Origin of the sequence: Anaerorudis cellulosivorans, from assembly GCF_025943985.1 — a bacterium.
Taxonomy (GTDB): Bacteria; Bacteroidota; Bacteroidia; order Bacteroidales; family Dysgonomonadaceae; genus Anaerorudis; species Anaerorudis cellulosivorans.
Genome location: NZ_JAPCWE010000001.1, coordinates 115,344 through 173,014, shown reverse-complemented (window position 1 = coordinate 173,014; position 57,671 = coordinate 115,344). Strand labels below are relative to the sequence as shown.

The 57,671-nt window shown below is 42.1% G+C and carries 51 protein-coding genes (1 of these 51 only partly in view); 25 read left to right on the top strand and 26 right to left on the bottom strand.

Translation table 11 applies throughout. The annotated features are described in order from the left end of the window. Positions 1–290, top strand: the 3' end of a protein-coding gene (locus OLM34_RS00675; RefSeq protein WP_264404500.1) for a glycoside hydrolase family 2 protein. Its footprint begins 2,215 nt before the window's first position; 290 of the gene's 2,505 nt are visible here — the last part of the coding sequence; its start codon lies beyond the left edge, outside the window; its stop codon occupies positions 288–290. Between the two features lie 12 nt (positions 291–302). Here OLM34_RS00675 and OLM34_RS00670 read toward each other — a convergent pair whose 3' ends face one another. The 4 genes from OLM34_RS00670 to OLM34_RS00655 all read right to left on the bottom strand — a co-directional run bounded on the left by OLM34_RS00670 (position 303) and on the right by OLM34_RS00655 (position 7,389). Then, positions 303–1,019, bottom strand: a complete 717-nt coding sequence (locus tag OLM34_RS00670) for a LytR/AlgR family response regulator transcription factor (protein WP_264404498.1) — start codon at positions 1,017–1,019, stop codon at positions 303–305. Continuing rightward, on the bottom strand, positions 994–2,106 hold the full coding sequence (locus tag OLM34_RS00665) for a sensor histidine kinase (protein WP_264404496.1): 1,113 nt from the start codon (positions 2,104–2,106) through the stop codon (positions 994–996). Before OLM34_RS00665 ends, OLM34_RS00670 begins: the two co-directional genes overlap by 26 nt. Before the next feature lie 53 nt (positions 2,107–2,159). Next, entirely contained in the window at positions 2,160–4,973 is a 2,814-nt protein-coding gene (locus tag OLM34_RS00660; RefSeq protein ID WP_264404495.1) for an outer membrane beta-barrel protein, read from the bottom strand. Between the two features lie 187 nt (positions 4,974–5,160). Next, a complete protein-coding gene (locus OLM34_RS00655) occupies positions 5,161–7,389 on the bottom strand; it encodes a patatin-like phospholipase family protein (RefSeq protein WP_264404493.1) in 2,229 nt (742 codons plus the stop codon). A 198-nt stretch (positions 7,390–7,587) separates the two neighbouring features. Here OLM34_RS00655 and OLM34_RS00650 point away from each other — a divergent pair, with 198 nt between their 5' ends. Then, on the top strand, positions 7,588–8,199 hold the full coding sequence (locus OLM34_RS00650) for a hydrolase (RefSeq protein WP_264404492.1): 612 nt from the start codon (positions 7,588–7,590) through the stop codon (positions 8,197–8,199). A gap of 16 nt (positions 8,200–8,215) precedes the next feature. After that, positions 8,216–9,391 carry a nicotinate phosphoribosyltransferase gene (gene pncB, locus OLM34_RS00645; protein ID WP_264404491.1) on the top strand — a complete coding sequence of 392 codons (1,176 nt, stop codon included), beginning with the start codon at positions 8,216–8,218 and terminating at the stop codon, positions 9,389–9,391. Here the strand turns inward: pncB and OLM34_RS00640 are convergent. Both OLM34_RS00640 and coaBC read right to left on the bottom strand, forming a co-directional pair. Further along, positions 9,388–11,151 (bottom strand): M23 family metallopeptidase, encoded by a 1,764-nt coding sequence (locus OLM34_RS00640; protein ID WP_264404489.1) that lies wholly within the window; start codon positions 11,149–11,151, stop codon positions 9,388–9,390. The genes pncB and OLM34_RS00640 overlap by 4 nt on opposite strands. Continuing rightward, positions 11,148–12,377 carry a bifunctional phosphopantothenoylcysteine decarboxylase/phosphopantothenate--cysteine ligase CoaBC gene (gene coaBC, locus OLM34_RS00635; RefSeq protein ID WP_264404488.1) on the bottom strand — a complete coding sequence of 410 codons (1,230 nt, stop codon included), beginning with the start codon at positions 12,375–12,377 and terminating at the stop codon, positions 11,148–11,150. The genes OLM34_RS00640 and coaBC overlap by 4 nt, the downstream gene beginning before the upstream one ends. Before the next feature lie 267 nt (positions 12,378–12,644). On the opposite strand from coaBC, the gene OLM34_RS00630 reads away from it, so the two are divergent. The 4 genes from OLM34_RS00630 (at position 12,645) to OLM34_RS00615 (ending at position 16,725) form a co-directional block, all read left to right on the top strand. Continuing rightward, entirely contained in the window at positions 12,645–12,872 is a 228-nt protein-coding gene (locus tag OLM34_RS00630; protein ID WP_264404487.1) for a hypothetical protein, read from the top strand. Positions 12,873–13,066: 194 nt separating this feature from the next. Next, the gene (locus OLM34_RS00625) at positions 13,067–13,411 is read left to right on the top strand and encodes a PadR family transcriptional regulator (protein WP_264404485.1); all 345 of its coding nucleotides are present in this window, start codon (positions 13,067–13,069) and stop codon (positions 13,409–13,411) included. Positions 13,412–13,454: 43 nt separating this feature from the next. Further along, positions 13,455–15,260 carry a PspC domain-containing protein gene (locus OLM34_RS00620; protein ID WP_264404484.1) on the top strand — a complete coding sequence of 602 codons (1,806 nt, stop codon included), beginning with the start codon at positions 13,455–13,457 and terminating at the stop codon, positions 15,258–15,260. Positions 15,261–15,375: 115 nt separating this feature from the next. Next, positions 15,376–16,725: a DUF389 domain-containing protein gene (locus OLM34_RS00615; RefSeq protein WP_264404483.1), complete on the top strand. Its 1,350-nt coding sequence runs from the start codon at positions 15,376–15,378 to the stop codon at positions 16,723–16,725. A 10-nt stretch (positions 16,726–16,735) separates the two neighbouring features. Here OLM34_RS00615 and OLM34_RS00610 read toward each other — a convergent pair whose 3' ends face one another. Next, complete coding sequence (locus tag OLM34_RS00610; protein ID WP_264404481.1) at positions 16,736–18,868, bottom strand: DUF5686 family protein; 2,133 nt, start codon at positions 18,866–18,868, stop codon at positions 16,736–16,738. Positions 18,869–19,069: 201 nt separating this feature from the next. Here OLM34_RS00610 and OLM34_RS00605 point away from each other — a divergent pair, with 201 nt between their 5' ends. The 4 genes from OLM34_RS00605 to OLM34_RS00590 all read left to right on the top strand — a co-directional run bounded on the left by OLM34_RS00605 (position 19,070) and on the right by OLM34_RS00590 (position 21,576). Then, positions 19,070–19,771 carry a Crp/Fnr family transcriptional regulator gene (locus OLM34_RS00605; protein ID WP_264404480.1) on the top strand — a complete coding sequence of 234 codons (702 nt, stop codon included), beginning with the start codon at positions 19,070–19,072 and terminating at the stop codon, positions 19,769–19,771. 133 nt (positions 19,772–19,904) lie between these two features. Then, positions 19,905–20,723, top strand: coding sequence for an outer membrane protein assembly factor BamD (locus OLM34_RS00600; RefSeq protein ID WP_264404479.1), 819 nt, complete (start codon positions 19,905–19,907; stop codon positions 20,721–20,723). Positions 20,724–20,785: 62 nt separating this feature from the next. Continuing rightward, positions 20,786–21,118, top strand: a complete 333-nt coding sequence (locus OLM34_RS00595; protein ID WP_264404478.1) for a DNA-directed RNA polymerase subunit omega — start codon at positions 20,786–20,788, stop codon at positions 21,116–21,118. Between the two features lie 2 nt (positions 21,119–21,120). Next, positions 21,121–21,576 carry a DUF4293 domain-containing protein gene (locus OLM34_RS00590; RefSeq protein ID WP_264404477.1) on the top strand — a complete coding sequence of 152 codons (456 nt, stop codon included), beginning with the start codon at positions 21,121–21,123 and terminating at the stop codon, positions 21,574–21,576. Here the strand turns inward: OLM34_RS00590 and OLM34_RS00585 are convergent. Then, entirely contained in the window at positions 21,553–22,398 is an 846-nt protein-coding gene (locus OLM34_RS00585; protein WP_264404476.1) for a M48 family metallopeptidase, read from the bottom strand. The genes OLM34_RS00590 and OLM34_RS00585 overlap by 24 nt on opposite strands. A gap of 490 nt (positions 22,399–22,888) precedes the next feature. On the opposite strand from OLM34_RS00585, the gene OLM34_RS00580 reads away from it, so the two are divergent. The 5 genes from OLM34_RS00580 to OLM34_RS00560 all read left to right on the top strand — a co-directional run bounded on the left by OLM34_RS00580 (position 22,889) and on the right by OLM34_RS00560 (position 28,712). After that, on the top strand, positions 22,889–24,364 hold the full coding sequence (locus OLM34_RS00580; RefSeq protein WP_264404475.1) for a Gfo/Idh/MocA family protein: 1,476 nt from the start codon (positions 22,889–22,891) through the stop codon (positions 24,362–24,364). A 56-nt stretch (positions 24,365–24,420) separates the two neighbouring features. Next, positions 24,421–25,203 carry a 3-keto-disaccharide hydrolase gene (locus tag OLM34_RS00575; RefSeq protein WP_264404474.1) on the top strand — a complete coding sequence of 261 codons (783 nt, stop codon included), beginning with the start codon at positions 24,421–24,423 and terminating at the stop codon, positions 25,201–25,203. A gap of 205 nt (positions 25,204–25,408) precedes the next feature. Next, positions 25,409–26,752 carry a Gfo/Idh/MocA family protein gene (locus OLM34_RS00570; RefSeq protein ID WP_264404472.1) on the top strand — a complete coding sequence of 448 codons (1,344 nt, stop codon included), beginning with the start codon at positions 25,409–25,411 and terminating at the stop codon, positions 26,750–26,752. 14 nt (positions 26,753–26,766) lie between these two features. Continuing rightward, positions 26,767–27,684, top strand: a complete 918-nt coding sequence (locus OLM34_RS00565; protein ID WP_264404471.1) for a sugar phosphate isomerase/epimerase family protein — start codon at positions 26,767–26,769, stop codon at positions 27,682–27,684. A gap of 113 nt (positions 27,685–27,797) precedes the next feature. Then, on the top strand, positions 27,798–28,712 hold the full coding sequence (locus tag OLM34_RS00560) for a sugar phosphate isomerase/epimerase family protein (RefSeq protein WP_264404469.1): 915 nt from the start codon (positions 27,798–27,800) through the stop codon (positions 28,710–28,712). A gap of 150 nt (positions 28,713–28,862) precedes the next feature. On the opposite strand, the gene gcvP is transcribed toward OLM34_RS00560, so the two are convergent. The 8 genes from gcvP to OLM34_RS00520 form a co-directional block, all read right to left on the bottom strand. Next, positions 28,863–31,712: an aminomethyl-transferring glycine dehydrogenase gene (gene gcvP / locus OLM34_RS00555; RefSeq protein WP_264404467.1), complete on the bottom strand. Its 2,850-nt coding sequence runs from the start codon at positions 31,710–31,712 to the stop codon at positions 28,863–28,865. 33 nt (positions 31,713–31,745) lie between these two features. Beyond that, a complete protein-coding gene (locus OLM34_RS00550) occupies positions 31,746–32,396 on the bottom strand; it encodes an MBL fold metallo-hydrolase (RefSeq protein ID WP_264404465.1) in 651 nt (216 codons plus the stop codon). 101 nt (positions 32,397–32,497) lie between these two features. Next, positions 32,498–33,127, bottom strand: a complete 630-nt coding sequence (gene rsmG, locus OLM34_RS00545) for a 16S rRNA (guanine(527)-N(7))-methyltransferase RsmG (RefSeq protein ID WP_264404463.1) — start codon at positions 33,125–33,127, stop codon at positions 32,498–32,500. After that, on the bottom strand, positions 33,128–33,892 hold the full coding sequence (locus tag OLM34_RS00540) for an RsiV family protein (RefSeq protein ID WP_264404461.1): 765 nt from the start codon (positions 33,890–33,892) through the stop codon (positions 33,128–33,130). A 275-nt stretch (positions 33,893–34,167) separates the two neighbouring features. Then, on the bottom strand, positions 34,168–35,325 hold the full coding sequence (locus OLM34_RS00535; RefSeq protein WP_264404459.1) for a cytochrome d ubiquinol oxidase subunit II: 1,158 nt from the start codon (positions 35,323–35,325) through the stop codon (positions 34,168–34,170). Continuing rightward, positions 35,322–36,866, bottom strand: coding sequence for a cytochrome ubiquinol oxidase subunit I (locus OLM34_RS00530; RefSeq protein WP_264404457.1), 1,545 nt, complete (start codon positions 36,864–36,866; stop codon positions 35,322–35,324). Before OLM34_RS00530 ends, OLM34_RS00535 begins: the two co-directional genes overlap by 4 nt. Positions 36,867–36,887: 21 nt before the next feature. Next, positions 36,888–37,136: a DUF4492 domain-containing protein gene (locus OLM34_RS00525; protein WP_264404455.1), complete on the bottom strand. Its 249-nt coding sequence runs from the start codon at positions 37,134–37,136 to the stop codon at positions 36,888–36,890. A gap of 8 nt (positions 37,137–37,144) precedes the next feature. After that, on the bottom strand, positions 37,145–37,456 hold the full coding sequence (locus OLM34_RS00520; protein WP_264404453.1) for a DUF3467 domain-containing protein: 312 nt from the start codon (positions 37,454–37,456) through the stop codon (positions 37,145–37,147). Positions 37,457–37,808: 352 nt separating this feature from the next. Here OLM34_RS00520 and OLM34_RS00515 point away from each other — a divergent pair, with 352 nt between their 5' ends. The 7 genes from OLM34_RS00515 to OLM34_RS00485 all read left to right on the top strand — a co-directional run bounded on the left by OLM34_RS00515 (position 37,809) and on the right by OLM34_RS00485 (position 47,714). Further along, positions 37,809–38,801 carry a class II fructose-bisphosphate aldolase gene (locus tag OLM34_RS00515; RefSeq protein ID WP_264404451.1) on the top strand — a complete coding sequence of 331 codons (993 nt, stop codon included), beginning with the start codon at positions 37,809–37,811 and terminating at the stop codon, positions 38,799–38,801. Between the two features lie 321 nt (positions 38,802–39,122). After that, entirely contained in the window at positions 39,123–40,004 is an 882-nt protein-coding gene (locus OLM34_RS00510; protein ID WP_264404449.1) for a DUF4382 domain-containing protein, read from the top strand. A gap of 324 nt (positions 40,005–40,328) precedes the next feature. Continuing rightward, positions 40,329–42,008 carry an energy-dependent translational throttle protein EttA gene (ettA, locus tag OLM34_RS00505; RefSeq protein WP_264404447.1) on the top strand — a complete coding sequence of 560 codons (1,680 nt, stop codon included), beginning with the start codon at positions 40,329–40,331 and terminating at the stop codon, positions 42,006–42,008. A 10-nt stretch (positions 42,009–42,018) separates the two neighbouring features. Continuing rightward, a complete protein-coding gene (locus OLM34_RS00500) occupies positions 42,019–43,425 on the top strand; it encodes a DUF5686 family protein (protein ID WP_264404445.1) in 1,407 nt (468 codons plus the stop codon). 60 nt (positions 43,426–43,485) lie between these two features. Next, a complete protein-coding gene (gene tsaD / locus OLM34_RS00495) occupies positions 43,486–44,517 on the top strand; it encodes a tRNA (adenosine(37)-N6)-threonylcarbamoyltransferase complex transferase subunit TsaD (RefSeq protein WP_264404443.1) in 1,032 nt (343 codons plus the stop codon). Between the two features lie 17 nt (positions 44,518–44,534). Then, positions 44,535–46,235: a glutamine--tRNA ligase/YqeY domain fusion protein gene (locus OLM34_RS00490; protein ID WP_264404442.1), complete on the top strand. Its 1,701-nt coding sequence runs from the start codon at positions 44,535–44,537 to the stop codon at positions 46,233–46,235. A gap of 51 nt (positions 46,236–46,286) precedes the next feature. Beyond that, positions 46,287–47,714 (top strand): tetratricopeptide repeat protein, encoded by a 1,428-nt coding sequence (locus tag OLM34_RS00485; RefSeq protein ID WP_264404440.1) that lies wholly within the window; start codon positions 46,287–46,289, stop codon positions 47,712–47,714. Between the two features lie 117 nt (positions 47,715–47,831). Here the strand turns inward: OLM34_RS00485 and OLM34_RS00480 are convergent, their stop codons facing one another. Then, entirely contained in the window at positions 47,832–48,689 is an 858-nt protein-coding gene (locus tag OLM34_RS00480; protein WP_264404570.1) for an IS3 family transposase, read from the bottom strand. Between the two features lie 32 nt (positions 48,690–48,721). Then, positions 48,722–49,090 (bottom strand): transposase, encoded by a 369-nt coding sequence (locus tag OLM34_RS00475; protein WP_264404439.1) that lies wholly within the window; start codon positions 49,088–49,090, stop codon positions 48,722–48,724. 839 nt (positions 49,091–49,929) lie between these two features. Here OLM34_RS00475 and rplU point away from each other — a divergent pair. Together rplU and rpmA are read left to right on the top strand one after the other, a co-directional pair. Next, positions 49,930–50,241: a 50S ribosomal protein L21 gene (gene rplU / locus OLM34_RS00470; RefSeq protein WP_264404438.1), complete on the top strand. Its 312-nt coding sequence runs from the start codon at positions 49,930–49,932 to the stop codon at positions 50,239–50,241. Between the two features lie 20 nt (positions 50,242–50,261). After that, on the top strand, positions 50,262–50,531 hold the full coding sequence (gene rpmA, locus OLM34_RS00465; RefSeq protein ID WP_264404437.1) for a 50S ribosomal protein L27: 270 nt from the start codon (positions 50,262–50,264) through the stop codon (positions 50,529–50,531). Positions 50,532–50,628: 97 nt separating this feature from the next. On the opposite strand, the gene hisIE is transcribed toward rpmA, so the two are convergent. Genes hisIE through hisG form a run of 8 tightly spaced genes read right to left on the bottom strand, consistent with a single transcriptional unit; the run spans position 50,629 to position 57,610 of the window. Next, positions 50,629–51,216, bottom strand: a complete 588-nt coding sequence (gene hisIE / locus OLM34_RS00460) for a bifunctional phosphoribosyl-AMP cyclohydrolase/phosphoribosyl-ATP diphosphatase HisIE (protein WP_264404436.1) — start codon at positions 51,214–51,216, stop codon at positions 50,629–50,631. Then, positions 51,213–51,965, bottom strand: a complete 753-nt coding sequence (gene hisF / locus OLM34_RS00455) for an imidazole glycerol phosphate synthase subunit HisF (protein WP_264404435.1) — start codon at positions 51,963–51,965, stop codon at positions 51,213–51,215. The genes hisIE and hisF overlap by 4 nt, the downstream gene beginning before the upstream one ends. A gap of 24 nt (positions 51,966–51,989) precedes the next feature. Then, positions 51,990–52,724 (bottom strand): 1-(5-phosphoribosyl)-5-[(5-phosphoribosylamino)methylideneamino]imidazole-4-carboxamide isomerase, encoded by a 735-nt coding sequence (gene hisA / locus OLM34_RS00450; protein ID WP_264404433.1) that lies wholly within the window; start codon positions 52,722–52,724, stop codon positions 51,990–51,992. Continuing rightward, positions 52,721–53,308: an imidazole glycerol phosphate synthase subunit HisH gene (hisH, locus tag OLM34_RS00445; RefSeq protein WP_264404569.1), complete on the bottom strand. Its 588-nt coding sequence runs from the start codon at positions 53,306–53,308 to the stop codon at positions 52,721–52,723. The genes hisA and hisH overlap by 4 nt, the downstream gene beginning before the upstream one ends. Beyond that, complete coding sequence (gene hisB / locus OLM34_RS00440; protein WP_264404430.1) at positions 53,302–54,390, bottom strand: bifunctional histidinol-phosphatase/imidazoleglycerol-phosphate dehydratase HisB; 1,089 nt, start codon at positions 54,388–54,390, stop codon at positions 53,302–53,304. The genes hisH and hisB overlap by 7 nt, the downstream gene beginning before the upstream one ends. Beyond that, the gene (hisC, locus tag OLM34_RS00435) at positions 54,387–55,424 is read right to left on the bottom strand and encodes a histidinol-phosphate transaminase (protein WP_264404429.1); all 1,038 of its coding nucleotides are present in this window, start codon (positions 55,422–55,424) and stop codon (positions 54,387–54,389) included. The genes hisB and hisC overlap by 4 nt, the downstream gene beginning before the upstream one ends. Next, positions 55,408–56,730, bottom strand: a complete 1,323-nt coding sequence (hisD, locus tag OLM34_RS00430; protein WP_264404427.1) for a histidinol dehydrogenase — start codon at positions 56,728–56,730, stop codon at positions 55,408–55,410. The genes hisC and hisD overlap by 17 nt, the downstream gene beginning before the upstream one ends. 22 nt (positions 56,731–56,752) lie before the next feature. Continuing rightward, positions 56,753–57,610, bottom strand: a complete 858-nt coding sequence (gene hisG, locus OLM34_RS00425; protein WP_264404426.1) for an ATP phosphoribosyltransferase — start codon at positions 57,608–57,610, stop codon at positions 56,753–56,755. Positions 57,611–57,671: the final 61 nt, after the last annotated feature.

The window sequence follows — 57,671 nt, the reverse complement described above, 5'->3', positions numbered from 1 at the left end:
GGGAAGAAGGCATTGCCCGAATTATTCTTCAAGTGGTTGACGAAGATGGTTTTCCGGTGATGATTTCGGATGATGAGATTACGTGTCATCTTTCCGGAAATGCGCGTTTGTTAGGGATGGAAGCAAGCAACAATACGGATATGAGCGATTATACCGATAACAAGCATCGTGTATTTCATGGAAGGATAGTGGCTTACATCAAATATGAAGGTGCTGATCCCGGAGAAATTAAAGCAAGGTTTACCGCACCTTGGTTGATTCCGGCAGAAACAACGGTTGAATTCAGGTGACGAGGGGAGAAATCAGCCTTTGCCGATCTCATCCATGAGATTTTGTCGGTAGGTTTCGCCGATGGATATTTCATGGCCGGCAATGGTGATACGGTTTTTGTTGATGTTCTCGATTTTGTTTTTTTGTACGATATACGAACGGTGCACCCGCAGAAACCGGTCGGAGGGCAAGGTGTCTTCCATGTTTTTTAAGCTCATGAGGGTGATGATGGGGCGTGTCTCGTTTTTTACGTAGATTTTAATGTAATCTTTCAACCCTTCGATGTAGAGAATGTCGTCGAAGAGTACTTGAACCAGCTTGTATTCCGATTTTACGAACAGGCCGGTTCTTTCTTTTTCTTTTTCTTCGCTTTGAGCTGCTTTTTTGGCCATGTCGAACCAATTCAGTGCTTTTTTTGCAGAAGCGAGGAAGTCGGCATACGAAATGGGTTTCAATAAATAATCGAGTGCATTCACTTTGTAGCCTTCGACCGCATATTCGCTGAAAGCGGTGGTAAAAATAATCCGTGTTTGGGGGTTGATAAGTTGTGAGAATTCGAGGCCGTCCAGTTCAGGCATCTGGATATCGAGAAAGATGACATCGACCGCTTGATTTTCGAGGTCATGCATGGCTGTCAACGCACTCGAATATTTCCCCGTGAGTTTGAGAAACGGGGTTTTTTGCACGTACGATTCCAACAGGTCGAGTGCAAGAGGTTCGTCGTCAATGATCCAGCAGCTGAGTATCATTTTCGTTTTCTTTTTTCGTGTCGATAATCAGGGTGGTAGAATAGGTGTTGTTCGAAATGCGTTTATCCCAGATGTATCGGCCGGGATAGAGCAGATCCAACCGTTTATGCATGTGTGTCAACCCGATTCCTTTTCCGCTTTTGTCGGATTCGTTTTTGGGGAAGTAGCTGTTTTCGCAGGAAAACTGCACAATCCCGTTGGGGTTCTCTGACAGGCTGATGCGAATGAACGAGGGCTTGTTGCCGCTGATGCCGTGTTTAAACGCATTTTCGATGAGCGAAATAAATATCAACGGTGCAATACGGGTGTCGCTGTCGGGTTGTAAATCGAATTGCGTTGTCAGCTCAACGTTGTCCGGAAGCCGTATACGCATCAAGTCGATGTAATTCCGCATGAAGTCCACCTCCTGAGACAAAGGTACAAAAGTTTGGTTGTTGTCGTATAAAATATGCCTCAATAATTTGCTCAAATCGTGTATGGCTTGTTGTGCCCGAACAGGATTGAATTCCACAAGGGCATAAATGTTGTTGAGCGTGTTGAGCAGAAAATGAGGATTGATTTGGTTTTTGAGGTTTTGCAGCTCGGCTTCCGTTTTTGCTTTTTCGAGCTCTTTGCGTTCATTGTCGAGCTGTACCCAGTGAATACTCATTTTAATGGCAACGCTCAGTCCTGCAACCAACGTAAGCGAAAACATATTGCTGAGGATGAAGGGAAGGAGCGGAGGCGATTTTCTTCTTCGGCGCAGCGGACGGCCGTCGAGGTTGAGGCTGTTGATGAATTCGTGGGAAAAGTGCATGAGGAAGGCCAGTCCGATGATCAGCAGGAGATTGATGATAATGAATTCTTTGGTTTTACGCCGAAAAAGGAATTTATCGATGAGATAGAGATAATTGACATAGAAAACCGTCATGAAGCACAACAGGGCAGAGGTAGATCGCCAGAAGTTGGACCAGCTGAAAACGTTTCTTCTGTCGAAGAAAAACAACGGGAGACCAAAGACAATGAACCACACCAAAATATGGATAAATATGTTGTCTACGGAACGTTTGGAATCTTTCTTGGTGATCAAATTTTTCTCATTTATCATATTTTCTAAAACGATCGTTAGTATTATGCTCGAAGCATAAAGGATGATTTATTTTAAAACATACCCGGTCCGCCATCAGGACCATGTCCCCTGCCGGGTCCACCACCCGGACCCCTTCCCGGTATCATGTCGGCTTGTGTTGCACCATTTTTAAAGAGGTTGAAGCGATAGACAAAGTGGAACATGAAGTAGGAGGTAAGGGTGTTGGTGGTTGTATCCCGAATATAGTTGGAGGTGACACTTCGACTGATGTTGCTGCGTTGCTGCAGGATATCGTATATCTTAAAACGCAGGGTGCCGTTTTTTTGTTTGAAGAGCTGTTTTTGCAATGAGGCATTCCAAAGCCACTCCTCTTGCTCAAAACCGCCGGAATAACCCGAATTGGTATAGTACGATATATCGCTCTCGATAGAAAAATCGTAGGGCAGATAGATGGTGGTGTTGGCCGATGCGTTATAATTGAAGTATTCCTGATCCTGTTGACCTTCCAAACTGTTTCTGACGTTGTTGTAACTGATGTTGCCGCGGATGCCGAAATCGATAATATCCGAACGGTAGTTCAGTCCCAAAGTTTGTGCAAGATTGGTGCGTCGGCTTACATTTGTTTCGTTGTTCGAAAAACCGTTAGAGAGGGTATAACCGGCAGAACTCATGGAAAAAACGGAAAACTTGATGTTTCGGAGCGGCAGATTCAGCATGAGTCGGCCATTGGCGTTCCAGTTACCGTCAACATTCCGGTAGGTAGTTTCTTTTCGCCCGGTTTCAAGATCGGTAAAGGTGGAAGAGACGATATCGTTGAATGTATATCCGCCATTACCGAAAAAAGTTATGGAGCTGTTTTTTTCGGGTACAAAATTCATGTAACGGATGTTTAACTGATGGTTAAAGGCAGGCTTCAAGTCCGGATTTCCGTAAGTGATGTTCAGCGGATCAGAAATATCCACAACCGGTGACAGTTGGGTTACCGAAGGCTGACTCGTACGGCCGAAGTAACGGATGCGCAGGTTGTTCTGTCGACTCCAGCGGTAATTGAATTGTGCCGAAGGGGCATAATTGACCACATTTTGACCGAGATCGTGTATTTTCTCCTCGCCTTTAAACGTTTTGCTCTTTGAGCTCGAAGGTTGTATACTCAATCCGAGGGTATAATCGTATTTTTCTCGTTGTGCCTTGAAGTTGAGCTCGATTTCCTGATTCACAAAATTGTTTTCGAGCCTTTTGCTGTAGGCCGAGTCGAGAACCGTGTAATTGCCTGCGGCATCTTTAGATCGGGTGTCTTTGTCGGATTTCGACAGGTTTTGTTGGTAGCGGTAGGCCAGTTGGACGAAGTTGTTTCTTCCAATAGGCTCGACATATGAAATATACCCTTGCCAGTTTTTGCTGTTGTTGGTATTGGTGAATTTCTGATCGATGATATCGTCGGGTTTTGTGCCGTGATAGAACGTGTTTGAAAGATTGTTTCCCTTGTTTTCGGAATCGTTGATTCCGCCCCTGAGTTGGATGCTGAGGATGCGTCCTTCTTTTCCCAGTTCGCGGCTGGCATCCAGACGTGCACCGATATTTTTTCCGTTTCCTTCGGAGAAATATTCCGAATCGCCGCTGTTGATGGTATCGTTGGTTTCGTTACGGGTGAGAAAGTCGCCCGTTTCGGTGCGCCGGTTATCGTATATTCCCGCATTGGGACGGAAAATGATGCGCGTTAGCGTATCCGGAGTCCATTCCAGACGAAAATCCATATTGAAATTTTGGCTTTTGTTGTTGGATGCATCGTTTTCGTCTTCAAAAGTATTTCCGCCGCTCAACAAGTTTTGGGTGTAGGTTTTTGATAGGAGATCGTTGTTGGTCGATCCGAAACGCAAGTTGCCGCCGAGTTTGAGCTTTTCGGAAAATTGGGTGTTGAAATTGAACCCTCCCATTCCTGAAGTGGTTACACCGCTTTGACCACCAAACATACCCCGCATTCCGCGGCCTCCCATGCCGCTAAACATGCTTGTGGCCAAATCGGAAAATCCGGCATTGTTGGTATTGTTAAGTCCGCCGATAAAGGTATATTGGTTTTTGTTCTTCATGTAATTGACCATTGCATTGGCTTCATAACGGTCTTTACTTCCATAACCGGCAAAAGCATTACCCATCAATCCCTCTTTCATGCCCGGGCGTACCACGAGGTTGATGACGGTTTCCTCGTCATCGTCGTCGAAGCCGGTCATTTGTGCCATTTCGGATCTCCTGTCCAATACTTGCAGCCTTTCTACCATTTTGGCCGGCAGGTTTTTGGAAGCTACTTTGGGGTCGTCGCTGAAAAATTCTTCTCCGTCGACCAGTATTTTTTTTATCTCACGACCATTCACGGTGATTTTTCCGTCTTTGTCCACTTCGACGCCGGGCATTTTTTTCAGTAAATCTTCCACAACCGCACTTTCGGTAACTTTGTAGGAGTCGGCATTGAATTCCAGTGTATCGCCCTTGACTCGAATTTCGGGTGCTTTTGCTGCAATAACTACTTCGGAAAGGACAATTTGAGAAGGATAAAAAAGAAGGGTACCCAATTGGACCGCGGGAGCGGAGGCACTTACCTGAACATTTTTATAAATGTCTTTGTATCCGAGAAAAGAAATGTGAACAATGTAGGATCCGTATTTAACGGGAATGGAAAAAGTGCCGTCGTTTTTGCTTGCCTGACCGGTGACGAACGTACTGTCTTTCTGTTGCAAAATGCGGATATTGGCCAAGGCAACCGGCTCTTTGGTAGTTTGATCGATAAGTTTGCCCGAGATGGTTCCCGTGCCCGATGATGAGGGTGTTTGTGCCTTTATCGGCATAACGGCGGCAAACAAAACAAGGATGAGATAAAATATCTTTTTCATTTTTTTGGTGTAATAAATAAATTCTCGTTTACTTACAAGATCAAAATTAGGTTTATCTCTTTACACCTCCAAACAAAATAGATTAACCCGTGTTTTTTCTCGACGAACCCCCCTTTTTAACCGGATATATCCGTAACTATTCGTTCACACAGGGATACACACTTCGAAAAAAACGTGGGGAAGGAAGCTAAAAATAATGTCCGATTCCTACGTAAGCATGGGTTTTTTTGGATAGTCCCGAATACCCGACTTCCACCGATAGCGGTCCGACGACAGTGAGGTAGGAATAGCCGAGGTTGATGCCCGGGAAATAGGAACCATTGAAAATTTTCAATACCTTATCGTTGTGAACTGCAACATGGAGATTAGTGTAGAGGTATTGAGTGGGCGTTAATTGATAGCGGATATCGGCTTGTGCTTTAAGTACGGAATTTTTCAGGATTTCCATACCTCCCGATCCCGGTAGGGCGATTTGTTGGGGAAAATAATGTCCGTCAAATTTTCCACCAACGAAATTGCTGTATATCAATGGTATGCTGTCGGGGGCGTGAAGAAGTGCTCTTCCGGAAATTTCGGGGGTAAGATTGAGTTTGTCGGTAATTTTGATGGGTTTGAAAAATCGCAGGTTGATAGCGTTCAACGGCAAATCGTGGTTCATTTGGTAAAAATTATCGGTGTGAAGGGTATAGCGGAACGAAAAATATTGTCCGGAGGTTGGGAAGTAGCTCTTGTCGAGGTTGTCGTACACACCTTCAAGGAAATAATTGACATAAAGCTTATTGTTTAGACCGATGCGTTGGAAATCGGTATGATTGGCAAGCGTGGAGAAGAAATAGAAATTGTCGAAATTGAGACCAAAATGGAGCTTGACGTTACTGAAATAAAATTCGGAGAAGTTGAGGTTGAGTGAATTTAGGGTGACGCCGAAACTGTAACTGCGTTTTCCGCGGTCGAAGATATTGATCTCGTTACGGCTCAATTTATAGGAAATGCCACCGCGGTAAAAGATGCCGTGGTTGATATAATAGTCGGCAACGAAATAGGGGTTTTTACTGAGGCGGGTAGTGATATTGATGACCGAGTTTAGCGATGAAGCCGGCCTGATTGTGGTGTTGGCCAAGATCGCTGCTATATCGTCAGTATCGAATCGCAAGCCAAGGTTCAGGGTTTTGAAATCCTTTTTTTCGACCTCAAAAACCAGACGAAACGGTGAATCTCCTTTGAGTTGATAGAGTACACGTGTAAACATGCCGGTTGCATAGATTTGTGATGTCAATGTCTCGAGGTCTTTACGGGTGATTTTGTTGTCTTTGAGCCGGATTCTTTTCAGCATTTCCACACTTTCTTTAGGCGAAAGACCTATGAATTGGATGCTTTCAATTTCCAGAGAATCCATTTCGATATACGGATTTACGATGGTTTGTCTGAGAGAGTCGGATTCGGTGATGCCCAATGACGTTTTCAGCGCCATCAACTCGTCCCATTTTTCGCGTGCTGCTTTTTCGCCACGCAAGATGATCGTGTCGATGGCATTTTTTTCGAAATTCAACATTCCGTACGGATGGGTATCGGCTGTAATCAAAATATCGGTGTTTCGAATGTTCTCTTCCTCTTTTTGTTTGTCCAAGAAATTGCTTAGTCCGGAAATCACTTCCACAAGTGATTCCTTATTCTTTTCCTTACCGTTCTTATCGGGCAAAATGGTTACGCCAATGATCACATCCGCCCCCATCTCTTTTACCAAATCTGCCGGATAGTTGTTGACGATGCCCCCATCGATGAGGAGCATGCTATCTATTTCGACGGGGGCAAACATACCGGGGATGGCCATGCTTGCCCGTATGGCTTGTGCCAGCACTCCCTCTCTGAGGGCTACCTCTTTACCCGTTCGAATATCGGCCGCTATGCAGCCAAAAGGAATAGGTAGATCGTCGAAATCCATGTAGTCTTGATATCCGATAGTTAAATTCAAAAACAAACTGTAGAGATTTTGGCCCATGATCATTCCTGTGGGAAGACTCAATTTGCCGGATCTTTTTTTGAATTCTACCCGGTAGGGCAAGGAAACAAGATAGCGTTCAGAAGCATCTTTCAATTGTGGGGGCAGGTTTTCGCGAGCCGTGTTGTCGCTTAGGAGGAAGAGCCAATCTTGCGTTCTCGAAATTGAGTCGAGTTTATTGGCATCATATCCCACGGCATAAAGTCCGCCAACAATGGCTCCCATACTGGTTCCTGCGATGTAGTCGATGGGAATACCGGCTTCTTCGAGTACTTTAAGTGCGCCGATGTGAGCAAATCCTTTGGCGCCACCCCCTTTAAGCACTACGCCCACTTTTTTTCGGGGTTGGTTTTGTGCTATAGCTATCGTAAATATCAAAAAAAAGAGGACAGTAAGAGAGAGCGGCTTCCTTTGCATATTTTTGTTACACCTTTCATTGATTGTGCGTATATTTCGGCAAAATTAGTCAAAATACTGCGCAAAGAAGCGATTGAGATGTTAAATAAGTTGATTTTAAAAGTGATGAGGAAATAAAGCGGTTTATTTTTTTGTGAAAAAACATTTTTTAATAATTTCGTACCTGCAAAATTATTTTTTAGAAAAAGATATATCATCATGGAAGTATTAAAACATTTACCTGAAACTGATTCAGGGCGACGAAATCCGGGAATTACCCGTGAGGAAGCCTTTGCCATGTTGCAGCAATATAACAAAGAGCCCTTTCATATTCAGCACGGCGAAACGATGGAAGAGGTGATGCGGCATTTTGCCCGTATCTTGGGATATGGCGAGGAGGAAGAGTTTTGGGGATTGGTAGGTTTATTGCATGATTTGGATTTTGAGGCGTTTCCTGATGAGCATTGCATAAAGGTGCGCGAAATAATGGGAACAGCGGGGATAAATCCCGAAATCGTGCGGGCAGTGGTTTCGCATGCCTATGGTTTTACCCAGAACGATGTGCCACCGGAACATGAGATGGAGAAAGTGTTGTATGCAACCGATGAACTGACCGGTTTAATCGGTGCTGCCATTCTGATGCGCCCGAGCAAAAGTACACTGGATTTGACTACATCGTCGCTGAAAAAGAAATTCAAAGACAAAAAATTTGCAGCAGGTTGTTCCCGTGAGGTTATTCAAAAAGGAGCGGAGATGTTGGGATGGGATTTGGAATATCTGATGGAAGAAACCATTAAAGCAATGCAGGAAAAAGAGAGAAACGATAATTAAAATAGAAAAAGAGAAAATGGGCATAATTAAAAGTATATTGGATACGGATTTGTATAAGCTGACTACAAGCTATGCGTATTCCAAATTGTTTCCGCGCGCGTATGGTGAGTTTGAATTTGTGGATAGGTACAATGGTGATTATCCTGACGGTTTTGATGCGTTGCTGCGCGAGGAGCTGCATGAGATGTCGAAGCTGCATTTAACAAAAGAAGAGGAGGAATTCCTGCGTGAAAATATCCCTTACCTTCCGCCTTTTTATATCAATTATCTGAAAGGACTTCGATTTGATCCTTCGGAAGTGGAGATTACGATGGAAAATCACAAACTGCACATCAAGGCATCGGGGTTGCTCTATCGGATTACGTTGTGGGAAACGCCTATTTTGGCGACCGTTTCGGAGCTGTATTTCAGGGAAACCGGACAAAAACCCGATATGGCCTATATGGAGCAGGCGGCTATCGAAAAAGCCGCGAAAATGAAGGAAAACAACATTGTGTTTTCGTTGTTCGGCATGAGGCGCAGGTTCAGTTTCGATGTGGAAGATCGGGTTACCGAGTTACTGAAACAATATGCGGGGAAAAGTTTTTTCGGCACCAGCAATGTGTATATGGCTTATAAACATCATATTCATGTGGCGGGGACGCATCCGCACGAGTGGGTGCAGTTTCATGGATCGGTGTATGGTTACAAGATGGCAAATTTCATGTCGATGGAAGATTGGATTAATGTATTTGACGGTGATTTGGGTACGGTTCTTACGGATACCTATACGAGCGACGTATTTTTCAGGAATTTCAGCAGAAAACATGCGGCCTTGTTTACCAGCCTGCGACAGGATAGCGGCAATCCGTTCGTTTTTGTGGATAAGGCGATAAAAAGGTATGAGGAGCTCAGGATAGATCCTAAGATGAAGTATATTGTTTTTTCGGATAGTTTGGATGTGAACAAGGCCATTGAAATAAAAAACTATTGTGGCGATCGTATCGGGGCTACGTTTGGTATCGGCACTAATTTAACCGCCGATGTGGGGAACAACATCAAAGGAATGAATATCGTGATGAAACTTTTCCGATGCAAGATGACGGCATCCGACAAATGGCAGGAGTGTGTCAAACTTTCGGATTCGGAGGGCAAACACACGGGGAGCGAGAAGGAAATCCGGTTGGCAATGGAAACCTTGGGACTGATCTAATACACAAATTCGTACCGGTAAACGGCGGTGTTTCCAACAGCATCTGTTGCCGTAACGACCAATTGGTGTTTTTGGCCGCGGGTTAACCGCTTATCGTCGAAAACACAGGTGTAATAGCGGGATTTCACGTCGTGCGAGAAGAGGACAAACTTGCCGTCGATTTCGCCCCTGAACGAGTGGATGCCGCTTTTATCGTCGGTTACCGCGATGCGGATACGACGGTTTGCCACCCATTTTTCGGGTGTTTGGGGTGTAATTTTGGGAGCGAGGGTGTCGAGGTCGATGACGAATTTTTGTCCCAATTCGTTAATAGTGGTTTCCACTCCGCTGTTTTTATATTTTCCGCCCATCCAGCTTGTCCTTCCGTTTTGGTTGATTTTTACGATACCGTATTTTGGTCGGTATTCGGGAATGTCGGTGTTGGTTTTAATCCACAGTGTGGCGTTTTCGTGTAGCGGAACAGGCGAAAGGTTCACCTGGTGAATATCGGAAAGGTAGTTGGTGGATGGTGTTGCATAATGGGCGAAACAACAATTGTCGTAGAAATTTCCCGCAGGGATGTGTAGCGAAAAATTGACATCGACAACAGTGTTGTCCGTATTCCATACCATGAAACGGGTGCATTTTTCCGCTTGCGGAACGGGTTGCGGCATCCCTTTAATCACGAAAGGGTAGATGAGGGTGTTGCCGTAATAATCTTCGAGTTCGTAACGCAGATGGTAATCGCGTTCTTCACGAATGTCGATGAAGCCGTTGTTAACCGTTTCGTAAAAGGGGAGGGTGTTCCCGGGTTCGACAAACGACTTCATGAAGTAGGAATTTCGATTGCGGACTTCTTCGAAATCGATATGGGAATTCAGCATGCGCGTTTTGGAAAAGGGGAAGCGGTTGATGGTGCTTCGGAAAACAGGTTTTTCGTCGACGACCAACCGTACGTGTTTGATGCCGTATATGTTGCTTTGTCCGTCCATGCGGTCGTAGGCTTTTACTCCCACGCCGATGCGCCCCCAGGCGTAAATTGGTTGTGTTGGGGGGAGGGGGACGCCGGATTTGTTTTTGGTTATGGTTAAGCGGAGGGGATTGCTGCTGCCGTTGACAACGCCTTTGCCTTTGACCGGATAAAAGGCGATGCCGCGGATATCGGGCTTTCGGGTGTCAACTACTGAGTTGCCGAAAAAATCCAGTACATCCAGTGGTTCTTGCGTGCGGGTGTCGCGGATCTCGAAATGCAGATGCGGACCACCCGATGATCCGGTATTGCCGCTCAAGGCAATTTGTTCCCCTTTTTTTACGGGAAGTTCATCGGGAGCAGGGAATACCTGGATGCGGAAACGTTCGAGTTCGTATTGTTTATGTTCGGCATACTCGGCTATTTTGGGAGAAAAGGCGTTTAAATGTCCGTAAACCGTGGTGTGACCGTCGGGGTGATCGATGTACAACGCATGCCCGAAACCTCCGGGAGAAATGCTGATGCGCGAGATATAACCATCGGCAACAGCATAAACGGGTTGGTTGGCGCTACCGTTGGTTTTGATGTCGATACCCGAATGAAAATGGCTGTCTCTCAGCTCTCCGAAATTGGCACTTAGTCGGAGATTAATTTTTAGCGGGGGAGTGTAGTTTTGCGCAAAAGCTACAGCGGCATGGTCTTGCGCATCAGTCAGTGAGGGATAGTCCTGCGCATCAGACGATAAGGTTAGGAATTTACCAAAGAGAAAGAAAAGGGAAAAGAAAAAGAGAAAAGGAATCCGTTTTTTCATGAGCCCGTCTCCTTTTTTTCTTCGAAAAAGGGTATTAAGGTATGTTCGATGATGTCGTTGGCAACTTCTTTTTTGGTTTTTAATCCGAACGTTTTTTTCTCCCCGTTGCGTGAGAGGATGGTGATTTTGTTGGTGTCATAACCAAATCCTGCTCCTTCGTCTTTTAGCGAGTTCAGAATGATGTAATCCATGTTTTTTTTCTCCAACTTTTTTTGTGCGTTTTCTTCTTCGTCGGTCGTTTCCAACGCAAAACCGATAAGCAGCTGACCGGGTTTTTTCATTTTGCCCAGTGCGGCGGCGATGTCGGGATTGGGTATAAGCGTGATTGAAATGTTCTTCCCTTCGGTACGTTTCATTTTTTCGTCGGCCGTATGTTCAGGCCGATAATCGGCAACCGCTGCCGACAGGATGGCGGCATCCATCCGGGGGAAGATGTCTATAGCCGCTTCGTACATTTCGTTGGCCGATTCCACTTTTATGAGGCGGATGCCGGGGTGTGTAACCGACAAGGCCGTGGGTCCGGAAATGAGCGTAACCTCGGCTCCGCGAGCTGCACATTCTTCGGCGATGGCATAGCCCATTTTTCCGGTAGAAAAATTACCGATGAAGCGTACGGGGTCAATTCGTTCGTAGGTAGGACCTGCGGTTATGAGGATTTTTTTTCCGAGGAGGATATCGCGTTGCGTAAAGAAATTTTCGAGAATAGCGACTATGTTTTCGGGTTCTTCCATGCGACCTTTGCCTTCGAGATGGCTGGCAAGTTCGCCTACGGTCGGTTCGATAATGTGTACGTTATCCGATTTCAGCAGCTGCAGATTACGTTGCGTGACGGGATGTCGATACATGTCGAGATCCATGGCCGGTGCAACAAAGACCGGAGCTTTCATGGAAAGGTAAGTGGTAACCAGCATGTTGTCGGCTATGCCGTTTGCCATTTTTCCGATGGTGGATGCAGTGGCGGGAGCCACAATCATAGCATCGGCCCAAAGACCGAGGTCGACATGACTGTGCCACGTGCCGTCTGCTGAAGCAAAAAATTCGCTGATCACCGGCTTGCCGGATAATGCCGAAAGAGTGACAGGTGTGATGAATGCTTTTCCTGCGGGGGTGATCACAATTTGTACCTCGGCTCCTTTTTTTATGAGTAGGCGTGTAAGAACGGCGGCTTTGTATGCGGCAATGCTGCCGGTGATTCCCAAAACGATATGTTTACCGTGTAATGTCATCGTCTTTTGATTAGAGTTACAAACATAAATAAAAAAGCCGAGATTTTATCAACTCGCCGATAAAATGTATCGTCCACTTTCCTCGCACCAAGTCCGTACCAAGGCTGCACCTTCCTCGCTCCATGCTTGCATTAGGCTTTCACTATCATTGCACAACGTTTGCTTCGGCTTTGCTTCTGTATCCCGCTCCAGATGCGGAAAACATGCAGGTTTGCCTTACAAAAACCGAACGGAATTTGGTGCTGTTGTCCCTGCTTAGAGGCAAGCATGAAGCGAAGGAAGAGCGAAGGAAGAGCGAAGGAAGAGCGAAGGAAGAGCGAAGGAAGAGCGAAGGAAGAGCGAAGGAAGAGCGAAGGAAAGGTCGGCATAATCTATCTTATCGAACAAAAAGCAGGCGAAACGACTTCAGACAAAAGCAGTCTTGCATCTGAAAAACTTGCCGTATCGAACAAAAACGTTGTTGAATTCGTTACCTTCTGCCCAAACAAAGGGTAAGGAGGGAACAGGGAAAATATAAAGGAGATTTCTCGAGATTGCTCTATCCGGATGGTTAGCATGTATTATTTCGACAATCGATGGATTATTATAATCATAAAAAACATTAAATTGTGGAAAATATATGGTACTTTGTATTGCATAATACTTTGTTTTATGTATTTTTGCATCGTAAAGGGTAATGAATAGCAAAAATGAATATTGAGAACACACAAAGTCAGATGCGGAAAGGAGTGCTGGAGTACTGCATTTTATCGATTATCAAACGAGGCGAGGCGTATCCGGGGGATATTATCGATGAAATGAGAAATGCCGGACTTCAGTTGTTGGAAGGCACGTTGTATCCTTTATTGAATCGTTTAAAAAATGCGGGCATTCTTACGTATCGTTGGGTAGAAAGCAGTTCGGGACCCCCTCGTAAATATTTTAGCCTGACAAGGGAAGGCGAAAAGTTTTATGCATTGCTCGAAGCCACATGGAATGAACTTGCAAAAGGGGTGGAAACAGTGACAAAAGGAGCAGAAAAAAGAGAAGAATAAACCATTTCATTAAATAATTTCAGCAATAAATACTGCCACAGTAATGAAAAAAGTGATCAGCATTAATTTTCAAGGTCAAGTAATAGCTATTGAGGAAACTGCCTTTGAAATATTGACTCAATACATCGAAAGCCTGAAAAGTTATTTTTCGCGCGAAGAGGGTGGAGACGAAATTGTGAACGATATCGAAAACCGCATCGCCGAACTTTTTGGGAATCGCTTGAAACACGGTATCAATTGTATAACCGATGAAGATGTAGAAGCAATTATCAACGGTATCGGCAAGCCCGAAGATTTCGATACCGAATATGAAGAAACAACTCATGCCGGTACCGAAGATAAAAATGCGCAACAACCCCATTTTTCATCCGAGTTGCCGAAAAATCAACCCGAGGAAGAAAAACAGTCACGTTCGTTGCGTCGCGATACAACCAATAAAATGATTGCCGGTGTATGCAGTGGTTTGGCCAACTATTTTAAGATTGACCCCACATGGATACGGCTGATTTTTGTATTGTTTTTCAGTGTCTTGTTTTGGGTTTATATTGTTTTGTGGATTGTATTGAAAGCCGAACCATTGGATTGGAGCGGGATTAAGCGTCTTTACAGAAATCCCGGTGACCGGGTGTTGGGAGGTGTTTGCAGCGGATTGGCGGCTTATTTTAAAATTGATTCGTGGATTCCGCGGTTGATTTTCCTTATCCCGTTGTTACTAAGTTTTACGGCTATATCTTCGTTTCCATTTTTTATCTGGGATAAAATATTCCCTATTCCGCATGGCGATTGGAGCATGAAAATAGACGGGGGAATACTTCTCGTTTATATTATTCTTTGGATTATTACCCCTCAGGCGAAGACCGTTAAGCAGAAACTCGAAATGATGGGCGAGGAAGACTACATCAAATCCATTCGTGAAACCGTGAGTGATAATGTTGCGAGCGTCAAAAATAAGGCAGAAAATAAGAGCGAAAATCAAACGGAACAAGCGTCGAAAGTGACACTCTCGGAAGCTGCTGAAGCGCCATCGTCCGGAAGGTCGGGTTGTGTGAATGCGTTGATTCTTTTGATTAAAATTGTCTTTTTTGCTGCTGCGGGTTTTTTTGTTCTTATTTTGGCAGCAGTGGCTGTAGGACTCCTGTTTGCCGGCTTCGAACTTATGCCGTTGAAATCACTGTTTATCGATTCCGGATATGAAAACACCTTGTTGTGGCTTTCGCTCATTTTTGTGTTGGTAATTCCTATTGTGGCCATCATCACGTGGATTGTAAGACGCATGATGAAAGCCAAATTCAGGCCGTTAATAGGAGTTTTTGCGCTGATTTTATGGATTTTGGGGATTGTGATGGCAGGAACGTTGGCTATGAAAGTTGGAGAAAAATTCAACGTAACCGGTTTTAACGAAAGAGAGATTGAACTTTCCCCCTTTAACGGCAATAAATTGTATGTGGAAATGATGAAATATCCCAACGATTATAATACGTTCAAAATAGGTTGGGGGATTGATGACGAAATTCTTCGGCTTCCCTATTATACCGAAAACGAGGATTCTCTTTTATTTTCCAATATCAGGTTGAAAGTGATTGAAAGCCGTGATTCTTTATTCCATTTGCATATGGTTGCGGCTTGTTCAGGGGAGAGTATGAAATTGGCAAAAGCCAAACTCGCCGATTTTTCATACCCTTTTGTTCAGCGGGATTCGTTGTTGCTGTTGCCCGAATTTTTTTCCGTACCTATCGAACAAGGCTATAGAAATCAGCGATTGTCTATTGAGATTGCTGTGCCGACAGGTAAAACGGTTGAAATCGACAAATCGTTCAATGCCTACTTAAAAGACGTTACTCTACATTGATTTTATAGACGCTACTTTTAAATTCATTGTGTTTGTGTGGCCGGAGGTTTCCGGCTGCACTTTTTATATCGTTCAGTCGATTTTTTTTGTAGTTTTGCTTTTATAAAAATGAGATATGAGGAAAACGCTCAAAAATTTATTCAACTGGTTTGATCTTCGTTCCGAACTTGAAGGGTATGATGCCGTCTATCGGAATATAACCCAAGGGATCGTTTTCAGGGGTACTAATCTCTGGATCCTTATGTTTGCCATTGTGGTTTGTTCGGTGGGATTGAATATGAATTCTACGGCAGTAATAATCGGCGCCATGTTGATTTCTCCTCTGATGGGACCGATTAACGGGATGGGGTATAGTTTGGCAACATATGATTTTCCGCTGTTTGAGCGCTCGTTGAAAAATCTGGGTTTTGCCGTTGGTGCAAGTCTGCTTACTTCAGCATTTTATTTTGTACTTTCGCCATTGAATGAAGCGCATTCCGAGTTATTGGCCCGAACAAGTCCATCTATATATGACGTAATTATTGCTCTTTTTGGGGGCTTGGCAGGAATTGTGGCTGTGAGCAGTAAGGTCAAAGGTAACGTGATACCGGGTGTTGCCATAGCCACTGCCCTGATGCCTCCTATTTGTACTGCAGGATATGGATTGGCAACTTTTCAATGGAATTTCTTTTTCGGAGCTTTATATTTGTTTACCATTAATACGGTTTTTATAGCTTTTGCTGCTTTAATCGTATGTCGATTTTTGAAATTTCCCATTCGTACCATTGTTGATCCGGAAAAAAAGAGAAAAGTAACGCATGGTATTACTGCCATAATTCTGGCTACTTTTGTTCCCAGCATTTTTTTTGGTTACCGGTTGGTAAAAAAAGAGGAGTTTTCGCGAAATTTGCGCACTTTTATTGATGAGGTATCTGTGCTCGAAGGTAATTATTTACAGGGGAATCGGGTGAGTTCTTCTACCGGTGCAGTAGAGTTGTTTTATTCGGGGTACGGTTTGTCGGATTCGTTAATAAGGATGATAAAGGAACGCGCATTGGCTTATCGGCTGGATACGTCTAAAATAACTATACGTCAAGGCTTTGAAGCATCACTTCTTGAAGAAAAAACACGAAAATATCAAACGGAAACCGAAATATTGAATAACAAGATCATGGCGCTTACGTTTACATTGAGGCAGCGTGAAAATCAGATTGACAGTATACTGAGTATACCCATGACGGGTGAGAAGATATTGAAAGAAATAAGGCCGTTGTATCCTCAAATTCAAGGTTGTGCCTATGCTGAAACCCATTCGTTTGTTTTTGATAAAGATTCACTCAGGCAGTCATCGAGAGTACCACTTGTTGTTTTCAATGTACCACGTAATTCGTTGCGTATCAGTGATAAACGAAAAATTGAAGCCTGGTTGCAAAACAGATTGAAGAGGGAAGACGTGAAGGTTCTTTTTGAAGAAGCGACCAAATAGGCTTTCGTTATCAGAATGTAAGCAGCATTCTAACTCCTATTTCCCTGAAATTGTGTTTGTGGAAAGAGCCGAAAACAGCCGTATTGAAGAATCGATTTCCGATGCCGTACCCCACTTCGGTATACGAAATGATTTGAGGAGTATACAATTGACTGAGATATAATCGTTCGGAGAGCACACCATGTGAAATGGGGGATACATTTTTCAGGATAAGAAAAGGGGTTTCGAACATGACATGTGCCTGAAAATACGAATCGGAAGCGTTATACAGGCTGCGGTGTAAGAGATTGAAATTGCCGCCGATGCCGTCTTCCCAATTTTGAGGGAAGTTGTTTTTGGCAAAATAGACGAAATCGGCAAAATATTCCGTTTTTTGGTTAGAAAATATTCCGCCTCCTACATGATATTGAAGCGATTTCAATAATCCGAATGGGATATGTTGACTCACATCGATTTCAAGGCGATTATATGCAGAGGATCCTCCCAACATGTTTTTTATACTTCGGGCAAATTCGATTTTAAAAGTGGGGTAGTCTGAACGAACCGGAATCTTTTGAGGACCATCGAAACGATAATATTGTTGTGGTGTCCATGAAAGCCGAATAAAGGGTAAAAAATCATATTGGGTTCCAAACATTTCTTCTACGCCATTGTTATCGGTGCTTGATGTGCGTAATGCTTTTGTATTTTCGTTTCCTTTGCGGATATGGTACTCAATACCGGTTCCCAACATCAGGCCATTAACGAGTTCGATATCGTTAAGAAGCCGAAAATAATAATCTTTATAGTAATCGACCGAAATATCGCTGAATTTAAGTCCTTTGTTGAGGAGGCTATCCTGCACCTGTTCCACGAAGAGCGAGCTGTATGTGCGATTACCGCTTCCTACGGAAAAGGAAAGGTTGCCGATACGGGCAGGGTTGTAGTTCCATCTCATGGAAAGATCGGCAAAAAATTCTTTCCTTTTAAACATGTATCCCGCGAAAGCATCGAGATACAAATCTTTGTTGTCTTTTAAATCGACTTTTAAAAATAATTTTTGCTTGTAGGTAATCCCATCCGGTGAGGTGTAACCGAGCATGGAGGGATTAAGTGGTCCGCTATAACGGATTTGAGTCGATTTGTATCGATATTGGGAATCCTCGGTTATCAGTTTGGCGATTTGCTGTGCTTTTGGGTTGTTGGTAATCGAGTCGCCATTTTGTTGTTTTTTGTAATTTTCGATGGTTTCGGATTCTTTTGCCTGAAGAGGAATCGGGCGGATTTTTTCCCAGAAAAGGGAATCGTTGTGTATCGAAGGAGAACTCTCGATTGTATTGTATAGATAACTGATATCCAGGCTCTTTTCTTTCATAACATGATCGTTCAGGACAATATCGGTGTAGTTGATTTGTGCCAGATAACGATTTGCAACGACGTTCCCCAGATAACAGGTAGTTTTGTAGATGATGAAATGTACAGGGAGATATGCGGTAATCGGTCCATCACCCATGGTAATTTCAAAACGAAAATCGTTCATCATCTCTTCCCACTCGGCCGAAAAACGGATTACGCGCCATGTTCCTTCTTCAATGACCGTAACTCCTTTTAGTAGCTTCGAACTGGTGTAAACCGGAGAAAACTCGACAACATAATATGTCTTTTTTTCATTTTCGTCGTAATAGGTTTGTTTGATGCGGTATCGGTAATATTTTGACGAAACATGATGCAAAGGCAGAATAAAACTCCCGTCATAAGTAGTTTGGGCGTAAACGTTTATATTCAGCATATTAAAAGGAATCATTTCGATATCCTTTTTTTTGGTAAGGCTCCCCGTCACGTATTGAATATAGTGGGTATAATTGTGAGGATATGTATAGTTGAGTCGGCTTATGCTTTCGATGATGGCTTCGTCTGATTTTGGATCGTGAAGTACAAAATGGGGAACAAAACGGGTGAATTTATACAAAAAATTCTTTTTGACCGTTTCAACGTATGTACGCATATATACTTCGGCTTCATATGTTTGAACCCATTCATTGTATCTTTCGCCGGTACTTCTGACTCTTTTCATTAGGGTATCTACAGCGATCAGGTTTTGGGCAAAGGTACATAACGAAGCAAAAAACACCAACACGAATATGATAAAGCGTTTACCTTGCATATTTCAAACAAATTTATGCATTATTTCGGAAAACTAAATTTAAAACTGAAATAAAATTACGTGAAAAGGGGGATTGTTTATGCTAAATATATTAAAATACAAGGTTTTTATCATAAACGAATAAATTATATTCTTATTTTCACTATTCACTCATAAAATATTTTGTATTTTTGTGTTATATAACATTGTTCTAAAACAGATATGCCGGCAAAGAGGAAAAATGGGATAGATTTGTCATCTTCATTATCCGATATCTGGAAAGTATTATCGGATGATGAACGTGAAGTGCTTCGAAAGAATGCACGAATAGTGAATTTCAAAAAAAACGAACTCATCTATTGCGAGAATGAAATTCCTAAAGATTTGATGTGTCTGTTTAAAGGGAAAGTGAAAATTTTCAGAACCGGTGTAGGAGGACGCAATCAGATCATTCGTATGATTCGCCCCGTTCAGTATTTCGGATATCGGGCATATTTTGCACATGAACCCTATGTTACCGCTGCAGCTGCTTTTGAACCTTCAACGGTGTGTATGATTCCAATGGAAATCATTGAAAAGATGTTGTTGGGAAACAGTCATTTGGCCATGCTTTTCATTCAAATGCTTTCAACAGACCTCGGAATAGCCGACCAGCGGGTGGTGAATCTTACTCAAAAACATATTCGTGGCCGTCTTGCCGAATCGCTTCTTTTTTTGAAAGAAAGTTATGGATTGGAAGAGGATGGTGCTACCATAAATATTTATTTAGCTCGCGAAGATTTGGCAAGCTTATCGAACATGACTACTTCGAATGCCATACGTACGCTTTCTAATTTTGTAGATGAACACGTAATCGCTATTGATGGAAGAAAAATCAAGATTATAGATGAGGACAAACTTCGAAAAATCAGTCGCATGGGATAAAGGAAATAATTTACCTTTCAACGAGACAGAAGAAGGAGAAAAGATTCAAAATCCTAAAATAGAATAAAATTGGTTGATAGATGAGTTTATCTGTAAAAGTTTCCGTAAATTTGCATGCCTAAAATGGTTTTTGATGAAAAGAAAGTTTCAAATTATTTCCATCTTGGTGTTTTCTCTTGTTGTGAGCTCATGCGGTGAGTACAACAAAATACTGAAAAGTACCGATTTGGAATTGAAATATACGTATGCCAAAAAATATTTCGAAGCAGGTAAGTATGATCGTGCAATAACCTTGCTTCAAGAACTGGTTCCTTTTTTTAAGGGTACGGCACGGGCTGAGGAGTCGCTTTATCTTTTGGCACAAAGCTATTACAATTCAAAGGATTATGTAATGGCAACAGAGTCGTTTACTACGTATTATAACACTTTCCCGAAAGGAGAGTATGCCGAGCCGGCACTTTTTTACGCTGCTTACGGCATGTATCTCGATTCGCCCGATCCTCGTCTCGATCAAACAAAAACCTATAAGGCCATATCCGAATTTCAACGTTATCTTGAGAAGTATCCTCAAAGTGAACGGACTCAACAAGCCAAAGATTACTTGTTCGAACTTCAGGAAAAATTGGCATACAAAGAGTTGTTGGCTGCTCAATTATACTTGAAATTGGGGAATTATATGGGGAACAACTATGAGTCGGCGGTGATAACGGCTCGCGAAGGATTAAAAAGTTATCCTTTTTCAAAATATGCGGAAGATTTTCAAATGACGATACTGCGTTCCCGTTATGAATATGCCGAAAGGAGTACACGTGCGGCTCAACCCGAGCGTTATCGTATGGTGGTAGATGAATATTTCAATTATAAAAATTCTTTTCCCGACGGAAAATATATGAAAGAGGCAGAAATATATTATCGTGAAGCTCAGAAAAAAATTGACGCTTTGCCGGAATGAATTCAATTTGCATCGAAGTAAAAAAGAGTATATAGTAACAATTAAACCCATAAATTAGCTAAATGGATTACAAAAAAATAACCGCAAGCACAAATACAGAGACCCGTAATATTTGGGAATTATCCAAACCAACGGGAAATGTTTATGAAATGGTGGTGATTATAAGTAAAAGAGCAAATCAGATTGCTGCAGAAATGAAACACGATCTGGATAGTAAATTAGAAGAATTTGCTTCTTATTCGGATAATCTCGAAGAGGTGTTTGAGAACCACGAACAAATCGAAATTTCGCGTTTCTACGAAAAATTACCGAAACCTACTCTCATTGCTATTGATGAATGGGAAAAAGGGGAAATTTATTATCGTAATCCTGCCAAAGAAAAAGAATTATTCTGATTATGCTTCAACGTATTCAGACGATCTATTTGCTCCTGGCTGCGGCATGTATGGTGCTGGCTTCTGTTTTGCCGCTTGCCACGTTTACTTTTAATGGGCAACCCGTTACTTTTGAAGCAATGGGGTTTTATCTAAATGGTGAACTCATTTTCAACACATGGGGATTATTCACCCTGGGTGCTATTAGTGCCATACTTTCATTAATTGTCGTATTCCTGTATAAGAAAAGAATTTTGCAAATACGATTGACCGTTATGAATATCATTCTTATGGTCGGTTTTTATTTGTTCTTCCTATTCCTTATATTTATGCGTAACCCCGAGGCCGATACTACTTTCGAAAAAGTCGGTATAGGTATAATTATGCCGGCCATTGCCATTATTTTGAGTTATCTGGCGATACGAAAAATCGGGGAAGATGAAGTTTTGGTAAGATCACTTGATCGGTTGAGAAGATGAATAGTATTTCAACGCTTTAGGTAAAATCTTTTCCATATTGCTGATGCGTTTGGCATCGGTTGGGTGTGTGCTCAAAAATTCGGGAATTTTACCGCCTTGTGAACTCTGTGCCATTCTTGTCCAGAAAGGGATAGCTACTCGTGGATCATAACCCGCCATTGCCATGAAAATCAGTCCAAGTTCGTCGGCTTCGTATTCCTGTTTACGTGCGTAGGGAAGCATAACACCCATTTGAGCTCCAAGACCGAATACGGTTTGTCCGATTTGGGTAGCCGCAACCCCTCCCAATAATTCTCCTGCTACAGCACCTCCGTATTGAAGAGCAAGCTGTTGACTTATTCGTTCATTAGCATGTTTGGCTACGACGTGTCCTATTTCGTGCCCAATGACAACTGCCAACGAAGCTTCGTTTTGGGTTACCGGTAATAAACCCGAATAAACCACTACTTTCCCGCCGGGCATCGCAAAAGCATTTATGCTGTTATCTTTTACCAATTTAAATTCCCATGTATAGTTTTTTATTTCCGAAGATGCTCCGTTGTTTTTCAAAAACGTTTCAACAGCTTTGGCTATTCTCATTCCAACCCGTTGTACGGTTTGAGCTTCGGATGTGCCTGTTATGATGTTGGCGGTATTGATATACTCCTGATACTGTTGTAGACTGAGAGAAATAACTTCTTGATCCGACACCAACATCAATTGGCGTCTTCCGGTTATGGGGACACTGCCACAACCTTGCATTAAAAAGACTGTGATTACCATCGTCAGGAGATACTTTACCGGATAAAGACTGTTTGTCCCTTCGCCATTCGTTGTTCCCATAATTAGATGTTGTTTTATAAAGAAAATGTTCTTGTCTTTATATAAAGAACATTTTTTTGACAAAGAGGTTTAATCCGTTACCGATTTATTTAATAGAGAAAGGTATTTTGGGAAAAAGAAGAAGTCCTTTCATATCATTTGGAGAAGCGTTTACTCATAGCTTAACAATTATATTTACAATGGTTTAGTGCAAATATGGCGAGGAGAGTTTTCGATTGGGGAAATACTATTTACCATAAATCGATAACATTTGCTTTGTAAAAATTTTACTTTCAAAATAATTTATGCTATTTTTAGGGCATCTTTTAGTGTTAAAGATGCGACAGCCGGTTTAATTGCCATGTTTTTGAGATATTTTGGTAACGCAGCTGCATGCATTTGTTGTTTATGTAAATAAACCAATAACACGAAAAGAAAAACAATTGATACCCTGTGAAGATAAGAATAAAAATAGTTTTTACATAATGTTTAATCTCAAAAATAGAAAGTTATGTCATCAAAAATGTCAAGAAGGAAATTTTTGGAAACCGGGGCTATGGCTGCCGCGGGTTTGACCGTTGTACCTTCATCGGTACTGGGTAAAAGTTTTGGTCATACCGCACCGAGCGATAAATTGAATATAGCAGGTGTGGGTGTGGGAGGTATGGGTTTTGCTAACCTTAAAAATCTGGAGAGTGAGAATATTGTTGCTCTAGCTGATGTAGATTGGAAATACAGCGACCGCGTTTTCAAGTATTTTCCTAAAGCAAAGAAATATTACGATTATCGGAAAATGTATGATGAATTGGGCAAAAGTATCGATGCTGTTGTAGTAGCCACAGCTGATCATACCCATGCTATTATTGCTGCAGATGCCATGACAATGGGAAAACATGTGTATGTGCAAAAACCATTGACTCATAGTGTTTACGAATCCCGTCTGTTAACCAAATTGGCAAAGAAATATAAAGTTGCCACACAAATGGGCAATCAGGGAGCGTCAGCTGCAGGAGTTCGTCAGGTAATCGATTGGATTTATGACGGTCAAATTGGAGAAGTAACCCGGGTTGAAGCTTTTACCGACAGACCTATTTGGCCTCAAGGTCTGAATCGTCCTGCCAAAGCAGATCCTATTCCTTCTACGTTGAAATGGGATTTGTTTATAGGACCGGCTCCCATGCGTCCTTTCAACCAAATTTATACACCTTGGAACTGGCGTGGATGGTGGGATTTTGGTACAGGTGCATTAGGCGACATGGCATGTCATATTTTGCATCCGGTATTTAAAGGGTTAAGATTGGGTTATCCAACCAAAGTTGAAGCGAGTTCTACGATGTTGTTAACCGATTCTGCTCCTGTGGCACAAAAGGTAAGACTGGTATTCCCGGCTCGGGAAAATTTGCCAAAAGTAGCTATGCCGGAAGTTGAAGTTATATGGTATGACGGTGGTTTGCAACCTTTCCGTCCGGAAGGTGTACCCGCGGGGAAAAATTTGAATGATGCAGGTGGCGGCGTTATCTTCCATGGAACAAAGGATACCTTGATTTGCGGATGCTACGGAAAAGATCCTTGGTTAGTATCCGGAAGAACTCCCAAATCGCCAAAGACTCAGCGCGAAGTTACATTATCGCACGAAATGGACTGGGTACGGGCATGTAAGGAGAGTCCCGAAAATCGTATTGAGACTGCATCTCCGTTCTCGGAAGCAGGACCTTTTAACGAAATGGTTGTAATGGGAGTGCTTGCAGTGAGATTGCAGGCTCTTAATCAAGAACTTGATTGGGACGGTGAAAACATGAGGTTTACCAATATTCCCGATAATGCTACAATCAGAACCATTATTGAAGATGGCTTCAAAATTGTTGACGGTGATCCTAAGTTTGACAAAAAATGGACTGAACCCATGAATGCCAAGGCCTATGCTGAGGAATTGATCAAGCATAGCTATCGTGATCCGTGGAAATTGCCCGATATGCCGAATGTATAAGTCAAAAAGATGCTTAAATAATAATAATTCAGTTTACTATTTAAAAGAATGAAGTTATGAGAAAAGTTTTTTATGTATTTAGTTTAATTGCAATGTCTGTAATGATTTTAGAATCGTGTACCGGTGGAAAAAAACAGGGTGCACAAGGTGAAGCAACGGATACCGTTGCTGTTGCAGCCGCAGAAGATTCTTCTGAATGGATGGTGCTTTTCAACGGAGAAAATTTTGAAGGATGGCGCGGCTATAACCGTCAGGATATGCCGAAAGCGTGGACTATTGAAGATGGAGCCATTAAAATAAATGGCTCAGGTCAGGGAGAAGCAGGAGCCAAAGACGGAGGGGATATTATTTACGACCGCAAATTCAAAGATTTTGAATTAAGTTTTGAATGGAAAGTATCAGAAGGAGCAAATAGCGGTGTATTTTATCTGGCTCAGGAGATTCCGGGCGAACCTATTTGGAAATCGGCACTCGAATATCAGGTTCTCGATAATGCGAAGCATCCGGATGCCAAATTGGGAAAGAACGGCAATCGTCAATCGGCTTCGTTGTATGATTTGATTCCTGCTGTTCCTCAAAACTCTAAACCTGCCGGTGAATGGAATACCGGCGGTATTATGGTATATAAAGGAACGGTTGTTCACAAACAAAATGGCGAAAATGTGTTGGAGTGCCATCTCTGGACAGACGATTGGAAAAAATTGGTAGAAGGAAGCAAATTTAAGGGAATGGAATATATCATTAATGTAGGTGGTCCTGATCATGAAGGTTACATTGGATTACAGGATCACGGAGATGATGTATGGTTTAGGAATATTAAGATCAAAATTTTAGATTGATCAAATTTTTAATTCAAGTCATTGAAAATCAAGCTTTTTAATAAATATATCTATTTTAAGCAAGGATTTTCAATGACTTGAATTTTTATTAGGTTATACTTTATTATTGATACCCGTTTTTTAAGGTTTAATCAGGATTCGCGTTTGTTAACTTCGATTAGGCCTGCACGAGGTTCGATAAATTTTTTTTCGATACAACTATTTTATGAAAGGTGAAGAAGAAAAGAAAGGGATAAACAGGCGTCAGTTTTTAGGCTATTCGGCATTGGGATTGGCCGGATTAACTATTCTTCCCAGCTGGCGAATGGCTGATGGAAAGCGAATTCCTCCGAGCGATAGAGTTGTTCTGGGTTTCATTGGAGTCGGTCGACAGGGTGTTTCCGATTTTTATAGTTTTTCTAAATGTCCTGGAGTGCAGGTAGTTGCGTGTGCCGATGTGGAGGGGTTAAAGCGTGAACGTTTTAAGAATAAGGTTGAAGCTTGGCAGAAATCACAGGGAATAGCCCAACGTTGCGATATGTACGAGTTTTATGAAGACTTACTTGAACGTCGTGATATCGATGCTGTATCCATTGCAACACCCGATCATTGGCATGCGTTGGTTACCATCGATGCTTGTAGGGCCGGAAAGGATGTGTATGTACAAAAACCTCTCGCATATACCATTCGTGAAGGATTGGAAATGGTTAAGGCTGTGCGAGGGAATCAACGTGTGTTACAAGTTGGAAGTCAACAGAGATCCGATAGAGAGTTTCAAACAGCTATCGCTTTGGTTCGCGAGGGTGCAATTGGGCATATCGAAACCATTTATGCTCGTGTAGGTGATCCTCCAAAGCCGTTTGATTTGCCTGAACAGCCTATTCCGGGAACATTAAACTGGAATAAGTGGATGGGGCCGCTTAATGATCCGAAAATTCATTACCATCCGGATCTTTGCCCTCCGATTTCGCTGAAACCGGAACAAGATGAAAAATTATGGGGCGCTTGGCGTTGGTATCGTGAAATGGGTAACGGTTATACTGCCGATTGGGGTGCTCATATGTTTGATATTGCTCAGGCAGCACTAGGCATGGATGGTTCGGGTCCTTGTGAGTATATTCCTAAAGGATATAGCGGAGCCGAATACTTGACCATGAAATATATTAACGGGATTATAATGACTGAGCAGCCTTTCAGGGAAGATGATCCTGAAGCCAAGGGTATTCGCTTTAATGGCAGTAAAGGGTGGCTAAAAGTTGCCCGCGGTTATATCGAATGTTCTGATCCTTCCTTGTTGAAAAAACAGGAGCAAAAGATAACTGAAGGTCAGTATGAGGTAAGTTCTCCTCACATGCAGAATTTCATTGATGCAGTTCGTTCTCGAAAAAATCCGATTGCTCCGGTTGAGGCGGGATGCAGTACCAACACGCTTTGTTGTTTGGCAAATATCGCTACTGAGCTTCAACGCCCGGTTAAATGGGACCCTGTAACGTTGAGTTTTAATGATGATAACGAAGCTGCAGGTCATCGATTACATCACTATCAGTATAGGAGGCCTTATTCATTATAATATAAATAGTGCGTATGATGAAGATAATTGATAAAGCAATGAAAATTTTTTCTGTAAAAGAAGGGGTGATTTTGTTCCTCTGCGTTTTTTGTATGCAGTTGGTTTGTTTTGCCGAAAATAAACCAAATTCCAAATTTGGAGGAGTTCAAATAGGAACGATTACGTATAGCTATCGGAGTATGCCTGATCAGTCGCTTCCGGCCATTCTCGATTATATTGTACAATCAGGGATAAGTTCTGTAGAGTTAATGGGTGAACCGGTTGAGAAATATGCCGGTATTCCGAACAGCAGAGATAGGGAGTCGTTAAAAAAATGGCGTAGTTCGGTATCGATGGATAAATTCAAAGAGATCCGTAAAATGTTCGATGAAAAAGGAGTCGAAATTCATATATTAAAGCTGGGGGATCATCGATGGTCAGATGCTGAAATCGATTATGCTTTTGAAGTTGCTAACGTTTTAGGTGCTAAGGGTATTTCAATGGAAATATCGGAAGAGGCTGCCAAGAGAATGGAACCTTTTGCCGAGAAACACCAAATGTATGTAATTTTTCATAATCATTTTCAACCTGCTGAACCAACGTTCAGTTTTGACAAGATCCTGGCTTATGGTCCTATGATCATGTTGAATTTTGATGCAGGCCATTATTATGGTGTAACAGGATTGAATCCTTGTGATTTGATTCAGCGACTCCATGAACGGATTTTCAGTATTCACATTAAAGACAAAACCGGACCAAAGGCTACAGAGCCCAATAAAAATATGGAATTTGGTAAGGGTGAAACTCCTGTCAAAGAAATTTTACAGGTGATAAAGAAAAACAAATGGCCGATTTACTGCGATATCGAATTGGAGTACGACATTCCTCAAGGTTCAGATGCAGTGAAAGAAGTAACTAATTGTGTAGACTATTGCAAAAAAGCACTTCTATAACACAAAGAAATATTGTATAGCAGTTTTTTTACAAACTGAACAGAACGAAATAAAAGCGTATTATTAGATAATAAAGTCTTTATAAAAAATGTATTACAAAAAACAGTGACGTCATGAAAAAACAATCTTTTTTATTGATTTGTGCACTTCTTGGAGGTGCAGTATTAATGAGTTGCAATCAAAAACAGGGAGCAAAAACGGCACAAGGCGGTGATAGTGCCAAAATCGACAAAAAAATTTATTTGCAACTTTATTCGGTCCGCGACGATATCAAGTCCGATTTTAAAGGGACTATTGCAAAAGTGGCAGAAATAGGGTATACAGGCGTGGAAGCTGCGGGATACGCAGATGGTAAATTTTACGGGTTAGAACCTAAAGAATTCAAAAAAGAAATTGAAAGTGTCGGCATGGAAGTTCTTTCCTCACATGCAGGAAGACCATTAGCTGAAAATGTTGCCCAAACCAATTGGGAGGAGGTATGGAAATGGTGGGATGAAGCTATTGCTGCTCATAAAGCTGCAGGGATGAAATATCTTGTAGTTCCCTGGATTCCCACTCCAAAGACATTAGCTGATTTAAAATCGTATTGCGATTATTTCAATCAGATTGGTGAAAAATGCAACGCTGCAGGACTTCGTTTTGGGTATCATAATCATAATTTTGAATTTACAGAGATTGAAGGGCAGACGATGTATGATTACCTGCTAACCAATACTGATCCTTCGAAAGTCTTTTTCCAAATGGATGTGTATTGGACGGGAAGGGGAGGTAAAAGTCCGGTAGAGTATTTTAAAAAATATCCCGGTCGTTTTGAACTGCTCCATATCAAAGATGAAAAAGAGCTTGGACAAAGTGGAATGGTGGGTTTTGATGCTATTTTTAACAATATCGATAAGGCCGGCGCCAAATACATTATCGTAGAAGTGGAAAGATACGATTATGCTCCTTTGGAAAGCATAAAAATGAGCTATGATTATTTGATTAATAGTCCTTTTGTAAAAGCAGATTATGCTCAGAGCGTTCAATAGTTTAATAGTTGGATGATTGAATAGTTCGATAGTGCGAAGCAGTTTATATCTTTATACAAAATATGTGCCCCGAAACGTTTTTAATGTCCGGGGCACGTTTTTTATCAATTTAATTTGGGCCTAATCTAATCTAATCTAATCTAATCTAATCTAATCTTCACACAAACAGGCAACCAAATTGCGATCGCCGAACGCATCGTCGATGCGGGCAACATTAATCCAGAATTTGTTTTCCGCCACATAGGGTAAGGGATAGACTGCTTTGTTGCGAGGATAGGTATGTTTCCATTCATCCGAGACACATTCATATTCGGGATGGGGAGCATTTACCAGCACGTTGTCGTGAGCCGGATATTTGCCTTCTACTATCTCCATGATTTCTTCATAAATGTTGTTCATGGCTTCTACAAATCGATCTAACTCGGCAAGGCTTTCACTTTCGGTAGGTTCGACCATGAGTGTGCCGTGAACAGGAAACGAAAGGGTTGGGGCATGAAACCCGTAATCCATTAGTCGTTTGGCAATATCGGTTTCAGTGATGCCCGAAATTTCTTTTATTTTTCGACATTCCAGGATGAGTTCGTGACCTACTCTTCCGTTAGCTCCGCGATATACAATGCCATACGTATCTTTCAGTTTTTCGGCAAGGTAATTGGCATTGAGAATAGCCACTTTGGTAGCTTCGGTTAGTCCGTCGGCGCCCATCATTTTTATATAAGCATAGGCAATTTGTAATATTCCGGCACTTCCATAAGGTGCAGCAGAAACGGTATTAAGATCGCTTTCGAACATTACCGGATGGCCGGGAAGGAAAGGGATCAAATGTTCAGCAACGCAAATCGGTCCTACGCCGGGACCACCTCCACCGTGAGGTATGGCAAACGTTTTGTGGAGATTAAGATGACAAACATCGGCACCAATTGTTCCGGGATTGGTAATTCCTACCTGTGCATTCATGTTGGCGCCATCCATATATACTTGACCTCCGGCTTCGTGAATGATGCGGCACATTTCTTTGATTTCTGTTTCGAAAATGCCGTGAGTAGAAGGATAAGTGATCATGAAAGCTGCGAGATCATTGCCGTATTCTTCGGCTTTTTTACGTAAATCGTCCATATCTACATTGCCTTTTTCGTCACAGGCAACTACGATAGGAGTATAACCGGCTTGGACTGAGCTCGCAGGATTGGTTCCGTGGGCCGAGGCAGGAATAAGTACAATGTTGCGATGCCCTTGTCCAATGCTTTCGAGATAACTTGCTATCACGATCAAACCCGTATATTCTCCTGCTGCTCCCGAATTGGGCTGCAGGCTCACGCCGGGTAAACCCGTAATTTCTGCCAGCATCGATTTCAGTTCCTCAATCATTTCATGATAACCCTGAACTTGTTCAATGGGGGCATATGGATGTATTTTTTGAAAACCTGCATATCCCATAGGCAATAGTTCTGAAGCGGCATTCAACTTCATCGTACACGATCCCAGCGGAATCATAGAATGCGCCAACGAAATGTCTTTTCTTTCAAGGCGTTTGATGTAACGCATCATTTCGGTCTCGGTGTGGTAGCTGTTAAAGACCGGATGCGTAAGGTATTTTGAAGTACGGAGCTGCTCCTGAGTAAGGGTTATTTTTTTGGGCAGATCGTCAATCATAAATACGTTGGAATTGCCGGCAGCCATTGCAAAAACGGCAAGCAGTTCGTGTGCCCGATAGCTATTGGTAGTTTCGTCGATACTGATGCCTATTTCTCCCGATTTGAAATAACGCAGATTGATATTTCTTATTTCGGCATTGTTCCGAATGTCCTTTTGTGAAATAGTAGCCGGCAGCTTTATTTTGAGCGTATCAAAATAACTCGCGTTGAGTTGTTTATATCCCATTGACGTCAGTTCATCCGAAATAAGCGAAGCAATGGAATGAATCCGTTCGGCGATCTTTTTTAATCCTTTCGGCCCATGATAAGCAGCATAGAAAGACGACATGGTAGCCAGCAATGCTTGTGCCGTGCAAATGTTTGAAGTCGCTTTTTCGCGTTTGATGTGCTGTTCACGTGTTTGCAAAGCCATACGTAATGCCTTTTTCCCATAAGCATCTTTTGAAATACCAATAATGCGTCCGGGTATAAATCGTTTGTATTCTTCACGTGTAGCAAAGAAAGCGGCTGAAGGCCCGCCGTAAAATAGGGGAATGCCAAAGCGTTGACTGCTACCGAAAGCAATATCGGCTCCCCATTCTCCCGGAGGAGTTAGCAAGACGAGCGCCAATAAATCGGTAGCTACCGCAACTTTACAATCTACAGCATGAGCTTTTTCCACGAAGTGATGATAATCTTCCACATTGCCGTCACTGTTGGGATATTGTATAATTGCGCCAAAAAAATTATCGTCGAGCGTAATGGTTTTATAATCGCCCACTACGATGTTTTTTCCGGCATGATGCATGCGGGTTCGCAACACGGAAAGTGTTTGCGGGAAAATATGCTCATCTACAAACAAGGTGTCCGCCAGGCTTTTTGCTTTGTTACGTGCGCATAGCGCATACATCATTGTAGCGGCTTCGGCTGCCGCTGTAGCTTCGTCGAGCAGTGACGAGTTGGCCAGTGGCAGAGCAGTGAGATCGCTCACCATGGTTTGGAAATTCAATAATGCTTCCAACCGTCCTTGTGAAACTTCTGCTTGATAAGGTGTATATGACGTGTACCAAACCGGATTTTCGAATACATTGCGGTAAATTACAGCCGGTGTTATCGTATCGTACCATCCCATGCCGATATATGAGGTACACACGTGGTTTTTGGATGCCAAGTGAGCTATCTCTTCCGCATATTCCTGTTCCGATAGTGCTTTGGGAAGCGCCAGGGGTTTGGTGAGGCGTATGTCGTATGGGATAGTTTGATCGATTAATTCATCAATGTTGGAAACGCCAATGGTTTCAAGCATTTTTTCCATTTCAGAGGGATTGATCCCGATATGTCGGGTTTTAAAATGTTCCATTTCCATAACGTGAAAGATTTTTGCGAATGATTGAATTTTTTATGATTCACTTCCTACAAAAGGGTTGTATTTTTTTTCGTTTCCAATTGTGGTTGCAGGTCCGTGACCGGGATAAACAATCGTTTCGTCGGGCAAAACAAACAATTTGTTTTTAATACCTTCTATTAACTGGTTGTAATTCCCTTCAGCAAAATCGGTTCTTCCGATACTGCCATTAAATAGGACATCACCTACAAAAGCACTATGGGTTGCTTTATGATAAAAAATAATGCTTCCCGGTGAATGTCCCGGAATATGAAAAACGTGCAATTCCTGATTACCAAAGGAGACAATATCGTTTTCTTTTAAATATTTTCCAATGGGAGGAACGGAAAGATTTGGTGCATAGATTCCGAACATTTTTAGTTGGTTAGGGATATCTTTTAATAAGGGTTCATCGGCAGCATGTGCTTCGGGTTTAACGCCGAATTGTGAAGCGACAAAATTATTTCCCAATATATGATCGAAATGCAAATGAGTATTCAACAGATGTTTTACCCGGAGGTTGTTGCTTACAATATAGCTGAATAACATTTCCTTTTCGTCGGGATGAAGACATGCGGGGTCTATTACCACACATTCACCTGTTTCATCAGAAAGAACATATGTATTTACGACTAAGGGACTAAATTCAAACAATTTAATTTTCATCAATAAAACGAAATTTGCAATTCAAATGGAGTACTGTTGTATATTTTACAAAAATAGTTTTTTCTTTTCAATTAGCTGCCTGAAAAGCTCGACAATAATCGCTAGTTGATTATTGGAACATATACCAGTTGTTTTGTTTCGAAAAATGGTTCTTCAAAATATAGCGATAATGGAGTCACCTTAGCTTTGTCGGCGAAAGGTTTTATTTCGAGGGTCAAATTGCCGCCTTTGAGACAAATAATGCCATTAGGAATCGTATTTTTGTGCTGTGGGGAGATATTCTTTCGTGTGTTTTTTACCAAATCGGGTAAAGACATAACGGCACGACTGACCACGAAATCGAATACTCTTTTTTCGTCCTCAATGCGTGAATGTGCAAATTCAACATTCTGCAATCCAATGGCTGCTGAAATTTCACCGGCAACTTTAATTTTTTTACCGATGCTGTCCAACAGTAAAAAGTGAACATCGGGGAAAAAAATGGCCAGCGGTATGCCGGGAAAACCTCCACCCGTTCCCACATCCAGAACGTTGCTATGAGGCACAAAACGGATAAATTTGGCTATTGCCAACGAATGTAATACATGATGGAGATAAAGGTTTTCGATATCTTTTCGGGAAATGACGTTTATGTGGGCATTCCATTCTTTATACAGATCATAAAGTGCATCAAACTGCTGTTGTTGAAGCTCGGTTAAGTAAGGGAAATACTTTTTTATCAGATCCGGCATTTATCTGGCAGCTAATTTTGAAACAATGGTGTTTTCTTTCAGTATAGGTCGAAGAGCGTCGTATGGAAGAAAAATTACTTGGGCATTTAACGGATAGGCAGCATATTCTCCTTTGTTAAACACATAGGTAATCCCTTTGTCATCGACAAGAAAATTTTTATTCGGCATGATTTCTTCAATGCTGAAATAACCCAAATCTTCCAGATCGTCGATTGTTTTAACGCTGTTTTGATTGATTAAGGAAGAGATAAACAGCAACTGAAGTTGTTTCTCGTATCCCGGTTTAAAAAGATCGTTTTCGGTGAGGATTTTTCCTGTTTTGAGATTAATTACGCAGTTTTTGTAGGATTCAAAAGGTGTTTCTCCCCCCTTGTTGCCGGTTTGTCTTACCTGAAAAGACAAAATGTTGTACTTGTTAAAGTATATTGTATCCGAAAGTGTTTCGTAATACGAATAAAAGGTATACGATAACGTATCGCCATGTACATTTTCCCATTCATCGGAATAATCGGGCATTAAGGTGCCCATGAGTTTCATATCGGATACATTCTTGTTAAATGTTTTTGCATCGTTTTGATAATTATCGATATAATTGGCAATATAATGTTCTAAGGCTTCCCGAGGAGAAAAGTTGATGTATGAATAACCAAACATGTTTTCAATAAATACCTGTTGCAACTGGTTTACATCAGATTTTGCAGCAGTTTTTGGATAAACAAAACGAACGGTTATTTTACAAAAAGGTTGGGTGGTATCGTTGTCCAAATGCGATTTTTTTGTTACATATAATGAATCAAATATGATCCCGTTGTTATTGCTGAACGCGCTGTTTCCGTTTTTGCAAGAAATAAAACAAAAAAGCACAGCTATGCAAATGAAAATTGCATATAAATTTTTTTGTCTTTTCATGAACACAATCCTCTATTCGTCATTTGCAAAAATACAGTTTTTATAAGAATTATGTCTGTTTTCAAAAGAAAAAAATGTTGCGATGTTCCGATTATCCTGCGATAATCCATGATAAAATGCTCTCTCTCTTATTAATAGGTATGTTCATCGGATTTCAGATCCTCCATACTCAATCGTTTCTTTTCCAGTGAGCGCCAAGCGTAAGCAATGTAACCTATTACAACCGGCACCAATAACGATACATAGAACATCACCTTCAGGGTGAATTCACTGGAGGATGAATTCTGAATGGTCAGCGAACTTTGCAGATCGTAGGTAGAAGGATAGTAAGCCGTATGGTTGTATCCGGCAATCAGCATCAACATGGTTACCGTCAAAACTGTGCCAACGCCGGAATACCAAATTCCTTTCCTGAAATTGTTTTTAAAAACCGTTCCGGCAATGCCGTATAAAACGGCCGCAACTCCAAGTAAAAACATAACGAGTACGATAGGCATTTGCAGAAAATTGTGCCAATATTTCATCTTTTCCATTGAAACTATTCCCGAACCGGGATCTACGGCAAACCCTTCGGCAAAGAGTGTCCAGATGAGAAAAATGAGGAAAAAGATGACAAAAGGTGCCCCGTTATATAGGACATATTTCTTTGATTTTTCCACCAAAGCAGCATGATCTAACCGGTTGACAAAAAATAAAGCGGCCAGCGTGCGAGCCAGAAACAATATGCTCAACCCTAAACACCAGTTGCTGAGATTTCCCAAGGCTTCCAGTCCGTGAAACGGGTTTTCCCAACGGCTAATTACGCCTCCTCCGGTATTTCCTACACTGAGCAGATTTTCTTTGTTTACGCTGAAAGCTGAACCGGTAAAGAATGTGCCAACTGCAACGCCTAGCAAAAATGTTCCCAACACCCCATTGATAAATAGAAATGCACGATAGGTATTCGCACCGAAAATATTTCCGGGCTTCGAATGAAATTCATACGACACTGCCTGAAGAACAAAACAGAACAGCAGCAACATCCAAACCCAGTAGGCGCCACCAAAACTGGTTGAATAAAATAAAGGAAACGAAGCAAAAAATGCACCACCGAAAGTTACGAGTGTGGTGAAAGTGTATTCCCACTTTCTGCCCAATGCATTTAACAACAGTTTTTTTTCGTCGTCGGTTTTAGCAAGAGAATATAACATCGATTGTCCGCCCTGTACAAAAAGAAGAAATGTCAATACTCCGCAAAGAAGTGAAATGACAAACCACCAGTAATGCTGCAAAAAGGAATAGGTAATCATAGTTCGGGACCCTTTTTTATTTGTTTAACCATTATCGTTACTTCTGCAACGAGAAGCAGCGTAAACAACGTGGCAAACAGAATGAAGGTGGTGATCACATTGCCGGTAGACAATCCCGATACAGCTGCCTGAACGGGCAAAACGTCTTGTATTGTCCAGGGCTGTCGTCCGACTTCGGCAACAATCCATCCCAATTGTCCCGCAAGATAAGCTAGTGGAATACTCCATAAGGCAATGTATTGAAGCCACGTTGCCGTTTCCATTTTCTTTTTGTGTACAACGTACCATACAATCGCAAACATCAGGATGAAATAGAAACCGATGATTACCATCAGATGAAAGCTGTAAAATGTGAGTGGTACATGGGGAATGCTGTCTTGCCCTTTGGTTAAATAGCCGTATCCGAAATAGGCATAATTTTCATGCAGCGTGTTTTTATATTCAGTTGCATCGGAATCCCTTCCTTCCTTTTTTGCCTTCTGATAGTTGGCTAATGCACGAATAGCAAGTTGTCCGCGTTCTTTTTTTTCGTCAAACGATAATGCTTTTTCTCCATCAGGGAGGGTATATCCCCCTTCAACGATATCGTTGATGCCGGGTACAAAGGCATTGATATCGCGATAACCCAACAACGATAATAACTTGGGTAATTCAATTTTGAAATAATACGGATCGATAGTGTCGTTATACGCTTGTTTATTGGGATTTAAAATTCCGAAAGCAACCATTCCTGCACCGGATTTGCCTTTGTATAGTCCTTCCATTGAAGCGAGTTTCATGGGTTGTTTTTGTGCAACTTGATAGGCTGAACCATCTCCGGTAACTGCCAACAAGATAAATGAAATGAATCCGAATACAGCTCCCATTTTAATGCTTTTCAAAGCAAAATCTACATGCCGTTTCTTTAGTAAGTACCAAGACCCGACTCCAACCACAAATGATGCACCTAATCCCCAGCCTGAGAGGACGGCATGAAAAAATTTGTTGACGGCAACCGGAGAAAGAGCCACAGCCCAAAAATCGGTCATTTCGTTACGAACCGTATCGGGATTGAAATTCATGCCGACCGGATGTTGCATCCAAGCGTTGGCAACCAAAATCCAATAGGCAGAAAGAGTAGCACCAAGGATGGTGAGCCATGTGGCGGTAAGGTGTGCTTTTTTGCTTACTCTATTCCATCCGAAGAACATAATAGAAATGAATGTGGCTTCGAGAAAAAAGGCAACAATGGCTTCAATAGCCAGTGGAGCACCGAAAATGTCGCCAACAAACCAGCTGTAGTTCGACCAGTTTGTCCCGAACTGAAATTCGAGAATGATTCCGGTAGCCACGCCGATAGCAAAGTTAATGCCAAAGATGGTTTGCCAGAATTTAGCCGTTTTTCTCCATTTTTCGTCCCCGGTGCGAACATACTTGGTTTCCATTATGGCCATCATCACGCCTAGTCCGAGTGTAAGCGGTACAAACAGCCAGTGGTAAGCAGCCGTCATAGCAAACTGTGCTCTCGACCAATTAACCAATGATGCATTTAATATTTCCATAGGCTTAGGTATAACAACTTGTTATTGGGTATGGTTCGTTCTGTCAATCAACTGTTCTACCACGTAAGCGGCTTTATCTTTATCGTTTTGGTATCTTGAATTTAAAAAATCGGGGAAAAAGAAAGGTTTAAGAACGCCAAACATGATCATCAATTTTATGATAACTACTATCCATAGTGTTTTTCCCAAAAGGGACATATGGGTAACTCCTTCCCAAAAAAGGGAAAACCAGTTGAATTTTTTTTCAGATCGAGTGAATTTGGCATCCATAGGTAAGTTTATGCTTCTCCCATCTTCCCTAAAGGAGGAAAGAAATTATCGGGTTCGTTTCCTAAATGAATAGTTCCGTTTACTTTTTCAAATTTTTCGATATTGTCTTTTAATGCAAAAAGCAGGCGTTTGGCGTTTTCGGGAGTGAGAATAATGCGCGATTTAACTTTTGCCTTGGGTACACCCGGCACGATTCGGACAAAATCGATAACAAATTCGGATGAAGAATGGGAAATAATGGCCAAATTGGAATAGGTACCTTGAGCCACTTCGTCGGATAACTCGATTTGAATTTGATTTTCTTCTTTATAATTTTCCATTTTTTAATGTTTTATCAATCAACACAATCAACTTTTAAGGCGCCGCAATATTTTCATTCGAGTGAAAATCGCTGTGATTATTTCTTCTCCAGGATTTACACGAGGATGTCAGTTATGTAATAGAAATATGTAAAAGTAGTAAAAAAAAATGAAACAACTACATTTAATGCCCATTTTTTTGATTATTTCGCTGCTTATTCCGATTAGTTATTTTATATTTTTATATGTTCGGTTAAAAAAAGAGAATACCTCTTGCATTATTCAAGATATTCCGTTTTTTCGCAATAATTTTTCTACATTTGTGGAACAGTTAAAGGTAACATAGTTATTAATCACACTAAACTCTAAAACAATGGTTAGTTATAAAGAATTGGGTCTTGTAAACTCAAGAGAGCTGTTTAAAAAGGCAATGGAAGGCGGTTATGCAATTCCTGCATTCAATTTCAATAATATGGAACAATTGCAGGCTATTATTTCCGCCTGTGTAGAAACAAAATCACCTGTGATTTTACAGGTATCGAGCGGTGCACGCAAATATGCCAATCAAACGTTGTTGCGGTATATGGCTCAAGGTGCGGTTGAATTTGCAAAAGAACTGGGATATCCTATTCCGATTGTGCTTCATCTCGATCACGGAGATAGTTTTGAACTGTGTAAAAGTTGTATCGAATTCGGATTTTCGTCAGTAATGATCGATGGTTCGCATTTGCCTTATGATGAAAATGTGGCCTTGACCAAGAAGGTGGTTGATTATGCTCATCAATTCGATGTAACCGTAGAGGGAGAATTGGGTGTGCTGGCAGGCATTGAAGACGATGTTAAAGCAGAACATCACACCTATACTGATCCTGCTCAGGTCGTTGATTTTGTAAGTCGCACGGGTGTAGACTCTTTGGCTATTTCGATCGGAACTTCTCATGGCGCATATAAATTTAAACCCGAACAATGTACAATCGACGAAAATGGAAGATTAGTTCCTCCTCCTTTGCGCTTCGATATTCTGAAAGAAGTTGAGAAACGCATTCCCGGATTCCCGATCGTACTTCATGGTGCTTCTTCTGTTCCTCAGGAATATGTGGATGAAATTAACCGATATGGCGGCAAATTGAAAGATTCCATTGGTGTTCCCGAAGAGCAATTGCGCGAAGCTGCCAAATCGGCTGTTTGCAAGATCAATATCGATTCGGATGGCCGTTTGGCTATGACGGCTGCCGTGCGGAGAGTGCTTTGGACACAACCTGCAGAATTCGATCCCCGTAAATATCTGGGTCCGGCTCGTGATGAACTGAAGAAATTGTATATGCACAAAACCCAAAATGTATTGGGAAGTGCAGGTAAAGCATAATAAAAAGGTACATTGCTCAACTGGGGAATAAACCGGTTGAGAATATTTAAATGACAAGAAAAACCGGATGTTGTCAATAGCAACAGACCGGTTTTTTTGAACTTTATCTTTAACTTTAAAAATCTTACTCAATCCATTAGTAATCAATTATTAATTCCGTGACTATAAAAAATATAATATCTGTAACGGGAATTGAAATTCCTTATTTTTTTTTAACCATAAAGGATAAACATAAGTGATTTATTTGTTGTTTTATATTGAACAACAAGTTCATTGAAATAAATTTATGGTCTCATTTAAAAACAAACTACAACTATGAAAATGAAAACGAAACAGAAAATTTTTGCGATATCGGCTCTACTGCTGATGTTGGGTGCAGGTGTAAGTTGTACCGACGAAAAAGTATCGGAGAACAATACTGCACAAATTCAATTTAAACTTACGGATGCTCCTTCTCTGGTGTATGATGCAGTTTATATTGATATCCAGGGAATTGTCGTAGGGATTGGTGATGAGTTTTATGACGATGATTCCGATCCTTATTATTATGGGAACGATGAGGATGGAGACATCGATAATGATGGTATTAATGAAATAGAGTGGGTGAATGTCCCTGTTCAACATCCGGGACTTTATAATTTGCTGGATTATCGAAACGGAGAAGCTGTATTGCTGGCCGGAGGTAAAATACCTGCAGGGAAAATAAGTCAGGTACGATTACTCTTGGGTTCGGAGAGTTATGTAGTGAAAGACGGAGTTGAGTATCCTCTTAAAACCCCTTCTGCACAGGCAAGTGGTTTAAAGTTCAACTTACATGAAACTTTGCTACCCGATTTAATGTATAGCTTCGTTATTGATTTTGATGCGACAAGATCGGTTGTGAAGACAGGAAACGATAAATTCATTCTGAAACCGGTGATCCGTACCTATGCAGAAGCATTCGGTGGATCGATTAAAGGGGTAGTTATTCCGCCGGAAGCGGTTGCTTATGTTCAGCTGATTAAAGAAACCGATACACTGGTTTCTCTTCCTGAAACAGATGGTAAGTTTTTGTTTGCAGGACTTGAAGAAGGGAGCTATAATCTTACAGTTGTTGCGGATACTTTATCGGGATTTATCGATACGATTCTTGTTGATGTACCTGTAGAAAATGGGAAGGTCACTGATTTGGATACAATTCCATTGATTTCTTCGAATCAGTAAGTCTTATAGGGGATTTTTTGCATTATTGTAGGGGTGTATAGATATACATTCCTACAATTTTTTAGTGCACCATACAGAGTGATTAACTTGTTGATGTAAGTCCACGTGAGTGGGCTAGTCACCAACCATTAGCTAAGTGCAATGGTGTTAATTGTGAGGTGGAATCGAGAGTCATTCCGGATTTCGCAGTTAGAAAGCTCTAGTAACGGAACGGCTGTATATGGGATCCCTAAGTACGGTACTCGATTATTTCGTCTTATGGAGCTAAGTAGTTATCTTTGCGCAAAAATTTTTATATAGCGCTTGTAATTATTCTAAAATTTTATGACAGACGATAAAAAGATTATTTTTTCGATGGTAGGTGTAAGTAAAACCTATCCACCTCATAAACAGGTATTAAAAGATATCTATCTTTCTTTTTTCTATGGAGCTAAAATTGGTATCATCGGACTTAATGGCTCGGGGAAATCCACTTTGCTGAAAATTATTGCCGGCATCGAAAAGGAATATCAAGGAGAAGTTGTTTCCGATAAAAGTTTTTCGGTAGGTTATCTTGAGCAAGATCCGAAACTCGATCCCGATAAAACCGTTATCGATGTGGTACGCGAAGGGGTACAATCCGTTATTGACCTGTTGGCCGAATATGAAGATATCAATACAAAATTCGGTTTGCCGGAATATTACGAAAACGAGGACAAGATGAATGCTTTGTTTGCACGTCAGGCCGAAATACAGGATAAACTGGATGCTGCAGACGGATGGAATATCGATAATCGTTTGGAAAGGGCAATGGATGCGTTGCGATGTCCACCCGAGGATCAGCTAGTGAGCGAACTTTCGGGAGGTGAGCGGCGACGGGTGGCACTTTGCAGGCTGTTGTTGCAGGAGCCCGATGTCTTGCTGCTCGATGAGCCTACCAATCATCTCGATGCCGAATCCATCGATTGGCTGGAACAGCATCTGCAACAATATAAAGGGACGGTCATTTGTGTAACCCACGACCGCTATTTTCTCGATCATGTAGCCGGTTGGATTCTCGAGTTGGATCGAGGAGAAGGCATACCTTGGAAAGGAAATTACACTTCGTGGTTGGAACAAAAAACCAAACGGCTTGAAATGGAAGAAAAACAAGCCGGAAGACGTCGTAAAACATTAGAAAGGGAATTGGAGTGGATACGTATGTCCCCAAAGGCAAGGCATGCTAAAGGAAAAGCCCGATTAAATTCGTATGAACAATTATTGAATCAAGATCAGAAAGAGCGGGAAGAAAAACTGGAAATTTTTATCCCCAATGGACCCCGTCTGGGAAACAAAGTGATTGAAGCACATCATGTTGCAAAAGCATATGGCGACAAGGTATTGTTTAACGATTTGAATTTTGTGCTTCCTCCAAATGGTATTGTGGGTGTTATTGGTCCTAATGGTGCAGGAAAAACAACGCTTTTCCGCCTTATACAAGGGATAGAGAAGCCCGACAAGGGATTGTTCGAAATAGGGGAAACCGTTGTCACAGCATATGTTGACCAGCAGCATGCGGCTATCCATCCGGAAAAAACGGTATATGAAGTTGTTTCGGACGGATCGGAATTTGTTCGCTTAGGTGGGAAGGAAGTCAATGCCCGGGCCTACCTTGCGCGATTTAATTTTACCGGAGCCGATCAGGAAAAACGCTGTGGCGTTCTCTCCGGCGGAGAGCGAAACCGATTGCACTTGGCATTAACGCTCAAAGCGGGTGCAAACGTGTTACTACTCGATGAGCCTACCAACGATATCGATGTCAATACCCTCCGAGCCTTGGAAGAAGGACTCGAAAACTTTGCAGGATGTGCCGTCGTGATTTCACACGACCGCTGGTTTCTCGATCGTATCTGCACGCATATTCTTGCTTTTGAAGGCAATTCCGAAGTATTTTATTTTGAAGGTTCATACAGCGAATACGAAGAAAACAAAAAGATGCGGCTTGGTAATGTAGAGCCCAAAAGAATCCGTTACCGCAAATTTTAATTGTCATCAGATGAAAAGGATAGGATTAGCCGTTGCTCTTTATTTGTCATGGATTACCTTTGTGTCCGGTCAAATCCTATCCGGGGAAAGTGCAGCTGACGATTCTGTTTATCAAATTCAACAAAATCCCTCTGTCGATTTGGTGGGCAGGTTCCCGGTAAAGGTGGGAGAAAGATTTATGCCGATCCTATACCTGGCAGATACGTTGGTTAATTTGGTCTTGGATGATTGGTTTCCTTTGGGAGATCCGCAAACCAATGCTTTCGATTTCGGGCGTATTCAAACCATCCCTGCTTATAATCGGCTGGAAGGATTTCGACTGAGAGCAGGCTTTGCATCGACGGCACGATTTCATCCGCATCTGTTCCTCAAGGGGTATATGGCTTACGGTTTCAGGGATGAGAAAGTGAAATACAGAGGCGAAGCAACCTGGTCGTTCAACAAGCCGATCTATTGTGAAGACGAATTTCCTAAAAATAACCTTTCCATCCTTTACGAAAACGACATTTATCCCTTTGCAGAGTTGCATCCACGTTCGTCGAACGATGCCGTGCTGTATATGTACAAACGTTCCGAAGGTGCTACAGCTTACCGGAATTTTGCCGAATTGCGTTATGAAAAAGAAACGTTGTGGGGTTTTGCCTGGCAAACATGGATTCGCACTTCTACCGTTATGCCGGGAGACGGTTTTTCTTTCACAAGCATCGGAGCCGATAATGAGTCGATTTCGCACGAGAATTTAAAAACCGGCGAAGTAGGGATACTGCTTCGTTATACCCCTGCCGAAACGTATTATCAATATCGCAGAAAGCGACTCTTGTTGACTTACGGTAAACCTATCTTCACGGTGTCCTACACCAAAGGATTGAATGGCTTTTTAGGTGGTAGTTTCTCATATGCCAGAGCTGAAGCCACCGTGCAGGAACGTTTTGTCATTGGCGATTACGGTCGGATCGATGTGTCGGCGGGCGTTCAGAAAATTAAAGGGACTATACCTTTTCCTCTATTGCTTTATCCCAATCAACACAATAGAAATCCGATCGAAAACAGCGCGTTTTATTGTACACCGGCTATCGAATTTGCAGGAGACGAACAATATACGCTACGTGCTACTTTTATAGGGAATCAATGGTTGCTCTATCGGGTGCCTGTCTTAAAAAAATGGGGAACGAAAGAGTTGATTACTTTTCGAATGGCGTACAGCAAGTTAAGCGATAAAAATATACCGACGCTTGAAAACGGGCTTTTTATTTTTCCGGAAGTAACTTCTGTCATGAAAAAAACACCCTATATCGAAGCTTCTGTAGGGGCCATTAATGTGATGGGTTTTTTTCGTGTGGAATATGTTCACCGTTTTACTTATCGTAATAATCCTCATGCTATTCGGGGGAGCTTTCGGTTGGATGTAAGTTTCTGATAAAATGAAGATAAGAAAGCGCTGAATATTTCCATTTTTTCACTTACCTTTGTATTTGCTATGCGGAATGAAAAAAGAATTGTCATTTTAGGAATTGAATCTTCATGCGATGATACTTCGGCTGCAGTTATCCGTGATGGAGTAATATTGTCGAACGTAATTGCCAATCAGTCGGTGCACGAACGATACGGAGGTGTTGTTCCCGAATTGGCATCGCGTGCACACCAACAAAATATTATTCCGGTGGTACACGATGCATTGAAACAGGCGGGGGTGTCGAAGGACGAACTTTCGGCGATTGCTTTTACCCGTGGACCCGGCTTATTGGGTTCGTTGCTGGTGGGAACATCCTTTGCGAAAGGGTTTTCTACGGCATTACATATTCCCATGATCGATGTCAATCATTTGCAGGCGCATGTGCTGGCTCATTTCATTAAGGAAAGCGAAGAGGATGACTCACAACCCGATTTTCCGTTCCTTTGTTTGTTGGTTTCAGGGGGAAATTCGCAGATTATCCTTGTAAAATCGTACAACAATATGGAGATTATCGGGCAGACCATCGACGATGCTGCCGGTGAAGCATTCGATAAATGTGCCAAAGTAATGGGATTGGGTTATCCCGGAGGACCTGTGGTAGACAGACTTGCCAAACAAGGGGATCCTCAAAAATTCGTTTTCAGTAAACCTCATGTTGGGGGATACGACTACAGTTTCAGCGGATTGAAAACATCGTTTTTGTATTTTTTGCGAGACAGCTTAAAAACCGATTCCGAATTTATCGAAAAAAACAGGGCGGACTTATGTGCATCGTTGCAAAAAACGATTATCGATATTTTGATGGATAAATTATATCATGCAGCCAAGGATTTACATATTAAGGAAGTTGCCGTTGCCGGTGGTGTTTCGGCGAACTCCGGTTTGCGTGATGCTTTTGAAAAATATGCAAAAAAATATCACTGGAAAATTCATATTCCGAAATTTTCTTATACTACCGATAATGCAGCTATGGTAGCTATAACCGGATACTACAAATATCTCGATAATGATTTTTGCAGTCCCGATGTGGCACCATACGCAAGAGTGGCAATATAATAATTAAATACATATCCATGTCATTTACAGAAAATTCCAAGTTGAAGGAGAATAAAAAAAGCCTCAATTTTATTGAAGAAATTGTAGAGAATGATTTACGAGAAGGCAAAAATGGCGGTCGTGTTCAAACCCGATTTCCGCCTGAACCCAATGGTTATCTGCATATCGGACATGCAAAGGCAATCTGTCTTGATTTTGGCATTGCCGAGAAATATGGCGGTATTTGCAACCTTCGATTCGACGATACAAACCCTGTGAAAGAAGATGTCGAGTATGTGGATTCCATTATGGAAGATATTCGATGGCTTGGTTTTCAGTGGGAAAATGTCTATTATGCTTCCGATTATTTTCAGCAGCTTTGGGATTTTGCCGTGAAACTGATTAAAGAAGGTAAGGCGTATGTAGATGAACAGTCGGCCGAGGAAATTGCCAAACAGAAAGGTACTCCGACGCAGCCCGGCATAAACAGTCCGTATCGCGATCGCCCGGTGGAAGAATCGCTCGAATTGTTTTATAAAATGAATTCGGGGGAAATTCCCGAAGGAAAAATGGTACTGCGCGCCAAAATCGATATGTCCTCACCCAATATGCACCTGCGCGATCCCATTATGTACCGCATCATTCATTTACCGCATCACCGTACGGGAACAAAATGGAAAGCTTATCCCATGTACGACTTTGCACACGGACAGTGCGATTATTTCGAAGGAGTTACTCATTCGTTGTGTACCCTGGAATTTGTACCCCATCGTCCCCTCTACGACTGGTTTATCGATCAATTAGCCGATGGAGATTATCGTCCACGACAGATCGAGTTTAATCGGTTAAACATGACCTATACGGTGATGAGCAAACGCAAACTTTTGCAGTTGGTGCAGGAAAAAAGAGTGAGCGGTTGGGATGATCCCCGTATGCCAACACTTTGCGGTTTGCGACGCAGGGGATATACGCCTCAATCCATCCGCAATTTTATTGATGATATCGGTTATACCAGATACGAAGCAATCATCGATGTTTCGCTCTTGGAACACAGTATTCGCGAAGACCTCAACAAAAAAGATATTCGAGTTTCGGGTGTTCTTGATCCGATTAAGCTTATCATTACCAATTATCCTGAAGGGAAAGAGGAAACGGTAACGGCTGTTAACAATCCCGAGGATGAGACCATGGGAACTCGCGAGGTAATGTTTAGCAGAGAACTGTGGATTGAGCGAGACGACTTTATGGAAAATCCCCCAAAGAAGTATTTCCGTCTCACACCCGGAAACGAAGTGCGTTTGAAAAATGCATACATCGTGAAATGTACCGGTTGTAAAAAGGATGAGAACGGGAATGTGGTTGAAGTTTATGCCGAATATGATCCGACTACGCGAAGCGGCATGCCCAACGCAAACCGCAAGGTTAAGGGTACCATACACTGGGTGTCGGTACCTCACAGTTTGGATGCCGAAGTGCGTTTGTTTGACCGGTTGTTTTTGGCAGAGAATCCCGGAGAAGAGAAGGACAAAGATTTTAAAGAATTGTTGAATCCCAATTCGCTGATTGTAAAGAAAAACTGCAAAATCGAGATGTATCTAAAAGATGCTCAACCTTTTGATAGCTTTCAATTTCAGCGTATCGGATATTTCAATGTCGATCCGGATTCTACCAAAGACCATTTAATATTCAACCGTACGGTGGCATTGAAAGATTCCTGGAGTAAGATAAAACAGCGTTGAATTTAAAATTAATCGATCTTTTTTGACTTTTGATAGAGGGAGTACTAAAAAATGGATGACGAAGTAAACATGGATGCATTAATCGAGAAGTACGAACAAATGCGTGCTCTGGGTAAAAAAATCTATCTCGACGCCGACGAATTTGCTTTATTGGCACAATATTATGTCGAATTGGGAGATTATAACGAAGCAGAACATGTCATTGATGAAGGCCTTAAAATGCATCCCGGAAATTCGGAGCTCATGTTGCAATATGCCAAAAAATTGGTTTATCTAGAGAAATATGAGGAAGCTCATGATTATTTGTCCCGCATCACAAATGATGGCGATATAGAACTCCCGTTGTTGAAAGTCGAATCGTTGTTGCATCTTAAAAAGTTTGACGAGGCGGCCAAAATAATCGATGAGGTCATGTCGGCAAATATTCCGGAGTCCGATCTTTATACTTTCCTTACCGAAGTAGGATATATGTATAACGATATAGACCAATTCGATCGTGCAATCTTCTTTCTTGAAGAAAGCATGAAGCAGGGTATAGTTGACATGGATGTATTTAATGATCTGTCTTATGCCTATGAAATGAAAGGTAATTTCGAAAAGGCCATCGAATATAACAACAAGTTGCTCGATAATGACCCTTATTCTTTCGACGGATGGACAAATCTTGGCAAATTGTATTCTTTAAACGAGGAATACGACAAAGCGGTGGATGCTTTTGATTTTGCCCTTACGATCAACGAAAAGGATATTCCGACATTAAAAATGAAAGCTCTTTCGCTTTATATGAACGATAATGTCGAAGAGGCTCTCCGCATTTTTGAAGAATGTTTGGAAGAAGCTCCCGATGACGAAAGTTTGTACGATTCTTTGCTGGATGGTTATGAAGTGATGGAACAGTATGAGGAGATGATGAAAATTATCGATCGGAAAGAGAAAAAATTTGGTCCTGAAGGTATTTTGTTGAAAAGGGCACACGTTTATATTGTTCAGCAAAATTTCGATAAAGCTCAAGAAATTTTTGAGCAGATTCCCGAAAACGAGAAAAATTCATGGGAGTATTTCATGCTTGAGGGAGACCTGGATTTTTACAATGAAGATTATGCAGCTGCCGAAACAGCATACATGAAAGCATCGATGGAATCGCCCGAAAACGAAAATATCATCGACCGTCTGGCTAATGTGAGTGTGGCTCGTGAAAAATTTGAACAGGCGGCAGAATATCTTGAACAACTTTTGGAGTTGGATCCCGACTACCCGGCAGCAAAACCCAAACTGGCGATCGTCCGTTTCGAAATTGGAACCAAAGAACCTTTCGATGAAATCATCAGCCGTTTTTCCGATGATGAACTGCGTTTATTGCTCAATCTTATCACCAATAACGAGAACACCGATTTTTCGAAATATGGACGGGAAAAATTGCTTGCCCAATTAAACGAGGCAAGAGAAAATCGAATCCTTTTTAAAAATATCAAATATTAAATCCCGGTTGACTCTACACGCTGTATCGTCCTGATTTTTGTTTACAGTTTTATTAATTATTTAATTTATTATTCTCTATAAATTTATAGAGAATAATTTTTTATTCAACCGGGAAACTTACTTCTCTTTTTTATAATAAGTTTTCCAGTGTTTTTTAAATTCTCCTGTATATTTAGCCGCCTCTCTTGGCGTTTTCATACCCAGGCTGCTATGAGGTCTGTGGCAATTGTAAATCATAATTATGCGTTTGAGTTGCCTTTTTGCATCCTCCGGCGACATCAAAAGCATCATATTCATCCACTCATCTTTTAGAATCCCGTTTATACGCTCTGCAATGGCATTTTCCCGAGGATCTCCATTTTCTGTCATACTGATACTCACCTTATGTTTTGAGAGCTTTTTTACATAATCTGAGCAACAATATTGAATTCCTCTGTCTGAATGATGAATTAGCCCTTCCGAGTTGCTTGGCAGTCGTTTTAGAGCCATCTCCAACGCTCTGACAGTGTACATTGCCTCAAGGGTCTCACCAATAGTCCAGCCAATGATCTCACGTGAATAGGCGTCGCTGATTAAATTCAAATACAGGAACCCTTGTGCAGTTGCTATATAAGTGATGTCACTTACCCAGAGCTGATTTATGCGGGTAGCTGTAAAATCATTTATCAGGTTGGGGTACTTATGCATCCAATGATTGCTGTAGGTGGTTCTAACACGCCTGCGCTTTTTACCAACCAATAACCGGTGTTCTCTTAAAAAATCAAAGAACTTATCTCTCCCCGGTAGAAGATCTTCCGGAAGTCGAGGCTCCAATCTGACCAGGAGCTTACGTGCACCTATTTTAGGCATCAGTGTACGCTCTTTCAAAACCAGTTGAAGGAGTATTTCATCTTTCAGTTGTTCCTTGTAATGATACTTCTCCCGCCGGTAGTACGCTTGCCTTGTTTTGCCAAACAACTCACAAAAATCACCCAGACTGAATCTCGGGTAATATGGGCGCAGCGTGTTTATGGTTTGGCACCACGCTTTTTTTTTATGTCAATCTTCAAATCCCGCTCTGCGATATCAATCAATGTACTTAGAGCTGCTGTTTTAAGCTTTTCTTTATTAAGCTCATCCTCTAATAGGCGGATTTTATGCTCTAACTCAAGCTCTTTGAGGCTCTTTGAACTATCTGATGTCATAACTCTATCCTCCTTTATTTGTTCAAAATCCTGCTTTGAAATACCTAAATATTTCATCCACCTGTATATGGTGTTCGGCCCTCCAAAGTTATACTTTTTCATTAACTCCGGTTGAGAAATTTCGGTAGTTAAGTACTCTTGGACTATTTGAGATATCAATTCGTCCGGAAATTTGTTGAATTTTGTTTTCATTGTCCTGCTTTTAATTTACATTGAGTGTAAACCTATTTCAGGACGAGACACGCCATCTCCGCACCTTCCTCGTACCAAGGCCGTACCATCCTCGCTCCATGCTTGCATCAGGCTTGCGACATCTTCGCATAAAGTTTACCCCGGCTTCGCCTCTGTATCCCGCTCTATATGCGGCAAAGATGTAGGTTTGTCTTACACCGGTTTCACGGAATCCGGTGTTGTTGTCCCTGCTTAGAAGCGAAGGAAGAGCGAAGGAGGAGCGAAGGAAGAGCGAAGGAAGAGTGTCAAAAGGCAGGGAAAACACCCATTTTCGAACTAAAAATTCGTTAAACTGAATGTCGGGAATTTTTTCCCGCATGCTGTCTTACCTGTTGAATCGAACAAAAACGTTGTCGAGCCAATGCCATCATACCCATAAACAGAGGGTACGAGAAAGAAATCCGGTACTTGTAAACCGGGTTGAATCGAAAACTGAGGACTGAATTGAAATCTGCAACGCTTTCATGTCTTTTCCTACATATAATGTTGAAACGAAAACTGAGGACTGAATTGAAATTCGCACTTGCCGGTTGAATCTGACACTCTTTGGGGGTTTTGCACCCCCAGCCGTTTGGCAATCCCCCGCCGTGTTTTTCATCGTTTTGTTTTTAAAAAACCATGTAAAACTTATCGGGAATTTCGCACTTCTAAGTTGAATCTGCAAATAGGTAAAAAAGCGCCGACGGATTTTGGTTTTATCGATAAAATATGTATCTTTGCAACCTGTTTTGCCAATAGGCCATATAAGAAGTCGTTACAATGGGCTCGCCTCAGGCAGGTAACTTAAAGTTATTTTTAATATGTACGTAATTGTAGATATTCAGGGCCAACAATTTAAAGTTCAGCAAGGCCAAAAATTATTTGTTCACAGAATTAATGTCGAAGAAGGCAGTGAAGTTGAATTCGAAAAAGTAATGCTTATCGATAATGAAGGCGATGTTACGGTGGGTACACCGGTAATTGACGGAGCAAAAGTGGTTGCCGAAGTACTTTCACATGTTCAAGGAGATAAAGTTCTTGTTTTCAAAAAGAAAAGAAGAAAAGGGTATCAGAAACTGAACGGTCATCGTCAGCAGTTCTCGCAAATACAAGTAAAAGAAATCATTGCTTAATCAGTTAAAATCAGAAGAAAATGGCACATAAGAAAGGTGTAGGTAGTTCAAAGAACGGTCGTGAATCGGAAAGTAAACGATTAGGAGTTAAAATATTTGGCGGACAGGCTGCTAAAGCAGGAAATATCTTGGTTCGCCAGCGCGGAACGGTGCATCATCCGGGAGATAATGTAGGTATAGGTAAAGATCATACCCTTTTTGCATTGATAGATGGTGTTGTCGTATTTCGCAAGAAAAGAGATAATCGTTCGTATGTGTCGGTAGTTCCGAAGATCGGTGCAGAAGCCTGATTCGGTGCTGACCGAAGCTTGTATGGGAATTTAAAACCATAAAATATTTGAATTAAAAACAACCTGCTTCATCACGAAGTCAGGTTGTTTTTTGTTTTTACTTCGATCTTCCTTGGAGGACCTCTTCAATATCGGTCAATTTCAGATTCTTTGTCTTTAAAAGAATAAGGAAGTGATACAAAAGATCGGCTGCTTCGTTTTTAAACAAATCGATATTGTTGTCTTTCGCCTCTATTACCAGCTCCACAGCTTCTTCCCCAACTTTTTGTGCAACTTTGTTTACTCCTTTTTTGAAGAGTGCATTGGTATAGGAATTTTCTGCATCCGATGCAATACGTTGTTCAATGGTTCTTTCCAGCTTGTATAAAAACCCTTTTGACGATTCTTCCTTAAAACACGATGTCGAGCCGGTGTGGCAGGTCGGGCCTTGCGGATATACTTTTATGAGAAGCGTATCGCCGTCACAATCCGTGAGGATTTCGTCCACAATCAGGTAATTTCCCGATGTTTCACCTTTCGTCCACAATCGATTTTTACTTCTGCTGAAAAAAGTAACTTTACCTTCGGCTTTTGTTTTTTCCAGTGCCTCTTCGTTCATGTAACCCAACATCAATACCTGTCCGGTGAGTGTGTGTTGAATAATTGCAGGCACTAAACCGTTTGATTTTGAAAAGTCTATATTCATCTTACTTCAATATGTTGTGTTTGTAAATATGCTTTGAGTTCGGGGATGGAAATTTCACCGTAGTGAAAAATACCGGCAGCCAAGGCGGCACTCGCTTTTGTTTGCAGAAAAACTTCGGCAAAATGCTCCATTGTTCCGGCACCTCCCGATGCAATAACCGGAATGTTTACCGCTTCACTTACTTGGCGGGTAATATCGATGGCAAAACCTTTTTTCGTACCGTCGTGATTCATCGAGGTGAGCAAAATTTCTCCCGCTCCGCGTTGTTCTCCTTCTTTTGCCCAGCTGAGCGCAAGAAGGGGGGTAGGCGTTTTTCCGCTGTTGATATATACCTTCCACTCGTTGTCTTCGTACTTGGTATCGATAGCCAGAACCACACATTGACTGCCAAACTGTTCGGCAATTTCGGTAATGAGTTCCGGATGTTTTACCGCTGCCGAATTTATGCTTACCTTGTCTGCTCCGGCCGAAATAATGGCTTTGGCATCTTCCAGCGAATTGATGCCACCGCCAACGGTAAAGGGAATATTGATTCTGCGGGCAATTTTTTCAACCAGTTGGGTGAGCGTCTTGCGTTTTTCTATCGTTGCGGTGATATCCAGAAAAACCAGTTCGTCAGCCCCTTCATCCACATATCGTTGTGCTAGTTCCACTGCATCGCCGGCATCGCGTATGTTCACAAAATTTACCCCTTTCACGGTACGTCCATCTTTGACATCGAGACAGGGAATGATTCTTTTCTTCAACATGATTCCTTGATTTTATTGTTATTTTTATTGTTCTGTTGCTTCGGCAACAAAAGCATGGAGTTCTTTCAATGTTATTTTTCCTTCGTAAATGGCTTTGCCGATGATGGCCCCTTCACAACCGGCCTCCTGCAGAGCAAATACATCATCCATTGAAGTGATGCCGCCGCTGGCAATAAGCTTGACGTTGGTTTTTCCCAAAATTTCCCGATAAAGAGCCATATCCGGTCCTTGCAACATACCGTCTTTCGAAATATCGGTGCAAATTACATAAGCAACTCCTTTTTGGGCATAATTCGAAATAAAATCCACCACATCGGTTTCTTGTTGTTCCTGCCAACCTTGTGTGGCTATTTTCCGATGAAGGCTGTCGGCGCCAAGAATAATTTTATCGTTTCCATACCGGTTTAGCCAATGAAGAAATAATGCCGGATTTTGGGCAGCAATACTCCCGATGGTAACCTGTACGGCTCCGTTATCGAAGGCGATGCGGATATCTTCATCCGATTTGATGCCGCCGCCAAAATCGACAGCCAATTGCGTTTTTGTCGCAATCTCGTTCAGTATCCGATGGTTTACGATATGATTCGATTTTGCTCCGTCCAGATCTACCAGATGAAGGTATTTCAACCCATTGTCTTCAAATTCTTTGGCTACATCCAACGGATGATCGCGATAGATTTTTTGTGTGGAATAATCGCCTTTGGTCAGACGTACGCATTTTCCGTTAATGACATCGATTGCCGGAATAATTCTCATCATTTTTTAAGTTCCAGAAAATTCTTCAATATTTTTTCTCCAACATCCCCCGATTTTTCGGGATGAAATTGTGTGGCATAAAAGTTTTCGTGTTGCAAAGCAGCGCTGAATGGAAGGATATAGTGACAAGTTGCCACTGTATCGGCACAGATTTCGGCATAATAGCCATGCACAAAATAGACCGTGTCGTTTTTCCCGAAACCGTCAAACAAGGGCCCTTTGGTGTCGTAAAGGTTGTTCCATCCCATGTGAGGCACAATATCGAGTGGGGGGAATTTTTTTACTTCCGTATCAAATATGCCGAGACATGGGGTGTGCCCTTCTTCCGAATAGTTACACAGCAGCTGCAACCCAAGACATATTCCCAGAACAGGTTGACGCAACGAGGCAATAGTTTTATCCAGTTCTTTGTCTTTCAGATAATTCATTGCACTGCTTGCTTCACCAACGCCGGGAAATATCACTTTATCGGCAGCAGCGATTTCGTCTCTGTCGTCCGTCACTTTACAAGCATACCCCAGTCGTTCCACCGCATTTTTCACAGAAGTAATGTTGCCTGCATTGTATTTTATGATAGCTATCATAATGTTCCTTTTGTGCTGGGAATACCCGCATTCCCGCTTCGTTTTACGGCCATTTTTGCAGCTTTGGCGAAAGCCTTGAAAACGGCTTCAATCTTGTGATGTTCGTTTTCCCCTTCGGCTTCGATGTTGAGATTGCATTTGGCATTGTCGCTGAACGACTTGAAGAAGTGATAAAACATTTCGGTGGGTACATCGCCGATTTTTTCCCGTTTAAAATCCACATTCCATACCAGCCAGGGACGTCCGCCGAAGTCCACCGCCACCTGCGCAAGGCAATCGTCCATCGGGAGCAGAAATCCGTAACGTTCGATCCCTTTTTTCTTTCCCAGTGCCTGCGAAAAAGCTTCACCCAACGCAATGGCCGTATCTTCTATGGTGTGATGCTCGTCCACCTGAAGATCACCTTTAACCTCAATATTCAGGTCGATATTTCCATGACGGGCAATCTGTTCGAGCATATGATCAAAAAATCCCAGGCCGGTAGAAATACGACTTTTACCCGTTCCGTCAAGATTCACTTCAACACGAATATCGGTTTCGGATGTTTTTCGTGTTACCACCCCTTTGCGAGGTTCTGCTTTCAGAAAACGATAAATTTCGCCCCAGTCGGTTGTCGAGAGAACAGCTTTCGGATGCGGCTTATCCCCTAAAAAAATGGCCTTACAGTGCATATTTTCTGCCAATTGAACATCGGTATCACGGTCGCCAATGACAAAAGAGTTTGCCAGATCGTAGTCACCTTTCAAATAATGCGTAAGCAGGCCGGTACGCGGTTTTCGGGTAGGGGCATTATCCTCAGGGAAAGAACGATCGATGAGAATATCGCTAAAAACGATCCCTTCGTTTTCGAAAGCCCGCATAATTTTGTCTTGCACCGGCCAAAACGTTTCTTCCGGAAATGCATCCGTCCCCAGTCCGTCCTGATTGGTTACCATCACCAATTCGTACTCCAGCTCGTTGGCTATGCGCGACAGATACTGAAAAACCCGGGGATAAAACTCCAGCTTTTCAAAACTGTCGACCTGTTCATCTTCAGGCTCAATAATCAAGGTACCGTCGCGGTCGATAAACACTACTTTTTTCATTGTTCCATCCGTTTTAGTTCGTTCAGCAGAATCCGGTTCTCTTTAGGCGAACCCACCGTAATGCGGATGCAGTTTTTCACCTGTGAAGAGCGGTTTCGGGTAATCACTTTTTTCTCCACCAGTCGGTTATAAACGGCATCGGCATTTTCCATCTCCACCAATAAAAAATTAGCATCGGATGGATAAACCTTTTTCACGTAAGCAATCTTGGGAAGCTCTTGCATCAACATCTCCTTTTGTTCGAGAATGGTAGCTATCCTGTTTTTAGTTGTCTTTTTCTTCGATAATGCTTTTAGTGCCGCTTCCTGATTAAGTTTGCTCACATTGTAAGGCGGTTTTGTCTTGTTCATAAGAGCAATTATTTCGGGTTGTGCATAAGCTATACCCACCCGTGCACCTGCAAGTGCCCATGCTTTGCTGAACGTTTGCATCACAATGAGGTTGGGATACCGTTGTATGTTGCCAAGATAACTGCTTTCGGGGCAAAAGTCGATATATGCTTCGTCTATCACCACAATCCCGTTAAAATTATCCAGTATTGTATCGATATCGCGCAGCGTATTTCCCGTCGGATTATTGGGGGAACAAACAAAGATGAGTTTTACCGATTTATCATTGCGAATCCTTTCCAGCATAGCATCGATATCGAGTTGAAAATCATTGTCAAGAGGAATAGAAATAACCCGAATATCGTTAATGTTTGCCGCTACTTCATACATTCCGTAGGTAGGCGGGCAAATGATAACACTGTCGGTTCCCGGATTCCCGAAAACGCGGAAAATCAGGTCAATAACCTCATCGCTTCCGTTTCCGATGAAAATTTGGTCTTGCGGCACGTTTTTTAACTCAGACAGCGCCTTTTTCAGCGCTTTTTGGCGAGGATCGGGATAGCGATTATAGGTGCCGAACGGATTTTCGTTGGCGTCGAGAAAAATGCCTTCGCTTCCCGAAAACTCGTCGCGTGCACTGGAATAGGGTTTCAATGATAAAATGTTTTTGCGAACCAATGAAGCAAGATCAAATGTTGGTTTCATTGTTGTTGTCGATTAATCTTTTGGACATAATTTCTCCCAATCGGAGGGTTACGGCATTTTTATGGGCATACAACTGTTCGGTTTCGGCCATTACTTCTATGGCCGGCCCAATTTGCAAAAGGCCTTCTTCACTCAGTTGTTGGAAGGTGATTTTTTTTATGAAACTATCGAGAGACACGCCACTGTAGGCTTTTGCATACCCACTTGTAGGCAACGTATGATTGGTTCCGCTGGCATAATCGCCTGCACTTTCGCAACTGTAATTGCCCAGAAAAACCGATCCGGCATTTACCACCTTGCGAGCCAAAAGATGGGGATTTTCAACGGCAAGAATCAGGTGTTCCGGAGCGTATAAATTGCTGAAATACATACACTCTTCGAGGGAGTCGAAAACGATGGCGCGACTGTTTTTCAGCGCTTCTTCGGCAATTTCTTTTCGAGGCAAGGCAAGCAGTTGTTCGTTGAGTTTGGCGTCGATATCTTTTACCACCTTTTTGTTATTGGAAAGCAGGATAACCTGACTGTCGGGACCATGCTCGGCTTGCGAAAGCAAATCGGAGGCCACGAAAGAAGGATTGCAGGTTTCGTCGGCAACGACCAGCACCTCGCTGGGACCTGCCGGCATGTCTATTGCTGTGCCATATAATGTGGCTATTTTTTTTGCTGCCATCACATATTGATTGCCGGGACCGAAAATCTTATCGACTTTCGGAATACTTTCTGTTCCGAATGTCATTGCTCCGATGGCCTGAATGCCGCCCACTGCAAATATTCTGTTCACTCCCACAAGATTCGCCGTATAAAGGATAGCCGGGTGAATCTCACCGTAAATATTGGGTGGGGTACAGAGAATGATCTCGCTACAACCGGCAATTTTTGCCGGAATGGCCAGCATCAGTACGGTAGAAAAGAGTGGAGCCGAACCGCCTGGGATATAGATACCTACCCTTTCGATAGGGCGGCTTTCGCGCCAGCAAACCACTCCTTGAGTAGTTTCTACTTTGCGAATTTCTTCCCGTTGTGAAAGGTGGAATATTTCGATATTGTGTTTGGCCAGCTCAATGGCCTGTTTCAGTCGTTCGGACAAAGCTTCCGAGGCCTTTTCGACGGTTTCTTTTTCTATGGGAAAAGCGGTTTGCGAAGGATAATCGAATTTTGTACTGTATTTCAGCACAGCCTTATCGCCTCTTTTCCGAATTTCGGAAAAGATTTTTTCCACCGTTCTCATCAGTTTTTCCTGACGAAGAGCCGGACGTTGAGCCAATCGTTCCCATCGGCGGAGTGGGGGATTTGAGATGATTTTCATATCGTGTCAATCGTTAGTGTTTCTACCTAATCATTTTTTCAATAGGGATAATCAGAATACCTTCGGCACCCACCATTTTCAACTCATCGATTACTTCCCAAAAATCGTCATCGTTAATCACCGAGTGAACGCTGCTCCAGCCTTTGTCGGCTAAAGGCAGAATGCTTGGCGAGTGCATGCCGGGCAGCAGCTCGATGATTTTGGGCAGAGCCTCGTTTGGTGCATTCAGCAAAATATATTTTCGTCCCTGTCCGTTCTTATACGCTTTTATGCGGAACAGCAGTTTTTCGAGCAGCTCGGTTTTTTCGCGTGAAAGGTTTTTATTGGCAATGAGCACAGCCTCGCTTTTCACAAGTACTTCCACTTCTTTCAATCCGTTCATGAGAAGGGTACTCCCGGTGCTTACAATATCGAAAATGCCGTCGGCCAAACCAATTCCCGTAGCAATTTCCACGCTGCCACTGATCTCCTCAATTTTTACGTTAATCCCTTTCACGCCGAAAAATTTGGACAATATACGCGGATAACTGGTGGCAATGCGTTTTCCTTCAAAATAGTCCAATCCCGTGTATTCTTCATCTTTGGGAATGGCCAATGAGAGGCGACAGCTTCCGAATCCCAGTTTTTCGATAATCGTAACGTCTTTATCTTTTTCCCATACTTCGTTTTCCCCAAGGATTCCAATGTCGGCCACACCTTGCTCCACATATTGGGGGATATCGTCGTCGCGAAGGAAAAGAATTTCCATCGGAAAATTTTTCGCTTCGGTTCTTAGTTTGCGGTCGCCGTTAGATAATTTAATTCCGCATTCATTTAAAAGTTCGAGCGATTTTTCGCTCAGTCTTCCACTTTTTTGGATGGCAATTTTAAGTTTTTCCATTTTTTAGTTGGTTGTGCCTGAGAGGAAACTCCGTTATAAAACAAAAACCCGTCTGTTTCCT

What these genes read in the sequence shown, in the direction of transcription:
- OLM34_RS00670 (WP_264404498.1), bottom strand. Translation starts at nt 1,019, where the DNA reads ATGATACTCAGCTGCTGGATCATTGACGACGAACCTCTTGCACTCGAC.
- OLM34_RS00665 (WP_264404496.1), bottom strand. Translation starts at nt 2,106, where the DNA reads ATGATAAATGAGAAAAATTTGATCACCAAGAAAGATTCCAAACGTTCC.
- OLM34_RS00660 (WP_264404495.1), bottom strand. Translation starts at nt 4,973, where the DNA reads ATGAAAAAGATATTTTATCTCATCCTTGTTTTGTTTGCCGCCGTTATG.
- OLM34_RS00655 (WP_264404493.1), bottom strand. Translation starts at nt 7,389, where the DNA reads ATGCAAAGGAAGCCGCTCTCTCTTACTGTCCTCTTTTTTTTGATATTT.
- OLM34_RS00650 (WP_264404492.1), top strand. Translation starts at nt 7,588, where the DNA reads ATGGAAGTATTAAAACATTTACCTGAAACTGATTCAGGGCGACGAAAT.
- pncB (WP_264404491.1), top strand. Translation starts at nt 8,216, where the DNA reads ATGGGCATAATTAAAAGTATATTGGATACGGATTTGTATAAGCTGACT.
- OLM34_RS00640 (WP_264404489.1), bottom strand. Translation starts at nt 11,151, where the DNA reads ATGAAAAAACGGATTCCTTTTCTCTTTTTCTTTTCCCTTTTCTTTCTC.
- coaBC (WP_264404488.1), bottom strand. Translation starts at nt 12,377, where the DNA reads ATGACATTACACGGTAAACATATCGTTTTGGGAATCACCGGCAGCATT.
- OLM34_RS00630 (WP_264404487.1), top strand. Translation starts at nt 12,645, where the DNA reads ATGAAGCGAAGGAAGAGCGAAGGAAGAGCGAAGGAAGAGCGAAGGAAG.
- OLM34_RS00625 (WP_264404485.1), top strand. Translation starts at nt 13,067, where the DNA reads ATGAATATTGAGAACACACAAAGTCAGATGCGGAAAGGAGTGCTGGAG.
- OLM34_RS00620 (WP_264404484.1), top strand. Translation starts at nt 13,455, where the DNA reads ATGAAAAAAGTGATCAGCATTAATTTTCAAGGTCAAGTAATAGCTATT.
- OLM34_RS00615 (WP_264404483.1), top strand. Translation starts at nt 15,376, where the DNA reads ATGAGGAAAACGCTCAAAAATTTATTCAACTGGTTTGATCTTCGTTCC.
- OLM34_RS00610 (WP_264404481.1), bottom strand. Translation starts at nt 18,868, where the DNA reads ATGCAAGGTAAACGCTTTATCATATTCGTGTTGGTGTTTTTTGCTTCG.
- OLM34_RS00605 (WP_264404480.1), top strand. Translation starts at nt 19,070, where the DNA reads ATGCCGGCAAAGAGGAAAAATGGGATAGATTTGTCATCTTCATTATCC.
- OLM34_RS00600 (WP_264404479.1), top strand. Translation starts at nt 19,905, where the DNA reads ATGAAAAGAAAGTTTCAAATTATTTCCATCTTGGTGTTTTCTCTTGTT.
- OLM34_RS00595 (WP_264404478.1), top strand. Translation starts at nt 20,786, where the DNA reads ATGGATTACAAAAAAATAACCGCAAGCACAAATACAGAGACCCGTAAT.
- OLM34_RS00590 (WP_264404477.1), top strand. Translation starts at nt 21,121, where the DNA reads ATGCTTCAACGTATTCAGACGATCTATTTGCTCCTGGCTGCGGCATGT.
- OLM34_RS00585 (WP_264404476.1), bottom strand. Translation starts at nt 22,398, where the DNA reads ATGGGAACAACGAATGGCGAAGGGACAAACAGTCTTTATCCGGTAAAG.
- OLM34_RS00580 (WP_264404475.1), top strand. Translation starts at nt 22,889, where the DNA reads ATGTCATCAAAAATGTCAAGAAGGAAATTTTTGGAAACCGGGGCTATG.
- OLM34_RS00575 (WP_264404474.1), top strand. Translation starts at nt 24,421, where the DNA reads ATGAGAAAAGTTTTTTATGTATTTAGTTTAATTGCAATGTCTGTAATG.
- OLM34_RS00570 (WP_264404472.1), top strand. Translation starts at nt 25,409, where the DNA reads ATGAAAGGTGAAGAAGAAAAGAAAGGGATAAACAGGCGTCAGTTTTTA.
- OLM34_RS00565 (WP_264404471.1), top strand. Translation starts at nt 26,767, where the DNA reads ATGATGAAGATAATTGATAAAGCAATGAAAATTTTTTCTGTAAAAGAA.
- OLM34_RS00560 (WP_264404469.1), top strand. Translation starts at nt 27,798, where the DNA reads ATGAAAAAACAATCTTTTTTATTGATTTGTGCACTTCTTGGAGGTGCA.
- gcvP (WP_264404467.1), bottom strand. Translation starts at nt 31,712, where the DNA reads ATGGAAATGGAACATTTTAAAACCCGACATATCGGGATCAATCCCTCT.
- OLM34_RS00550 (WP_264404465.1), bottom strand. Translation starts at nt 32,396, where the DNA reads ATGAAAATTAAATTGTTTGAATTTAGTCCCTTAGTCGTAAATACATAT.
- rsmG (WP_264404463.1), bottom strand. Translation starts at nt 33,127, where the DNA reads ATGCCGGATCTGATAAAAAAGTATTTCCCTTACTTAACCGAGCTTCAA.
- OLM34_RS00535 (WP_264404459.1), bottom strand. Translation starts at nt 35,325, where the DNA reads ATGATTACCTATTCCTTTTTGCAGCATTACTGGTGGTTTGTCATTTCA.
- OLM34_RS00530 (WP_264404457.1), bottom strand. Translation starts at nt 36,866, where the DNA reads ATGGAAATATTAAATGCATCATTGGTTAATTGGTCGAGAGCACAGTTT.
- OLM34_RS00525 (WP_264404455.1), bottom strand. Translation starts at nt 37,136, where the DNA reads ATGGATGCCAAATTCACTCGATCTGAAAAAAAATTCAACTGGTTTTCC.
- OLM34_RS00520 (WP_264404453.1), bottom strand. Translation starts at nt 37,456, where the DNA reads ATGGAAAATTATAAAGAAGAAAATCAAATTCAAATCGAGTTATCCGAC.
- OLM34_RS00515 (WP_264404451.1), top strand. Translation starts at nt 37,809, where the DNA reads ATGGTTAGTTATAAAGAATTGGGTCTTGTAAACTCAAGAGAGCTGTTT.
- OLM34_RS00510 (WP_264404449.1), top strand. Translation starts at nt 39,123, where the DNA reads ATGAAAACGAAACAGAAAATTTTTGCGATATCGGCTCTACTGCTGATG.
- ettA (WP_264404447.1), top strand. Translation starts at nt 40,329, where the DNA reads ATGACAGACGATAAAAAGATTATTTTTTCGATGGTAGGTGTAAGTAAA.
- OLM34_RS00500 (WP_264404445.1), top strand. Translation starts at nt 42,019, where the DNA reads ATGAAAAGGATAGGATTAGCCGTTGCTCTTTATTTGTCATGGATTACC.
- tsaD (WP_264404443.1), top strand. Translation starts at nt 43,486, where the DNA reads ATGCGGAATGAAAAAAGAATTGTCATTTTAGGAATTGAATCTTCATGC.
- OLM34_RS00490 (WP_264404442.1), top strand. Translation starts at nt 44,535, where the DNA reads ATGTCATTTACAGAAAATTCCAAGTTGAAGGAGAATAAAAAAAGCCTC.
- OLM34_RS00485 (WP_264404440.1), top strand. Translation starts at nt 46,287, where the DNA reads ATGGATGACGAAGTAAACATGGATGCATTAATCGAGAAGTACGAACAA.
- OLM34_RS00475 (WP_264404439.1), bottom strand. Translation starts at nt 49,090, where the DNA reads ATGAAAACAAAATTCAACAAATTTCCGGACGAATTGATATCTCAAATA.
- rplU (WP_264404438.1), top strand. Translation starts at nt 49,930, where the DNA reads ATGTACGTAATTGTAGATATTCAGGGCCAACAATTTAAAGTTCAGCAA.
- rpmA (WP_264404437.1), top strand. Translation starts at nt 50,262, where the DNA reads ATGGCACATAAGAAAGGTGTAGGTAGTTCAAAGAACGGTCGTGAATCG.
- hisIE (WP_264404436.1), bottom strand. Translation starts at nt 51,216, where the DNA reads ATGAATATAGACTTTTCAAAATCAAACGGTTTAGTGCCTGCAATTATT.
- hisF (WP_264404435.1), bottom strand. Translation starts at nt 51,965, where the DNA reads ATGTTGAAGAAAAGAATCATTCCCTGTCTCGATGTCAAAGATGGACGT.
- hisA (WP_264404433.1), bottom strand. Translation starts at nt 52,724, where the DNA reads ATGATGAGAATTATTCCGGCAATCGATGTCATTAACGGAAAATGCGTA.
- hisB (WP_264404430.1), bottom strand. Translation starts at nt 54,390, where the DNA reads ATGAAAAAAGTAGTGTTTATCGACCGCGACGGTACCTTGATTATTGAG.
- hisC (WP_264404429.1), bottom strand. Translation starts at nt 55,424, where the DNA reads ATGAAACCAACATTTGATCTTGCTTCATTGGTTCGCAAAAACATTTTA.
- hisD (WP_264404427.1), bottom strand. Translation starts at nt 56,730, where the DNA reads ATGAAAATCATCTCAAATCCCCCACTCCGCCGATGGGAACGATTGGCT.
- hisG (WP_264404426.1), bottom strand. Translation starts at nt 57,610, where the DNA reads ATGGAAAAACTTAAAATTGCCATCCAAAAAAGTGGAAGACTGAGCGAA.